Genomic DNA, 57,671 nt, shown 5'->3' on the forward strand with positions numbered 1-57,671 from the left:
AGAGTATAAAAAGTATAAGTCGGTGCTCAAAGAGTTTGAAGCCCTGGAAGACCGACAACTCATGCGCGAAAAACGGGGCAACGTGATAGTAGAAATAGAGAGAGTGGCGGGAACGTATGAGGTGGATATAGAAATGCATCGGCTCGACTTGTATAAATTGCTACAGGTATACGAAAAAGCAATGACACGTTATGAGAGCCGTATAGAGCACGTAGTACACAAGGTGGTACCTTATCCTTATACAGTGGCACAGCAAAAAACGATGCTGATAAGTTTGCTTGAGCAAAAGCCCAAACTGGAGTTTAACGAAATTGTACTTTCTTATAAAACCAAGATTGCAGTAATATTCAATTTTTTGGCTATACTCGAATTATTACAAAATGGTTTGGTATCTTTGCACATCGAACCAGGTTACAATAATTTCTGGATTGAGAAAAAAGCCAGTGAACAACAAGTAACAGAGACGATTAGCTCATGAGTGAAATTAGCACAAAAGATAAAAGTAAGGTTCTGAAGAGTCTGAACCCATCTAAAATATTTATACCTATAGCCATTAGTCTTGCCATTACCGGATACCTTTTTTACAAAGATGCAGGGCAAATTCCTTGGGGTAAATTGCAAGAAGCCAGCATCTTATGGATTATACTTGCTGTACTTACGCTTGTAGTACGCGATGCTTTGTATATCTATCGTATTCGTTATATTACCCACAAGAACCTCTCTTGGACAAGCAGTTTTTATTCTATCATGTTATGGGAGTTTTCGTCGGCAGTAAGCCCTTCAGCAGTAGGAGGCACCGCCCTGGCAACCATTGTGCTGATGAAAGAAGGCTTAAGCTTTGGTAAGTCTATGGCGTATGTAATGACTACTGCCATACTCGATAACATGTTTTTTTTGGTGGCAGGTGCCATAGTAATGCTTTTGTACTATTCGGGGATGTATGACCCAGCCAATTTGTTTGTGGCCATTAGTGGAGCTGGTATGACCATGGACTGGGAGTATGTACGCTATATGTTTTTTATAAGTTATGCGCTCATTGGTGGCTATACCTTGTTTATGACGTATGGTTTGTTTATCAACCCACACATTGTCAAGTGGGTATTTGTAAAAGTAACTGGCATCAAGTGGTTGCGTCGTTTTCAGCCAATGGCCGAAAAACAAGGCAACGAAATGGTATTGGCATCTAAAGCCATCCGAGGCACTAACTTTACCTATTGGGCAAGAGCCATAGGTACTACCTGCCTGATCTGGTCGGCACGCTACCTCATTGTTAACTGCCTCATTGCAGCATTTGTAGTGCTTACCCCAGCCATGCATGGCTTTGTATTTTCGCGGCATGTAGTATTGTGGGTAGTATTGCTGGTAGGCATCACCCCAGGGGCTGCTGGGTTTGCCGAGCTTGCCTTCAAGGCATTTTTCCAGCAATTTGCTGGTGCTTTTGTGCTCATTGCGGCACTTATTTGGCGTATTGCCACTTTTTACCCTTACTTATTATTTGGAGCTATTTTCTTGCCTCGCTGGGTCAAAAGGGTGTTTTTTAAAGACAAAGAACCAGAAAGCGACAAGGCTACCGAGCAACCAATCAACAAGAGTGAGTAGGTGTAACTTTTAGATCGCTAACTATGGCAAAAAACAAGAAGAAATTTTATGTAGTGTGGCAAGGGCGCAAAGCAGGAGTGTTTGACAACTGGAAAGATTGCGAAGCACAAGTAAAAGGTTTTGACGGCGCACGTTATAAATCTTTTTTGAGTAAAACCGAAGCCGAAGCTGCTTTTAAACAAAGTAGTGGGGCATTTGTGGGCAAAAAGAACACCACTGCGGCTAAATCGGCCGTAGGTAAGCCCTTGCTGGAAAGCCTTTCGGTAGATGCTGCCTGTAGTGGCAACCCAGGCGAGCTCGAATACCAAGGGGTACATACCCGCACAAAAGAGCTGTTGTTTCACATGGGCCCTTTTCCGTTGGGTACGGTAAATATTGGTGAGTTTTTGGCCATTGTGCACGGCTTGGCTTTGCTCAAAAAACACAATAGCCCGGTGCCTATGTATACCGACTCGAAAACAGCAATGGCTTGGGTGCGCAACAAAAAAATAAAAACGACCCTTGAGCGCACGGCAAAAACCGAAGAACTGTTTCAGCTGGTAGATCGTGCCCTTGTATGGCTAGAGAACAACACTTATACTACCAAAATTATTAAGTGGGAAACCAAGGTTTGGGGCGAAATACCTGCCGATTTTGGGAGGAAGTAGCTGCTAAAGCTTCAAGGTGTAAGCAACAAGTGATTAGCCTAGAGTTGATGGCTCGCAGCGTTAATCAGGGTTTTAGGAACTAAATTCCAAGTGTTAGGTACACCACTTGCTGTGTCAAGCCTTCCCGCAGGGCGACTTGACACTATGAATAAATAGAAGACTTCCCTGTATTAAGATTTTCAAGTCTCCTTCGGAAGGGTTTTAACAACCGACCCCGATTCCAGCACCTGAGGGCGTTTTTCAGTATTCTGAAAAACGAGCGTAGAGGGTTGTTCTGAATGAAGCACTCTTTTGGTTGCTTGTGAAGACACAAGCAACGGCGTAAGAGCAGCGTCAAAACCCATTCAAATGCCTTTTGTAGGGGCAATCCTTTATGGTTGCCCTAGTGTAGTAAATTTCATCGCTTGGTGCCCCTTAGTATTTTGAGAGGTTTTGCTACTCAAGTAAATTTGGAGACTTCCATTCATCCAAGCCTTCTGCGGAAGGCTTTTAACAACCGACCCTGATTCCAGCACCTGAGGGCGTTTTTCAGTATTCCGAAAAACGAGAAGGTTGTTCTGCGATTATTAATGAAGCACTTTTGGTTGCTTGTGAAGACACAAGCAACGGCGTAAGAGCAGCGTCAAAACCCATTCAAATGCCTTTTGTAGAGGCAATCCTTTATGGTTGCCCTAGTGTAGTAAATTTCATCGCTTGGTGCCCCTTAGTATTTTGAGAGGTTTTGCTACTCAAGTAAATTTGGAGACTTCCATTCATCCAAGCCTTCTGCGGAAGGCTTTTAACAACCGACCCTGATTCCAGCACCTGAGGGCGTTTTTCAGTATTCTGAAAAACGAGCGTAGAGGGTTGTTCTGAATGAAGCACTCTTTTGGTTGCTTGTGAAGACACAAGCAACGGCGTAAGAGCAGCGTCAAAACCCATTCAAATGCCTTTTGTAGGGGCAATCCTTTATGGTTGCCCTAGTGTAGTAAATTTCATCGCTTGGTGCCCCTTAGTATTTTGAGAGGTTTTGCTACCCAAGTAAGTTTGGAGACTTCCATTCATCCAAGCCTTCTGCGGAAGGCTTTTAACAACCGACCCTGATTCCAGCACCTGAGGGCATTTTTCAGTATTCTGAAAAACGAGCGTAGAGGGTTGTTCTGAATGAAGCACTGTCTTTTGGTTGCTTGTGAAGACACAAGCAACGGCGTAAGACACCCTATAAAAATAAGTAGTTTATGAATTTGTTAGTTTGTCTATGTAGGGGGTAGCCAGAGACTAAAAACTTTGTCCCGTCGCCTCTATAATAGCTTAAGTATTTGAGGTTGGTCACTCAACATTGACCCTTCATTGCCTATAACCTATTTCTTCTTCTTCTCTAATTTGTGTATTCTTCCCTCTAATAACCTGTTTTGAGCTTCACACTGTTGTTGAGCCATTTTAGCTTTTTGGGCGGCTATCAATGCCTCTTGCCTTGCTCTTTCGGCTATTTGTAGTCGTTTTAGGGCGTTTAGCTCGGCAGCCTTAGCCAGCTCAGCCATTTTTTTTGCCCTTAGCGTTTGTTTTTCTGCTATTTCGCGCGCTTTGTCTGCTTCGGCTTTTTGTTTAGCCAATTGTTTTTGGTTGCAGCTGCCCAGCATTGCCAGCGCAAACATGCTTGATAAGATTAGTTTTTTCATTGGTAATAAATTAAGCCACTACCCTACAGTGAGGGTGTTTATCTTTAAATTTTTCTACTGCCTTGAATGGTATATTTTTACAATAAGGCATGTTGATCATTTTTAGTTGTTGCAAGTTTGCCAGTGCCTCTAAACTTGTAACAGGAGTACCCCAAAAAAATATTTTTTGCAAACCCTTCAGTTCCTGTAAAGGACTCAAGTCAGAAGTAGGAGTTACCCCGCACTTAAGCACCTCTAGTTTTTGCAACTTTTTAAGTGGAACCAGCGAGTCTATATCGGTAAACGAAAAGTTGATTTGCTTGAGCCTGGTCAGGTTTTTTATGGGCGACAAACTCTTAACACGAGTGTTTACCATCCACAAAAACTGAAGTTGGGTAAGGAACTGCAAAGGAGTGAGGTCTTTGACAAGGGTATCAGAGCAAAGCAACATTTGTAGTTCGTGCAGGGTGCTTACTGGTGCCAGGTCTGACACAAGGGTACGCGAGCAGTCGAGGCTACGTAGTTTGGGCAGGGTCATTAATGGCGACAGCGAGGTAATTTTGGTATTATGGCAAAGCAGCGTTTTGAGGTGAGGCAATGCTGTAAGCGGTGCCAATGAGGTAATCTTGCTGTTGTGGCAGATAATCTCTTCGAGCGATACTAATACACGGAAAAATTTGCCGTTGATACGGACTTTGGCAGGGTCAAACTCTTCTTTGAAAAACACACGATAGATTTTTTCAGGAGCGTAATAATAGTTTTCGCGCGAGGCGGCCAAACCTATAATTTTGCTCTCCGATAACCTTGTTTTAAATATGTAATTAATCAAAAAAACCTTTTGCCACTCCTGATCCAAATCATCCCACCATTGTTGTATTTTTTCAAAATCTAGTTCTTGGGTTGTCATTTTTGTTACTATATGGGGTGGTTGCCTACTGCATAATGTCTGGAGTATGTTGTTAAATATGTTTTGTGTAAATTACAAATGTAATAAAAATCCTTTGATACGATCTTTTTAAGTCTAACTATTATCTTTTAAAGAAGCAAGCAACGTTTGCCAGTTGCCTTGGTGGGTAGGGTTTTGTAAGTGCTGCTTAAGTTGAGCCATGTACTCATCGCGGGGTATTTCTTCGGCACCAAGGCTCTCTAAATGTTGGGTATATACCTGGCAATCAATCAATTTTATACCTAATAGCTGAAGCTTTTGAACCATTGTAATAAAACCAGCTTTTGAGGCATTACTTGCCTTGCTAAACATAGATTCGCCGAAAAAACAATGCCCCAGCGATACTCCATACAGTCCACCTACCAGTTGCCCTTGTTGCCATACCTCTACCGAGTGGGCAAACCCTTGGGCGTGCAACTGGCAATACCCTTCCAGCATATCCTCGGTGATCCAGGTGCCTTGTTGTCCTGTACGTTTTATTTGTTGGCAGGCAATCATTACTTCTTTAAACCTTTGGTCAAATGTTACCTCAAACAGCCCTTTTCTCAGTACTTGTCGCATGCTTTTAGACACCCTGAGTTGGGTGGGGTATAGCACAAAACGGGGGTCAGGTGCCCACCACATAATAGTAGGGTCTTCTTCACTATACCAGGGAAAAATTCCTGACTGATAAGCCAGCAGTAGCCTTTCTACCGACAAGTCTCCGCCAAACGCCAGTATGCCGTGTTCGTCGGCGTAGTGTACCGGAGGGAAATACAAAGACTCGTCTAACAAAGTATAGCGCATAGGTTTGATATAAAAAAATGAAAAATAGAGTTTTACAACCTTCAAAACAACAACTTCTAAAGTTAAAAAAGCTTTAGTTGGGATAAAAGTTTTGCTAAAGCTAAAGCCAGTAATAGGGCAATTTTGTTACCCGAAGTTGGTAGACTCTAATTGACAGATGTGTATAAAAATGTGTAAATCGGACAGACCTCTCCACAATATTTTTTATACTTGCACTTCGTTACGGGACAATAGCTTAAAATATTGTTGTCTTAGAGCTTGTTTAAAATTAGCCGAAAAGGCTGAGCTCGCTAAAGCTCGGTTCATTGATTAGGTCTTTTATGCGATTTTTCTGATTATATATTGTCAAATTTAGCTTCGCAGAGCTCGGCAGAGCATAGCTCTAGCCATCGGTTCTTCAAAATTAGTTTAAATGCCAATTTTCAAAGGTGAAACAGAGCTCGCTAAAGCTCGGTTTGACGCATCTAATCCAAAAATTCATCATAAAATCTCCTGTAAACGAAAATTTAAACAAGCTCTTACATCTGAATACTACTTCAACATTACTTTTAATGAAGAGCAATTAGTGTCCATGAAAAAGTTTGAAATTCTAAAGACTGCCGATACCCGTTCTGGTTTCGGAGATGGTTTGAGCGAGTTGGGTAAGAAAAACCCCAAGGTAGTGGCGTTGTGTGCCGACCTTACCGGATCGCTAAAAATGGGGCAATTTAAAAAAGACTTTCCTGAGCGTTTCTTTCAGGTAGGCATCGCAGAAGCCAACATGATGGGGGTAGCCGCCGGATTGACCATTGGAGGGCAAATTCCTTATACAGGTACATTTGCTAATTTTTCTACCGGAAGAGTTTACGACCAAATACGCCAGTCGATTGCTTATTCGGAAAAGAATGTGAAAATATGTGCGTCGCACGCGGGCATTACATTGGGCGAAGATGGAGCAACCCACCAAATATTAGAAGATATTGGGATGATGAAAATGTTGCCTCACATGACCGTTATCAACCCTTGTGACTATAACCAAACCAAGGCAGCTACTATTGCCATTGCCGATCATGAAGGACCTGTATACCTGAGGTTTGGACGCCCCAAAGTACCTGCATTTATAGCTCCTGATGCTCCATTTGAGATAGGCAAAGCCTTGATGCTCAACGAAGGCAATGATGTATCTATTTTTGCTACTGGTCATTTGGTATGGAAGGCAATCCAGGCGGGCGAAATACTGGCCGAAAAAGGCATCAATGCCGAAATTATCAATATTCATACAATCAAGCCGCTAGACATAAAAGCCATCATTGCTTCGGTAAAGAAAACCGGGGCAGCAGTAAGTGCCGAAGAGCACCAACTCAATGGAGGTTTGGGCGATAGCATTGCTCAAACATTGGCAAGAAATTATCCTGCACCACTCGAAATGGTAGGGGTAAACGATCAGTTTGGCGAAAGCGGTAAACCTGAAGACTTAATGGAAAAGTACGGTTTGTCGGCGCAGCATATTGTAGATGCAGCCCTCAAATCTATAGAGCGTAAGCAGTAAAAACCAAAGCTCGATGGGGCTATTCTGCATAAGAGTTTCCCGGTATATTATAAAAGACAATGCCTTGCAAGTTTTTGAAAATCTGCAAGGCATTATTTTTTAGTACCAGCGCTCAGGTTTGACTGTAAAGGTATGAGCTACAATATGTTAAGATTTTTGATAAAGTTGTTTTTGTAAGACCTGCCTATAGGAATAGATTTGCCCCCAATCTCTACATATAAATCTTGTATAGACTCTATGTGCTGTTTGTTAACTATGTATGAACGGTGCACCCTTAAAAAGTTTTTTGCCGGAGCCAGTTTCTTCTCAATCCCCTTCATGGTAGAGTGTACCACATATTTCTTGTCGCCACAGTAAATAATAACATAATCAGACAGCGCTTCAATATAACTTACTTCTTCAAGTTCTATCTTCACTATCTTATAATCGGTTTTTACAAAAAGTGCCGATAGCTCTGTGTCATTGCCGCTTTGTGATTGACCCTGGAGCTGTTCTTCTACCCTGGCTACTGCTTTAAGAAAACGAGGGTAGTTGATTGGTTTGATGATATAGTCAGTCACATTGTATTCAAATGCTTCTACAGCATACTCCATCTTAGAGGTAATAAGTACAATGCATATAGAGGTAGACTTAAGGGCTGCAACGAGTTCAAGACCAGTCATTTCGGGCATTTCTACGTCCAAAAAGAGAATATCAACCGATTTGTCTTTCTTTAATATATTGATAGCATCAATCGCATTATCGCACAAATGCTTTAGGGTAAGCGAGTCTGTTTTTTCGACAAAATGCTCTACTACTTTACGCGAAATGTCTTCATCATCTACAATCATGCAATTCATAAGCAAGTAGGGGGTTTAATTAGGTAAACAGTAAATAAGGGGATTGATTAGTTGTCTAAACATACAAAAAAACCATCAATTTATAACAGTGTTACTGGCTATATTGCGACACCAGTCGTTGTACGTACTTTCCTATAATATCAAACTCCAGGTTTACCTGATGGTTTGGTTCCAGGGTTTTAAAGTTGGTGTGTTCGTAGGTATACGGAATAATGGCTACCGAAAACCCCGTATCTTTTGAGTTAAATACTGTCAGGCTTACTCCATTGATACAAATAGAACCTTTCTCTACAGTTACCTGATAAGAAGCATCTTCGCTTTTGGGGTACTCAAAGGTAAACACCCAGCTGCCATCTTTCTCTTCTTTTTGCACGCAAGTACCCACTTTGTCTACGTGCCCTTGTACAATGTGCCCATCCAGGCGGGCGTTCATTAGCATACTGCGTTCCAGGTTTACCAAAGTGCCTACTTTCCATTGCCCAAGGTTGGTTTTTTGCAAAGTTTCGTCAATTGCTGTTACTTTATACAGGTCACCCTCTATGTCGGTTACTGTAAGGCAAACCCCGTTGTGGGCTACACTTTGATCTATTTTTAGCTCAGATGTAAAAGTACTGTGCAGGGTAAAAATGTAGTTAGAGCCTTCGTTTTCGATGGCCTTTACTTCTCCCAGTGTTTCTATGATTCCTGTAAACATAAAATTACATGTGGTTTAAATATAAAGCAGGAATGAATGCCGCAGGTACATTCATTCCTGACATTTGTTTCCAGTGTGTCTTCAGAGTTAAAAATTACTATTGTTTATCTACCCATTTTTTGCCCCACTCGTTTATTTCGTTTTCCACCCACAGTTCAGGGTAGAATATCACCTTTTGAAAACGGGGAGGGAGGTATTTTTGCCAATTGGTACCCCCGGTAGCATCTATGGTACCATCACCGTTTTTGAGGTAACGCACTGCCGACTTAAAGTGTGCCAGGCGCCAATCTACATTCATGAGGGTGTCAAATTTACGCAAGGCTTCTTTCATCTGCTCTTTTTGCGTGTCGGTGGTTGCTGGCTGTGCTACAAGTTTGAGGTAGATTTGCCACAGGTTACTGGTGCGGGTGGCTTCGCCCAGTAGAATAAAGTCGGTTTTGTATTTTTCCTGAAAGTGCTTAGAGGTAATTGTTTCTTCGCCAGTAGTGTCGTCAGTAGCTCCAGCTTTCCAATAAATGTACTGAAACATATCACTAATTTCATCATTAGGTGCAAAGCTATTTTTGTGTTTTTTGTTGACAAGGTTGATAAAATCGGTTGCCCAGATCTCTATTTTGCGTATTTGCGCCGACTGAAAACCACTGGCAGGCAGTAGTGCCATTCTAAACTGACGAAATTGTTTTACATCCATTCCCTCAATCATTGTATCATAACTAAATGTAAGGATTTGGAAGAATAAATTGATACGCTTGAGTTTGGTAGTAAAAAAATCGGCAGTAATATTTTCTTCAGTGGCAATTTGCTCTATTTCGCTCAGTATCAGTTTAAAATAAAGTTCGGTGACCTGATGATACACAATAAAAATCATTTCATCAGGAAAGTCAGTGCGAGGGTTTTGCAGGCTCAATAGGGTGTCTAGGTGGACGTAGTTCCAGTATTTTAGGTAATTGGCGTGCAGCAAACCTTCGAGATTGTCGGTCAGACTTTGTCCGGTGAGGCTATATTTTTTTTTAAGTTCGCTTAGAAGATTGTCTACCAACTCAGGGTCAGTTTCTTGTTTATCAGAGTAATTCATCGTGTGTTGCGTTATTTCTTAGGGTATTGCCCACAAAGCAGGCATTAGAGCTTGTTTAAAATTAGCCGAAAAGGCTGAGCTCGCTAAAGCTCGGTTCATTAATTAGATCTTTTATGTGATTTTTCTGATTATTATATTGTCAAAGCGTAGCTTCGAAGAGCCCCGAATCAAGTTCGGGATTTAGAAACTCGGCAGAGCATAGCTCTAGCCATCGGTTCTTCAAAATTAGTTTAAATGCTAATTTTCAAAGGAGAAACAGAGCTCACTTACGCTTGGTTTGACGCATCTAATCTAAAAACTCATCATAAAATCTCCTATGACCGAAAATTTAAATAAGCTCTACAAGTTTTTTTCAAAATTAGATTTTTTGGGTCAAATCCTAAACTTTTTGACAGAAACGTCAGACTATTTTTTTTCCGAACAATAGCCATTGCCAGAAAAACAGGGAAAAATGAAGCCTCCATTAAAAATATTGGTAATTTGGGGTAACCTTATCCTTTGATTGCCAATAAACACCAAATTACAATTATGCCCCATGAGTGACTTAAAAACAGTGAGTCGTACAGAGCGCTTGATTTACCTCGTAACCATTGTTGTGTTGTTGGGCATTATAGCATATATTTATTACTCCAGCAAAAACACCCATATAAAAACCGAAGTGCTCAACCAAAGGTCAGAACAATTACAACAAGAACTCAAACAATTAAATCACCAGATTAAGCGCAAAGAAATAGAAATAGACCAGGTAGCCCATAGCAAAGACATAGTGTTGAAAAATACCCGGCTTCAACTGGAGCGGGAACTTAAAAAACTGAAAATACAACGAAAAATCATTAAGCAACACTTGAAAGATATAGGAGTGTTCAAAGAAGAAAAAGTAGTCAATACCGAAAAAATACTTCGCTTAAATAAAGAATTGCTCACCGCGAAAAATAATTTACAAGCAGTAAAAAAAAGCATTCCCCGCTTGATTAGAGGTAAGATAGACTCAGTAAAAAAACAAGGTAGTTTGCAAACAAACCGTATGAGGCAGCAAAACACTCAGTTAAAACAACAGGTACGCCAAAGCCAACAAAAACAGCAAAACCTAAGCAACCAACTCAAAGTACTGGAAAAACGCAGACGTTTGTTGTCATCCCCCCCCTTAAGGATAGAGGTGTTTAGCGATGCCTCCAAGTTGCGTTACAGTAAGTTGAGCCGTTATATACAGCTCTATTTTACCATCTTACCCAACCCTATCAGAAAGCCTGAGAACAAGTTGATCAAAGTATACCATTTGTTGTATAAATACGAAAACAACAAAACCCAGATGAAGCGTCGCTTGATTACTACAATTCCTTACCGTAAGCAAAAGCGATTGAATAAATCGGTCAAATACAATAACCGCAAGCCCTTTGCAAAGGGAACCCACGTGTTTGAAGCAGAGGTAGATGGAATGGTGTTGGCAAGTAAAACTGTAAATGTAGAGTAGACGTGCTTTTTTGAGTGATTTTACACTTCATAACCCGGTTATTATTTAAAATCATTAGTAAATTTGCAAATGGTTAATTGAACTGTTTTATAAAATGAACTGAAGGGCAGTACTTTGGTAAAACTACAAAAATAACCTAACCGCAGAACGAAGTTCAAGCTCTGCGCAGCTAATCCATTGTACTTCTTCAAAAATTTACCCTGTAAGGGACTTCCATAGCTAAGGCTATGTAAATGTTTTTTTTATCGTGCAATTAGAGATTCCTCAAGGCGAAACAAACAGATACTGCCTTCTTTGGGATTACTTTATTTTTTCTGTTTTACTTAAGCAAAGAGATGCTTGAAAAGTACTTGAAAAAATATTATTTTTATAAAACAAGTGACAACAAAAATAAAATAGCTTTTTCGTGGAAAAAAAATTAAAACTATATGTGTTTGCAGCAAGCTTTGTTTTAATGCTAATGTTGATTTTCTTTACCCTGAAGCCTGTCTACTTACGGGCGTCACAGCCAACCAAGAAAGTGTTTAAAACGGAAAACCTTAAGTTGGTATTGCAAAATTACTTTAACAAGGTAGCCACCGCCAATTTGTCTGCACAAGAAAAAGATCGTTTTGCAAATAAGATTATTTCGCGTTGCGAAAGTGATGGCATTCTGGTTTTTTACCGCTATAAAGACACTAAAGTGCAAGACACCCTGTCGTTGGCAAGTTATCTTACACGTCTTAAAATATTGGGTTACAGGCAACCCCGCGTAATGGCAATACAACGCAATGCCCAACAAAAAGCGGTAACTGAGTTGAGGATTGTTGAAGATAGAAAGAAAACAAAATCAGACATTTAGCATGAGCAAAGAACTACACACGGTGAAAAATGAGCGCATTGTCTACCTAATGATTATTACATTATTGGTGTTGATTTTGGCTTATGTTGTGTTGATGAACGGCAACGACCGCGAAAAAAAGAGTTTACTCACTGAGAGCGAAGCTACCCTACGCAAAGAAATAGGGCAGCTTGATAGGGTGATTCAGGAGCGCGAAACCCAGGTAAAAGGGCTAACTACCAAAAATAGCAAGCGCAAGCAAGAATTGGTAGAGGCGATCAATGCTTTGAAAGGGCTCAAGGTTGAAAAACAAAAACTGCTCAAAAATGTACAAACCCTCAAGCGGGAGCACAACATTAACCTAAGACGTATTACCGACCTTAACTCTAAGATTGTAAAGCTGCGGAAAAGTGTAGCAGAGGTAAAGGAGCGGTATGTCAATGCGCCCCGCAATGTAGTTGACAGTAGTATACTGTTGGTGTTGAATCAGTTAAAAAACGAAAACTCTTTGCTGTTGGCCGACAAAACCTACCTGAGTGAAAGGGTAAGCAATCTCGAAAACAAAGTAAGTAGTTCGCTTCCGGTACATGTGCAAATGGCCGCCGAAAAAAAAGGAAACAAACAGGTGAACCTTACCTTTTTTGTGTTTCCTAACAAGGCTCACCAACAAATAGATCGCTTGATCAAGATTTTTCATTTGCGTTACAAGTACAACAAGGTCAAAAAAGACACAGAGATAGAACGTGTACTTATTACCACCCTCGCCTACAAGAAAAAGCGCATGACTAAACGATTTGTTTACACCCCAAAAAAAGAGTTTGAAGCAGGTACACATATCTTTGAGGCAATGACTGGAGGCGAAACTTTGGGAAGTAGCAAGCTAAACATTAGCGAGAAGTAAATGCAATGGTTATGAAAAAACAGTGGATTGTATTAGTGTGCCTGTTGACAATAGTAGGCGTTGGGTGTATACCTGCGACTAACTTATGGAAGGTGCTGATGAAGGTAAAGTGGGTAAAAAAGTATGACCAGAAAACAAAGGCAAATGCCTATGTGCCCAAATTTACTAAAGAAATACAAGCCCTCAACGGCAAGCAAATCACCATCAAAGGTTACCTTATACCAGTAGATTTATACGGCGATGGCGACTTTGCCATTATATCGGCTTTGCCAGTAGCGAGTTGTTTTTTTTGTGGAGGAGCTGGCCCCGAAACTGTGATGGAGGTATATACCAAGCAAAAAATTAAAGCCGATAAATCGGGTAAAGTCACCTTTAGAGGCAGGTTGGAGCTCAACCCTGACAATGCCGACCACTTGATTTATATTTTGCGAGATGCTAAAGTGATGTGATTTCCTTTTTTAGAAAACCTCTAACCAAATTTATGAAACGAATAATAAGTGCTTTAGCTTTATGCTTATGTATGGTGGCTTGTGCCGATAGTAAAAAAGAAAATAACCACGATACCCCTGCCGTTACCCATAAGTTTGACTCGATAGGGGCGAACAGTAAAAAAACGGTAGACTCTATTGCCAAGGCTAAAATGGAGGATACCACCAGACTCTCAAAAACAGAAAGACTCAGTATATCAAGCTTAGACACTACTTTAAAGGCGGCAGGTTATGAGTTTACTTTTAGTGAAGTTTCCAAGCCTGCTTTTGAGCAAAATTTTAGATACAGCAATCCTACCAGTCAAAAGTACCACCAATTATGTGTGAGTATTCCTGTTAAAAAATACCCTGCTGTAGACTGTGCCGATACGCTGGAAGCCTCGCAGTTAAAAAAGCATAAAGCCTTTATTCAGGTTTTCCCTGTAGTAAGTGAAATGGTAGAAGGTAGAAAAAAAATGGGCAAACGGTTTGCCTTTGGTACTCGTAAACAGTTTCGCCTGGTTGATAACATGACTTATGGAGAGGCGAGTAATTTTCATTATTTCCGAGAAATCATACAGCTCAACGATCATCCTTACTTTGTGTTTTTTAGGCAAAACTGGGAGGGGGCTGATTACTTGATGGTTTCGGGCAAAACAGGCAAAGACACTCACCTCAATGGTGTTCCTCAAATATCGCCCAACAAGTTATATGCTTTTACAACACCTTATGATGCAGGAACTTATCACAATTTTTTGGGTGTAGAGCTATGGCAGGCAACCGCTACACAATTGACCAAGGTGTTTAGTTTAAATATTGATGTAGGCTCCCCTTGGCGGAGTTATTGGCTAGACGATCAAACCATTATGGTTGAAATAAGAAAGGGAAGCTTAGATAATTATACCTATCGTTATGGCAAAATAAGTTTGCGTAAGCTGCCCAAGAGTAAATAACAAAAGCCCCACTTGTGCGCACAAGTGGGGCTTTGCAGTAATTTTGAGCCAATGGTATGCTTAAATCTCCAGATTGATTTTATAAGTATATTCCTCTACAATCATATTGGCGAGTAATTTTTTGCAAGCTGTTTCGGTCTTTTGCTTAGCCTCTTCCAGGTTTTCTGCCTCAAGGTTCATCACAATGTGCTTGCCCACTCTAATATCATTTACATTGTTGATACCCAAATTACCCAAGCCCAGTTTTACGGCTTTTCCCTGAGGGTCTAATATCTCGGTGCGAGGCATAATATCTATTTCAGCTTGAAATTTCATTGTACTGTCAAGTTAGAAGTTAAAACTACAGATTCAATTGAGTTGCAATTAACGAAGGTTCGCGGATAATTAAAAAAGCCGATTATAGATTTTTTGTTTTTAAATAGTAGCGAGCCATTAGTTTCAAGCCACAAGCGCCAGTAAATTACTCAAAAAAAGTGTATTACTGGAGCCCAATCATTGCCAAGGCTTTGCCTGATATATCTAAATAAGCAGTGTACTTAGCACCATCTAAACGGTAACTTATCTAAAAATTGACTCCTTGACGATTGACTATTTTCTTGCCTTGGTTGGCAATGACAAAAGGTACTTGGTTGATGTCCCATTTGAGCACCAACCCTTTGGCAACCCCATCAGCGGCTTTTTTTCCGTAGAGCAACTGCACCAAATACAAGGCTGCTTCAAACGAGCGGGCTCCTCCAGCAGAAGTAATATATTTGCCGTCGTGTACAAACCACACCTTGTCTAATATGTTGAGCTTTGGAAAGCGTTGACGGTATTTCTCCACGTCCCCCGGAAACGTAGTAGATGCCACATTGTCGAGCAAACCGGCTTGCGCCAGTACAAAAGCCCCGTCGCAATGCGATGTGACATAGCGCGCCTCTTTGTCTACTTTTTTTACAAAGTTGATCATAGTAGTATCTTTCAGGTCGGTGTCTAGGTGGTGCTCAGCACTGGGCACTACCAACACATCTATTTTAGGTAGTTTGTCTTTGGTATAGCTATAGTCTGGCAATATTTTTACCCCCTCGAAAGTAGTAATGGCTGCTTTGCTTTTGGCTATAGTAAACACCCTCATTCCAGGTTTGGCGTGAAAAATAGTATGTTGAAACATATCTATAGGTGCAGTGAGTTCGGTGTTAAAAGTACCATCCATAATCAAAAAAGCCACATGGAGTGTGTCGGTGGGCGTGTCTACCTTGGGCAAGGCAATCTGGGTGGTTTTTTTAGGTACAGTTGTATCTGCCTGAGAGGCTTCGTTTTGCTGGGATTGAGGCTGGCAAGCAACCATCAAAGCTACTATTGCCAGTATGGGCAGGCAAAGATATATGTTCTTCATTATGTTTGCGTATGAGGTGATTGGTAAACAAAATTAAAATAAGTATTACCAAAGGCTAACACTACTTTGGGTAACTGGAGTTCAGTTTCGGCTTTGTTTCTTTGCTAAAGAAATAAGCAGACCAAGGAAGTTGGGAGTTCGCGGGTCTGCTTAGTAAACTGAATTTTTCGTTTTTGAAAAGAGTTTTGTGATGAATTTTTGGTAAGTAACTATTGAGGCAGAATTAAATATACCTAATGAGTAGGTGTAACAGCCATATTATGAATGGGTTACCCTTACTTGTAGCTAATTACTTGCTGCTACTTACTAACTAACTGAAGTTACGTAGACCTACTTATTTTAATGGTTATGTGGCTTTATTGCTAAATGATTGGGCTACGCATCGCGCAACCATAAAACAATAAAGCTATCAAACAATATAAATAAGCAGACTTGGAAATTACTGCGTAACATCAGTAACTAATAAATCACTCTTTTCAAAGTCCAGTATAGCCAATTGCTATTAGCCACACAAGAAGCTACCTCCCATCCTTCACTTCCCAACTCAGTAAGCATTGTCACTACCTCGCCATAGGTACCCGTGCGGGTAAACTCCTCGCCATTAGGCAAATTACAACGAAGGTTGCTAGAGTCCCAAAGCCATTCTACACTGGCGTATTCAAACCGTTGATTGCTCATAATTGTTTTTTTTTATTAATAAGATTTTGATGATGCTCAAGCTACAAGATTTGCCAAATAAATTCTATAATCAGGAAGTGTTTTTTATGACAAGGCAGTATTGTTCGCTTGCCTTTTCTCAAGCTGATAAGTTGACATACAAGCTTAAAGGCAACTCAAAAAATGATGAATGACCAGCAGTCAAAAACTTAGCATGGTTGACTTAAAGCCTATTTTTTGGATAAATGCCGTAATTTTGATAGCTTGCCAAAGCTTTAGGGGTGTTCTGTGAAGTAGTTATTTTATTTTGCAGGACTGAGACAATACCCTTTGAACCTGATGTAGTTTATACTACCGGAGGGAAAAGTGAACAAAATACTACTATTCTTTAGGGAGGTTGTATATATACCTTAACACTTTCCCTGGTATTTCCTCATTTTTTTCCCCAAGTACTGTTCAAAAACAATCGTATTCCTCTGAGCTCATCATAAGATATAAATTTGTGGCAGCAATACGCCTTGGCGTTTAGAGGCTGGTCACTTATAGCTTAAAAAAAATGGAAATACACATCAATCAAAATACCTATAGTTTCGATGCGTCAAAAACCATCGATGAAGTGCTCGAAGTGCTGGATTTGCCCCGACACAAAGGCGTGGCTATAGCCGTGAACAATGCTGTAGTGCCTCAACACCAATGGGCAAGTTATGATCTCAAAAATGCCGACAAAGTATTGTTAATCAAGGCATCGGCAGGAGGGTGATTTTATTGAATGCTAAAGTAGTACAATCCGTTGATTATCAGCAGTAAATAGAATGAGTGTTTGCTTAAAGCGGCTATTACCTGTCGACTAAACACTTCTCACTAATAAATATATAACTACTTGAAAATAAGTGTGTTATATGTTTGTTAGGTGCTCTTATAGGGGCAGGGTATAAAGATTTAGGCTTGTCGCACCGCTTCGGTATCTAAAGACTTGAAGCTTTTCCCTGTAAGGGCTTCCATCCATGGGTTTTATAAGTTATTAAAAATCAATGTATTATAAAATGGGTAGTTTGCTTAAAAAGTAGCTGTCAACTTGAAGCACCGATATACATCGGTATCTAAGGACTTGTCGCTTAAAACTTGAGGCTGTAGTAGCTACCGACTATCAACTAAAAAATACTAGATATATGAAAAAGCAAGATCGTGTTCCAAATCAAAATGTGATAAGCAGAGACCCTTTTCCTGCTTCTAAGAAAATATATGTAAAAGGTGAAATTCACGACATAGAAGTGGCTATGCGTGAGATAGAACTAGAGGATACCATACACCAGATGACAGGCGAAAAAGAACCCAATGCCCCAGTGACCGTGTATGATACAAGTGGCCCTTATACTGATTCCAATGTGGAAATTGATGTAAAAAAAGGCTTGAAGCGCTTGCGCGAAAAATGGATTGTAGAGAGAGGTGATGTAGAACAACTGGAAAACATCACGTCGAGCTATGGACAAGAACGCCTCAATGACTCCTCTTTAGATTCGCTTCGTTTTGAGCACCTGGCCAAGCCTTACCGTGCCAAAAAAGGCAAGAATGTCACCCAAATGCATTATGCCCGCAAAGGCATTATTACCCCCGAAATGGAGTACATCGCCATTCGCGAAAACCGACGAATAGACGAGCTCAACGATAAAGGACACCAACACGCGGGCAATAGCTTTGGCGCATTTACCCCAAAAAATCACGTCACCCCTGAGTTTGTTCGTCAGGAAGTAGCCGCTGGGCGTGCCATCATTCCATCTAATATCAACCACCCCGAAAGTGAGCCAATGATTATTGGACGCAACTTTTTAGTGAAAATAAATGCCAATATCGGAAACTCGGCTGTTACTTCAAGCATAGAAGAAGAAGTAGAAAAAGCGGTATGGGCGTGCCGTTGGGGAGCTGATAATGTAATGGACTTATCAACGGGTAAAAACATTCATGAAACCCGTGAATGGATTATCAGAAACTCGCCAGTGCCCATTGGCACTGTACCCATTTATCAGGCATTAGAAAAGGTAAATGGCAAAGCTGAAGACCTTACCTGGGAGATTTTCCGCGATACTTTGATCGAACAAGCCGAGCAAGGAGTAGATTACTTTACTATTCACGCCGGGGTATTGTTGCGTTATATACCAATGACTGCTAATAGGGTAACAGGTATTGTATCGCGTGGAGGATCTATCATGGCTAAATGGTGCCTGGCACACCACAAAGAAAGCTTCTTGTATACACATTTTGAAGAAATATGTGAGATCATGAAAGCCTACGACGTGTCATTTTCTTTGGGAGACGGTTTGCGTCCGGGGAGCATTGCTGATGCCAACGACGAGGCACAATTTGCCGAGTTGCAAACTTTGGGTGAACTTACCAAAATTGCCTGGGAGCACGACGTACAGGTAATGATTGAAGGACCTGGACACGTACCATTGCACTTGATCAAAGAGAATATGGACAAGCAGCTGAAAGATTGTTTTGAGGCGCCTTTCTATACTTTAGGCCCTTTGACTACTGACATTGCTCCTGGCTATGACCACATTACGTCGGCCATTGGTGCGGCAAACATTGGCTGGTATGGTACGGCTATGTTGTGTTATGTAACTCCTAAAGAGCATTTGGGCTTGCCTAACAAACAAGATGTAAAAACTGGGGTAATTACGTATAAACTGGCTGCCCACGCTGCCGATTTGGGCAAAGGACATCCGGGGGCACAGATTCGGGACAATGCTTTGAGCAAAGCCCGTTTTGAGTTCCGTTGGAACGACCAGTTTAACCTATCGCTTGACCCTGACACTGCGCGCGAGTTTCACGACGAAACCCTGCCTGCAGAAGGTGCCAAAGTGGCCCATTTCTGTTCTATGTGTGGTCCCCACTTCTGTTCAATGAAAATTACTCAAGAGGTACGCGAATTTGCCAAGAAAAACAACCTCGAAACCGAAGAAGCTTTAAACAAAGGGATGGCTGAAAAGTCGAACGAGTTTAAAGAAAAAGGCAGCGAGATTTATAGCTAACTTTAGTCAGGAGTTGGGAGATAGGAGTCGGTAGCTTCTACAGCCTAAAGCTATTAGCCATTAGCTTTAGGCTGGTTTGCAAGCCTGTCGCCGATTTTATAGATTGCTGATTATTAGCTGTTTATAAAATCGGTAGATAGAAGTTTGTGTAGCCTGGGGTTGTTCTGTAAAGAATAAAGTGCAGGTTTTGAGGGTTTATTTAGTCAGGAGTTGGGAGACAGGAGTCAATAGCCTCAAGTCCTTAGATACCGATGCACATCAGTGCTTCAAGTTTGAGGCTGTTTTGCACAGCGCAAAGTGTAGGTTTTTGCGGGTTTATATTTTTTGCAAAAAAACGAAACTCCCAAAGACGCCTAGCGTCGCCACTATGGACTATGGACTATGGACTATGGACTATGGACTATGGACTATGGACTATGGACTATGGACTATGGACTATGGACTATGGACTCCCAACTACCGACTACCGACTAAAAAACTTAAATGAACATTATTGTAATCTCTAGCCCGCAACAAGAACTCAACGAAGCAAGCATCATTGGTGCCTTGTTTGAGCACGGGCTGGAAGTATTTCATTTGCGCAAGCCAACCTACTCGATATACGACACGGAGGCTTTGATTCAAGCGATTGAACCTAAGTTTCGCGACCGGGTAGTGTTGCACCATCATTATGCACTTGCCGAAAAATACAATTTGCGAGGTATTCACTTTACCGGGCATTATGTCAAAAGCCACAGTGATCAACTTACGAATTGGTATGACAAGGCAAAGCAACAAGCAATGACGGTGAGTGGTTCCAAACATCAGCTCAAAGAGTTAGAAACCCTGGAGGTACCTTACAACTATGTATTTTTGAGCCCAGTGTTCGACAGCATTTCGAAGGCAGGCTACAAAAGTAATTTTGCTGATTTGAAGAGTATAGAAAAATACAAGAGTGCTACCCAGCTTATTGCGTTGGGTGGCATCTCTTTAGATAAGATAGACCAAGTCAAACGCATGGGATTTGACGGCGCGGCGGTATTGGGTACTGTTTGGGAAAAGCCTGCTCAGGCAATCGCGGTATTTATGGAGTTAAAAGCAGCATGGGAAAAGAAAGACCAAATATTTTAAGCATTGCCGGGTTTGACCCTAGCGGAGGAGCCGGTATTCTTGCCGATGTCAAAACCTTTGAGTCACACAAAACCCTGGGAATGGCGGTGTGTACCTCATTGACAGTACAAAATGATGTAGCGTTTGAAAAAGCCAACTGGGTAGCCATAGAAGACATAAAAGCTCAATTGGTCACTTTGGGGGCGCGCTTTCGCTTTAAAGTGGCAAAAATAGGTTTGGTAGAGAGCTTTGACGTGCTACAGCAAATAGTAGCCATTTTGAGAGAACACAATCCACAAATAAAAATTGTGTGCGATCCGGTGCTTAAAGCAAGTGCTGGCTTTGTGTTTCATTCAGAGGTAGCAAAACAACAACTGGAAGCTTTGCTGCCTCACTTGTTTTTGCTGACTCCCAATTGGGAAGAAGTACAGCAACTATCGGGGGTGAAAGATGCCAAAGCGGGCGCACATTACCTGAGCCAGTTTTGCCATGTATACCTCAAAGGTGGGCATAACACCGAGGCGTTGGGCAAAGATTTTTTGTTTAGTCAACAGCAAAAAGTGTATGCCTTCAACCCCAAGCGTACCAACGTAGCAGGCAAACACGGATCAGGCTGTGTCTTTTCTTCGGCACTAGCCGCTCACATTGCCCTACAATACCCGCTACACAAAGCCTGTGTACGGTCTAAAGATTATGTGACCCGCTTTTTGGCGAGCAATCAGACCAGGTTGGGATTTCATAAATAGTTGGTAGCCTCTACAGCCTCAAGCTTTAGGCCGCTCTTCAAACCTATTACCGATTTTATAGAACGCTGATTTTTAGTGGTTTATAAAATCGGTAGATAGAAGTTGCTACCAGCTTTTAGCCTGCTCTGCAAGCTTTTATGATCTTTAGTGGTTTATAAAATTAGTAGATGGACACTATAAGTGTTTAATGCCTAAATAATTTGCTTACTTGCAAATGTGATAGTTTGAACAGAGTTTAACTTGTGAGCTAATAGGGCTTTCTTATAAAAAATGAGCATTCTCACTGCAGCTTGCAAAGTTCGAGGTTTCGATCGGGTGTGGAGACACTGCCCGAAGCGGAGATGAGCGCTATAAGTGTTTTATACTTAAACGACTTGCTTATTTGCAACTATGATAGTTCGAGTAGAGTTTAACTTGTGAGCTAAAAGCCAGACAAACAAATTTTTGCAAAAAACGAAACCCAAAAAGACGCCCAGCGTCGCCACTATGAATTTGTTAGTTACCTATAGAACAGGAAGCAACTTGAAGCTTGTCGCTTAAAACGTGCCCCTGTCAAGGCTATGGACTAAAAACTAAAAAAACGTGAAAAAAGAAATAGCAAAATTGCAATATATTACCCAGCAAACCGATACACTGAGCCATGTGCAAGCGGCACAAAAAGCTTGTGAAGCGGGATGCAATTGGGTGCAACTACGAGTAAAAGATACGCCTGAAGCCGAAGTACAAGCCATTGCCCTCAAGGTAAAAGCTATATGTGCCCTCTATGGGGCTACTTTTATACTGAACGACCACGTAGCAGTGGCAAAAGCGGTGCATGCCGATGGAGTACATCTGGGCAAAGAAGATATGTCGCCCAAAGAGGCGCGTAAAATACTAGGCAAAGACGCAATCATCGGTGGCACAGCAAACACTTTTGAAGATGTACAAAGACTGGCCAAAGCTGGAGTAGACTACATAGGTGCAGGCCCTTTTAGGTTTACCACCACCAAAAAAAAACTCAGCCCGGTATTGGGAGCCCAAGGCTATACTACGCTCATGGCCAACTGTTATGAGCAAAACATTGATACACCTATAGTAGCCATTGGTGGCATAGTAGCCGAAGACATGAGCATTATCAGACAAACCGGCGTATACGGGGTGGCAGTATCAAGCGTCATTACACATCACCAAGCGCCCGCTCAGGTAGTAGAGACTATACAAACCACCTTCGACAGCAGCAAGGTATGAGCTATCATGTAGCGGCTTATTTGGTAAGTGGACAACGTCTTGAGGCACTTACCAAGGGTAAAAGCCAGTTGGCGGAAGTATGGAAAGACGTAGAAGCTGGCGAACATACTAAAAGATTTGCCCAAAGTCTGGACGAAGGTTTTGCCGATGACTTTAAGGATGGTTGCCCTGATACTTATCGGGCTTTGCTTACGCTAATGCAAGGAAAAGCACAGGAAGCAACCGAGTGGGAGTATATGTATGGTTATGCCCTACAGTTACTCTGTGAAACTTATGGGCAAGCCCTGACCAACGATGGTTTTACTGAGCTTACGTCGGTAGAATACCTGCTTGACTTAGAGGTGTTTAGTGCCAAGGTATTGAATTTTAGGGTGTATGACGACTTTTTTGCCATGCCGCCTGCCTTGCCTTTGCCCTTAAGCGAATACCCAATGGTGGGTTTTTTACCATTGAGCCGAGCCAAGCCGCTTGCCAAAGGGTTTGTTGAACTAAACCTTGAGCATCCTGAGTTTGGCGAAGGCTTGTCTACTTTGCAAAGCTGGGTAGACCACATGTTGACTGAAAAAAAGGATTTGATTACATTTTTTTATTGAGCAGCTTAGTAGCTTGTTTAGCTTCGCAGAGCTTGGAGGCAAGCCTCCTGCGGTTAAATTTTCGGTCATGAGTTTTCAAACAATTGCCCAAAATATTTTGGGCAGAGAGCCCACACCAAACGAAGGTATCAGTGAGCAAGTCATTAGACAACAAGAGGAACGCTTAAAGGTAAAGTTTCCTGCCCCTTTGTTAGAGTTTTATGCCAGTGTAGGCAACTTAAATTTATTTATAAAGGGATACCAACGCTTTGTCAGGTTAGAAGACTTGCGGGTGAAGGATGGCAAACTTGTGTTTTTGGCAGAGCATCAAGAGGTGGTGCATTGGGCGGTAGACTTGACCAATGGCAAGGCTGTTTACCAAACTACCGATCAGTGCCTGGACGGGCAAGTTGCCTGGCATAAGGAAGCTTTTGACTTGAGGCATTTTTTGGAGGCAATGCTCTTTTTACAATGTGTAATGGCAGATGATGCTATGCATAGTCAAACTCAAGGTGGTTATGCGTTTTTTGCTTCGTTGAGCGCCAACGAATACCACCAAAATGCTAAATTTAGGCTTTATATTGAGGTTGTAGAGCAGCAGAGTACCATTATTGCTCACGGAAACGGTTTGGCAATTTTTTGGCAACAAGGCACCATTTTGCTGTATTTTATAAATAGTCAGGGGATGCCAGAAGAAATGCTATTGGTATGTACCAAAGATGAGGTCTTGTTTGACGAATTGATAGATAGGTGTGGGTTTGCCCAGCTTTAAAAAATAATGGTATGCACACCAAAAGAATGATATTAACTCAAGTTACGCAGTTTTCTGAAGGTCACCTGTTTCTATTGTTGAATGGCTTTATTGCGCAATGCGTAGCCAAACCATTGAGCAATAAAGCCATATAACCATCAAAATAAGTAGGTCTGCGTAACTTCAGATATTAAGTAATAACAGACATTAAAACAATGAATAATAGACTCACCATTGCTGACAAAACTTTTAATTCTCGCCTGTTTACAGGCACGGGCAAGTTTAGCCATAACCAATTGATGGAAGAAGCCTTGCTTGCTTCAGGGTCTGAGTTGGTAACTGTTGCCCTCAAAAGGGTAGATGTACAAAACGAGCAAGACGATATCCTCAAGCATTTAAACCATGCTCAGTTCCACTTATTGCCCAATACATCGGGCGCCCGCAACGCCGAAGAAGCCGTATTAGCGGCACAGTTGGCACGTGAGGCTCTAGGTACCAATTGGCTTAAGCTAGAGATTCACCCTGACCCTAAATACCTGATGCCCGACCCAATAGAAACCCTCAAAGCCGCCGAGCAACTGGTAAAACTGGGTTTTGTGGTATTGCCCTACATTCACGCCGACCCGGTATTGTGTAAACGCCTTGAGGAAGCAGGCACAGCTGCGGTAATGCCGTTAGGTTCGCCTATTGGCAGCAACAAAGGCTTGAAAACAGTAGATTTTCTGGAGATTATCGTAGAGCAAAGCAACGTGCCAGTAGTGGTGGATGCGGGTATTGGGGCCCCTTCTGATGCAGCAAAGGCAATGGAACTGGGCGCTGATGCAGTATTGGTAAATACCGCCATTGCAGTATCGCCTAACCCGATAGATATGGGCAAGGCTTTTAAAATGGCAGTAGAAGCAGGGCGTCTGGCTTTTGAGGCAAAACTTGCCCAAACCAGTACCAAGGCAAGCGCCAGTAGCCCCTTGACCGCATTTTTGTTTGACGAAGAGTAGTCAATAGCCTCTACATCCGCAAGCTTTTAGCGACAAACTTCAAGCTTGCGGCTGCTCTTCAAGCCTATTACCGATTTCATAGAATACTGATTTTTAGCGGTTTATCAAATCGGTAGATGGAAATCCCTAGAACCTTGTCGGGGCTTTTAGCTACGGTTTTTATAAGTTGCTAAAAGTCAACGTGATATAAAAGTGTAGCTACCTGTGAACCGAATCTACAGCAGTTTGCTGTGATGAGCTCAACGCAGTTAAACAGGGTGTAGCACCGATATTCATCGGTACCTAAGGACTTGTCGCTTGAAGCTTGCCCCCTGTGGGTGCTATGGACTGTTTAAGGAAACCGTAAACCATCGACTAAAAACTAAAGAAAACAATGACATTTAAAGATATATTTGCCCAATACAATTGGGACGAGGTAAAAGCGGGCATTTATGATAAAACAGACCGCGATGTAGCGCATGCCTTGAACAAAACAGGCAAGCGTGACTTAGAAGATTTCAAAGCCTTGATATCTCCGGCAGCGGCAAAATACCTTGAGCCCATGGCACAACTGAGTAACCAGTTGACCCAAAAGCGTTTTGGCAAAACCATTCAAATGTATTTGCCCATGTACCTTTCCAACGAGTGTCAAAACATCTGTACCTATTGTGGCTTTAGCCTGGATAATCCTTTGCGTAGAGTAACCCTGACCGATGCCCAAATCAGGCGCGAGGTAGAAGTAATCAAAGCATTGGGTTACGACCACATTTTGTTGGTGACTGGCGAGGCAAACAAAACCGTTGGAGTAGATTATTTTAAGAATGCCTTAAAACTCATCAAACCCCACTTTTCGCACATTAGTATGGAGGTGCAACCCCTTGACCAGCAAGACTATGAAGAACTGATACCACTGGGGCTCAACACGGTATTGGTATACCAAGAGACTTACCACAAAGATGACTACAAAAAGCATCACCCCAAAGGCAAAAAATCTAACTTTGACTACCGCATAGACACGCCCGATCGCTTGGGCAAAGCAGGCATTCATAAAATAGGTTTGGGCGTGCTCATTGGACTGGAAGATTGGCGAACCGATTGCTTTTTTACGGCGGCACACTTGCAATACATGGAACGCAATTATTGGAAAACCAAGTACTCTATTTCTTTCCCTCGTTTGCGTCCCTTTTCGGGAGGGCTGGAGCCTAAGGTAGAAATGAATGACCGCGAGTTGGTGCAAACTATTTGTGCCTACCGTATTTTCAACGAAGAAGTAGAATTGTCGTTGTCTACCCGCGAAACCGAGAAGTTTCGTAACCACATTATTCCGTTGGGTATTACCTCTATCAGTGCGGGTTCTAAAACCAACCCAGGAGGCTATGCGGTAGAGCCCCAGTCGCTTGAGCAGTTTGAAATTTCGGACGAGCGTACCCCCGCCGAAATCGCCCAAATGATTCGTACTTGTGGCTATGAACCCATTTGGAAAGATTGGGATGTGGTGTATAGTTAGGGGCTGAGCAAGGCTGTAGGTTTTACTCATGAAGATAGGAGAGGGGGCTAAAGCAAAAAAATATTGAGGGAATTATTAATTTCTTTTTTGTAAAGCTATACTTCCATCTGCCGGTTTTATAAACCCTTAAAAGTCAATACATTATAAAACAGGTAGCATGCTTGCAAACCAGCCTAAAGCTATCTACTTTGCCTGATGATAATGTTTTCATAAGTAAGTACATGAAGTAGGTCAAATCTATCCCCTCCCCTCTTTGGTGATTTTTTTGTTTACTTATTAAAAACTTTAAGAATGTCCAGACAATATGTCCAACGCTTTTTATGTTGGTGAAAACGTAGCCGAGCTGTTGATATGAATAGTTTGCCTAATAAGTATATCGTTTGAGAATTTTGGGCAAAATGCTGTTTTTCGGTGTGTTGTGGGGTGTTTGTACTTACAAAACAGCTGTCGACCGTCGACTGAATACTGTGGACTATTGTTCAGAAAAACTTGATAAAAAAAGAGGAAGGTGAAACGTCGAAGTAGTAAAATAAACGTGCCAGTTTTCGCCCAGAAAACTTATTTTTTGCCCTGTCAGACACATCACCAGCTAAACCGTTTCAGGCTCAATTGCTTACGTTTTTCAGCCTGAAAGTATTAGCTCAAATATGATAAATAAACTTATAGTGAAGAAGCCTTTATACTATTTTGAAGGGGGAAGACTATATATGATTGAGTATAACATCAAATATTCCCCCTTATTTTGTATAGTTTTAAAGTAAATATTAGGGTCTACAAAAACTTTGTAGATTTAATTTATTTAAAACTAATAATTTCTAAAACATCACCCTCAAATGATACTTTGGCTACAACTGTGTGGGTGACTATTCCTCCAAAGGAATTTTTTCCTCTGAATATAGTCTGCACCTTTACATGTTTGATCATGTCAACCCAACTTGAGCTTACATGTTTAAAACTATCTGGGTCATTCATCTTAGACTTGATGTGTTTTGTAAGTTTGACATGTGAACCATCCCAAATACTAAATTGAGCTTCAATTACTTTCTTGCGTAGTTTTTTAGCGTAATCAAATCTATACTGTGACTTTTCCTTCATTTTTTGTTTAATGCGGTCATTAATGATTTTGTAAGGAGTAAAATCAACTTGAAGTTGACTTTGATTAGTCATCAACTGTGTGAATTGGTCATCGGATAAGCTTATCAATTGCTTTTTTATATATTCTTCCGAATTATCAATTACAATAAGGGCTTCTATTTTTTCTGCAGAATCCTTGACGAAAGGAGCTATAGTCTTTGATTGATTTAAAAAAACTTTAGCTTTAGCAATGTCACCATCTTTCAACGATTGATGTGCTTTTGCTATGTATGCTAGACCTTTGTTACCAACCTTTATGTCTGCTGAGATTCCAAAAGTCATAGCCAGAATAAAAATTAAAGAGCGGGCAACAATAGCTATTGAAGGTTTCCAAGTTTTTATAAGAGATGGGTAAACTTTTGGTATTAATAAAATAGTTGTTAATGTGAGCAAGCATCCACCAACATATACACCACGACTAAGCCAAGCAATTGCAAGAATGGCTGATAGAATAACTCCTGCTATTTGAGCTTTTTGAGTATTGTTCATTGTTACAGTTTATTGTTAAAAAATGAGTATTATTATCCACTTTTATGCAGTTATGAGTACTGTTAGGATAATTTGTGTTTGATTACCTGGTTTTCTGTATTCAGAAAAAGAAAACCTTATATTAAACCTCTTATCATGGAGGCTTTTCTGACATATACTTGTTTTTGGCTAGCGTGACGGAAATTAATTGGTAGTTTTTTTTGGTAGGTGTTATTGTTAAGTTCAATTGTAGGTGAGTAAGCGCTTTTTTGATGGGGATTAGTGGGTGAAAACAACAAAATAAACGTGCCAGCTTTGCGCGGAAATTTTATTTTTTACCCTTGTCAGTTATATTACAGGTTAAACTGTTTAAGCTTCAATTGCTTACGTTTTTCAGCCTATTTGTCACCTCTTTTGCTCGCCAAATCGTCACCCAAAATATTTGAATCGGGCGGGAATTTTGCCGATTTTTATAATACCAATTATTTAAAACATCGAGCATCATGAAAAAAATCGTCATCAACATTCCAGAGGTAAAATGGAACATCAGAACTATGTTTGACAAGCTTGTGAAAAGCTTGACGTATGAGGTAGATGAAGCAGGAGAAAAGCTTCCCAAAAGCAAAACAAAAAAGCCTGTTGAAAAACAAACAACTTTGCAAACGCAACCAAAACCAACACAAAAAACAGCAGCGAATGAAAACACTCCACCACTTTTTCCAAAAACTCAAAAAAACTCAAATACCAATAAAATTCAGATACAAAAAGAAGATTTAGCCTTGATTTCTACAGCCTTGATTCGTTACAAGAAACACCTTGCCCAAAACAATCAGCTTGAAAAAGCGAAAAAAGTAGGCACACTCGATCAAATGTTTTATGAAATGATGCAACCCGCCAAGGCATCGAGTGAAACTGTGACTCAACCACCGTCGAATTTGTCGGAAAGGTACAGGCAAAACAAAAGAGAGCGAGCGACAAATTTGGGGTAAAAAAAAGCGACAAGGGGTTTAACCTTGTCGCCTAAAGCCTGTTGTCGATTGTTTACAGCAACTAAAACCTCACCATTGCATTGAGCAAAAACGACCTGCCCGGTGCTGGAATCAAAGAGTTGTAGTAGCCCTGACTTCGTTGGGTAAAATCATTGCCACTGTTGGCGCTTCGTACCCCTGGCAACATATACAGGTGGTTAAAGATATTATTTACCTTTAACATCAGTCTTACCATCCCTACATTATAGGCCACATTTCCATTAAAAATAGCATAAGGTGCCAAGCGGTAATCTTGATCACGGAGTGGGTTTCTTAGGTAAAGTTCTCGTTCGCCTACCATGTTAGACCTTAAGTTGATATGAAACCGCTGGATAGGAATATGTACCCCTACATTGAGCTTGTGCGTAGCAATATCGCCTAGGTTAGCTTCTCCATCTATCCATTCGCCCGCCTGGTGGTCGTAAGTAATGCCACTTTTTACATCAGTATAGTTATAATACAGATAGCCCTTGATGTCGCCCGAATTGGGCAAAGGGTTAGGCAGGTTGTAGCTTAATTTGTAGCCCACCCCCAGTATTTTACGTTGTCCGGCATTTTCGGCTTCCTCTTTTATCACATTGTTATACAAGGCATAGTAGCCTATTATTTCGTGTAAAAGTCGCCCGGTTTTACGCAAAAGGTTTACTTCCATATTTTGTACCTTCTCTGGCTTCATGTCAGGGTTGGCACTTCTACCGTTCCAGCCCCCCCACAAAGAACGTGGTGATGGTTCCTGAAATGCTTCTCCATACAGTAATTTGATAGCAGAGCGACTGTCAGGCTTGAAAATAAGCGATACTCTGGGGTTGATTGATTGCCCATATACTGAGTTGCGGTCGTAGCGTACCCCTGTATTGAAACGAAACTTGCCTATATCAAACACCCCCAAAAAATATCCACCCACATCGTGGGTAATTACCTCATTTTCAGACGGAACATCTCGGTTGGGGGTAGGTGATATAATAAACGAGGGATCAGTACTGAGCGTAATACCTCCACCTTGCCCATAAGGACCGTCAGGGTTTTCTAAAGTCAGTGAACTATAAGACCCTGTCCAGTAACCAGGTACATCGTAGTTTTTAGCAAGTATTTTTCGTTCATACTTTACTCCAGTAAGCAACTGAACGTGCTTGCTTAGTTTAACATTTAGATTATCTCTAAACAGTACACTACTACTGAAGGTGTTCCAATTGGTATAGCTCACATAAGAGTAAGCCTCCCTGCCTGGGTTCCAGTCTGGCTCAGCCTCTGCCCAATCGCCCCAGGTACGCGAATTACGGTATAGCAATGTTGCATTGTTGCTGATATTACCCTGGTCAAAACTGTGGCGTAAATAGTACTGGTTAGAACCATTGTTCCAACCTGCATTGTTTTGGGCACGGTCTGCCACAAACTCATTGCCGTAGCCATTGTATCTTGTCCACTTAATAATGCCTGCCTCAAACCCGCGATAGGCAACATTAGCCACTAAACCAAATTCTTCGTTAAGGCTGCGGTAACGCCCCAGTCTTTCCCCCCTTATTTTGAGCCCAAGTAATGGACCCCAAATGTCTTGATTGCCGTACAGATCATCTGACAAAAAATGCCACCGATCTGATATGTCTTCTGCTTCGCTACGAAAAATCCGGCCAGACACAGAGTAGCGCAAGCCTGCTACATTCCCCCTTACACTGGCATCTATTGCCCCAGTTTGATTGCTGCCACCGATAAAGTTAATATTCCCCTTATTACGTCTAAACTTTTCCCGTTTAGTTACCACATTGATAATGCCCAGAAAAGCATTAGGCCCATACACTACCGATGCAGGACCTGAGAGTACCTCTATACGCTCGATAGAGCTCATGGGAAACTGTTCGCCTAAGGCAGCAATGTGCGACCATAAATCATTGACAATGATCCCGTCTATCATAAACAAGGTTCTTTGAGTGTTTACGGTGCGGTAGCCTCTCTGGTAGGCATTGACGTAAGAGTTGCCCCCTGATACCGGAATCAGGTCAAAATCGGGAAGATCGGCTACTACCTCGTGCAAACTGGTGTAGCCTCTGTCAGCAATGTCTTTTGCCGTGAGTACTACCATAGAGGCAGGAGCATCCAATACCGTTTCTTTTACCCCAGATGCAAGGGTACTTTTGGTACTTAAAATGTCACTTACCGACAATTTGTACAAACGAGTATTTGAGGTGTCAGAGATTTGGGCAAATCCCTGGGCAATGAACCCCCACAGGCCTAACACCATAATGAATGTCCTTTTTTTCACTGGATTTTTTTTTGATGAGATAAATAAAAAGTTAAAAACTAATCTAAAAGCTTGTTTAAAAAGCACCTATCAGGTGAATTTTAAACAAGCCCTAAATAGGTCATCACAAGTGTAGCAGTCAATCAATAGTGTCTGTTTTGCCAGAGCAAATCACACATTGGAACTTCCAGGTGATGGTAAATTTTTCTTAAAGATGTTGAACAGTGCTATTTTGGTGGTGCCTTTGGTTAGATGCTGGGCTGTAGGACGGTTGCTTATCAGAATGGTTAGGGCATAGAAGAGTAACTTTATCATTCAATGTTACTCTGTTTAAACTTAAATTTTGCGTGAATAGTTACTTTTTAGTTAAATATTTTGTTTTTTAGCGTTATTTAGATCAATTATTCGGTGTTGTAGGTTTTTACTTGGATTAAACAGGTTGCTAATGCAACATTACTTTGTAAACCAAGTAAACTATAATTGAAAACTATACAGTTACTAAAACCTATAAAAACACTATGAGTAAACGTATCAATGATCGAGGCATAGAAATAGATTTATTATTGGATGACGAAAACCTGCCTAGAGCAATTATTCGCTTGCTTGATTTTGTGCAAGATTTTAGTACCAATGCAACCCATGTAAACACTGCTTTGGAGATTAGCACCAGTCAAAAACAAGTTATCCGCGATCAGGAAAACCAAACCATCACCTACGAACAAGCCCTCCAGCGTACTGCTGAGATTATTCAACGTATCAGACAATTAAAACAAGACATTGCCGATGTATATTTGTTGGCAGTGCACGTAAACGCTCAAAATACCCGGCAGGTACAAACCGAAACGGCTGAGCTGACGAATGTAGCAGGAGAAGAGTTTAAGGAAGCCATGCCCATTTTGATGGAGTGTTTTGGCTTGAGCAAATATTACCGAAAATCAGGTTTTAGTTTGTCAGGCATAGACCTGCACCTACGTTTGGGCGAGATTACAGGAGTCGTAGGAGAAAACGGCAACGGAAAAACCACCCTCTTTAAAGTCATTACCGGAAATCTGCAACACGACGCCGGAGTGATTGCTTTTCCGCTGTTGCAAAAGCACCAAATCAGTAAAGATAAGGTAGACTGGATAGAGGTAAAGTCTGAGATAGCCTATGTAGAGCAAGAGTTACCTTCGTGGCATGGCACGCTCAAGCAAAATATTCATCTTGAGTTAGCACAACATGGCATCAAGGGAGCATATAACGAGCAAAACACTGCTTATATACTTGAGCGCCTGGGCTTAACCGAACATGCCGACAAAAAATGGTCAGAACTATCGGGAGGATATAAATTGCGCTTTGCTTTGGCAAAAGCCCTGGTATGGCGCCCCAAAATGTTGGTAATAGATGAACCCCTTGCCAACCTGGATGTACGCTCTCAGCGTATTGTATTGAACGACTTGAAAGACCTTGCCAAAAGCGCCAAATATCCCATCAGTATCATTATTAGTTCACAGCACTTGCACGAAATAGAAAGCATTGCCGATAACCTGATGTTTTTGCAAAAAGGACGCATGGTATTTAGTGGCGATAAAAATAACATAGGAGATGCCCGGCTGCACAACTTTTTTGAGCTTTCGTGCGTGTTGGAAAAGAGGGCTTTGGAAAGTTTACTTACTGGTTTGCCTGTTTCCGAAATAGAACATAATGGTTTGTCTTATGTGATTACAGGCAGTAAAGAACTAGACGGACAGAAAATATTAGAAACGCTCGTTCAAAACAATGTAGAAGTAGAGTATTTCAGAAACATTAGCAATTCAGCCAAAAGGCTGTTTTTATAAGCCAACATATACACAAACACTGAAACACTAGATCACGATGAAACCTGAATTTCTTAAAAAAATTGATAATTATTTATTAGTCAACTACCCTGTCATCTGGCAATCCCGGATACTTTGGGTAGGAACCTATTCACTGGCTTTATTTGCCTTGTTCTATTTTTTTGGCGATCGGTTTGACTATGAGCCTTACGAAAATGGAGAGTTTAGTTATTATTACCACGAACGGCAAGACCGGGTCATGTTTGGGATATTGCCTTTGTTTTTGAGCATACTTACGCTCTTTTATTGGTTGTATACCCAGTACCAACAAAAAATAGACTATAGCAAACTGTCATTGGGTGGATTTACCGCTACTACTTTATTGAATTTTGCTTGTGTGGTTTTACTCTTTTTACCCGCCATTGGTTTGGCATACAGTACACTTGACTTTCCTCGTAACCTTGAAAATACCTGGCTGGGGATTCAAACTGTAGTTACCTTAGCTACGGCAGCTTCTATACTCCCTTTTATATTACGTCAATATACGATCATAGAAACCGTGTTGGTGATCTTTTTTGGTTTTGTTTATTGCCTTGGAGTAGCGTTGGTTTTTGCCGGAATATTAGAAGTAAAAGGCGATAGTGTAATGGTCACCATATTTGTAATAAACTACCTAGTGTTTTTGGGCTATGTGCTGGTAAAGTTTGCCAACCGAGAGATTACCCAAAACCTTAAGCGTCTTGCTTTGCTTTGTGTGTTGGCATTGCCTTTGGTTGTTCCAGCCTTTACTTACTATGCAGGGTATTATAACTATAGAATAGAGCGCGCGTATGAATATGCTTTAGGTTTCAAAGGAGATCCTTTTACCCTCAAATGGATGGTATTGCATGTAGTCACTGTCCTTACTACTTATAGCCTGTTGGCTTATTTTATGTATCGTTCTATGGTATTTCCCGTTAAACGAAAGTAAACAGATATTATCGCACTATGGCTTTTGACAAAATTAAACCTGAATTTTTAAAACGTTTAGACCATTACTTGCTGGTACACTACCCGGCAATATGGCATTCTAAAATAATATGGGTAGCCTTTTATTCCCTATCGTTGTTTGGCTTGTTTTATATGTTTGGCGATCATTTCGACCAAGAGGTGGACAACACAATGCAGCACTATTTTTATGAGGGTAACGACTTTGTAATGTTTATAGGCATTCCTATGTTTTTGGCAACGCTTATGGGTTTATACTGGTTATATATTCAATATCAACAACAAATAGATTATAGCAAGTTATCATTGGGCAAGTTTGTAGGTATTGCCGGGCTCAATTTTCTTTGCATGGCACTCATCTTTTTGCCTGTAGTAGGGTTGGCACTTAGTACACTTGACAACCCCAGCAATCAGACAAGTGCTGTGATGGTAATACAAGTGTTTTTGAGTATGGCAACTTTTACCTCAGTATTACCTTTTATTTTACGTCAATACAAAATCATAGAAATTGTGTTAGTCATCTTCTTTGGTTTTATTTATAGTATGGTCGTAGGGGGGCTTTTGGCAGGTATATTCAACGAGGCAGCCCTTGGCATGTATGTCATCAATTTGTTAGTTTTTGCGGCTTATGTAGGGCACAAGTTTTACCATAAAACATATAACCAAAACACCAAGCGTTTAGCGTTGTTTTGTTTGTTGATGCTGCCAGGGTTGTTTCCTATAATATTACATTTGTTAGGAGTTTATGGCTCTTATGAAACAGCTTATTTGGCGGTTAACAAGGGGGATGGGGGATTTCTAGGCATCAAATGGATGCTTACCAACATTGTAGCCATTATATTGATCTACAGCCTGATTACACGCTTTATGTATCAGTCTATGGTAGCCCCTATGTTGAGGAAATAAGTAAACATTAAAATACAAAAAATGCCGTGTAGCTCTGGAGTTACACGGCATTTTTTATGCTTCATACAGGTGAGATGCTTTCTAACTAATGAATTGTTGACTACCTATGAACCGAATCTACAGCTTGCTGTGGTGAGCTCAACGGAGTTAAATAGGGCGCAACTCGCCCCCTGTCGGAGCTTCTAACTGATTAAGACTTAATCCTTTGCTTCGTCTTCTTTATACACCTTGATCAAGTCAGTATCCAACTCTTCGTCGTCTTGTTCCAGATGAAACTCGTCATACTCTTCGATAATTTGCATTTTGTTTTTGCTATACTTGCCATTGTCAAACGACAGTAACATAGATGGAAGCAAAATAAGGTTGGCAAACATGGCCGACATCAGCGTAATAGAAGTAAGCCCACCCAAAGACACAGTTCCTTGAAACTCGGACGATACAAATACAATAAAACCAAAAAATAAGATGATAGAAGTATAGATCATTCCGGTGCCTGTTTCTCTCAGGCTTTTAAGAATGGCGTCAGGCACATTGAACTTATTCAAAAACAACTCTTGTCGGTAACGGGCAAGGTAATGAATAGAGTCATCTACTGCTATCCCAAAGGCTATACTAAATATAAGCGCAGTACTGGGTTTAAGCGGCACTCCCAGAAAGCCCATCAATCCGGCAGTAATTGCCAGCGGAATAATATTGGTAATGATAGATACTAAAATCATCCGGAAGGAACCAAACAACGCTGCCATTAAAATAGAGATGAGCAAAATAGCCAGTAATAAGCTGTTTTTGAGGTTGTTAACCAAGTACTTGTTTCCTTTGATAAACAATAGGGTGGTACCTGTGATATTGACTTTAAGCTTGCGTGGGTTAAAAAACTCTCTAGCAACATCCTGGGCAATATCGGCTCCTTCGCTCATGAGTTCTTCATCACTGAGCTTAGAGTAGTCAATGGCTTTTTGCTCGTAAAATGTTTTGGCAACCAATGGACGTACTACTTGGCTGACCAACGAATCCATCTTGATAGAACCTACATCGGCTACTTTAAGCGAAATACGCATGGTTTGCCCAGTGCTGTCTACAAAAGCAGTAAGCAACTTAGAAGTAGGGGTTACCTTTTTATCTTTTTGGTTGGTTTTGAGGTATTGTATGATAAAGCCCTGGTCGTTGCGGGTGGGCAAACTATAAAAAGACGAATCGTTTCGATAATATGCCTGGCGGGTAGCTTTTATAAAGTTGATCATAGACACAGGAGGCGAGAGTAAGGTGATTTTTCTTAATTCTTTTTCAAACTCATCCACCTTTTGTAAATTACGCAAACTCATCACTCCTTTTTTGCGCCGTGTATCTATCACAATTTCCAGCGGCATTACCCCGCTAAAGTTTTGTTCAAAAAAAGCCAGGTCACGTTTGATTCGGCTTTCGGGAGGAATATCGTCTACCATAAACGCCACCATTTTCATTTTAGAAATACCAAAGCCGCTCAATACCAAAATAACTACCAATACCAAATACACTTTTTTACGGTGATTGAATACAATATTGGCAAAGGTAGTAAGCGTAGCGTTGAGGTGTTTGCGGTCGAGGTGGGTAAGCTCATGAGGTTTGGGTTTGGGTAAAAAGGAAAAAAATATCGGCAACAGTATAAGGCTTACCACAAAGGTACTCATGATGTTGATACTGGCCACAATACCAAACTCGCGCAAAATGGTGATTTCCATAAAGCTAAACACGAAAAAACCAATGGCAGTGGTAGTATTGGTCATCAGGGTAACCACCCCAATTTTACGAATAATAGTACTCAGGGCACGTATCTTACTTCCGTGGCGACGAAATTCCTGATGGTATTTGTTGAGCAAATATACTGCATTGGGTATGCCAATCACCACCAAAATAGGCGGCAATAGCCCCGTAAGAATGGTAATTTCAAACTGGAATAGTCCCAACATACCCATTGTCCATACTACCACCACCGCAATAATGATAATAGGAAACAATACCGCTTTGAGTGATCGGAAAAATAAAAATAAAATCAAAGCCGTGGCTCCCAATGATACTACCAGCAACAGGGTAAGTTCTTTGCCTACCTTGGTCATCATCATAGAACGCACTACCGGCACTCCTGCAAAGTGCAGGTCAATTTGGGTATTTTCGGTAAACTTATCGGTTAATTTATATATCTTCTTTATGAGTACATCGCGATCGGGCGAGTTAAGAATGTCGCGTTTCATGGATGCCAATATCAAAGTAGCTCCATTCTCGGCATTGACCAGTTGGTTTTCGTAAAACTTGAGCGTTTTGGCAAAATTGAGCAAGCTGTCTAGCTCTTGTTGGGTAGCAGGCTTTTCGCTAAATACCGGTTTGCCTACAAATTTGCGGTTTTCGGTATCTTTTACCAGGTATTGCATGCGGGGCAACGACAACACCTGCGTGATACCCTCCAGCTTTTTTATCTCGTCGGCAAGCTTTTTCAATTCATTAAAATTGGCAAGCTTATAAACATTCTTGTCTTTCAGACCAATTGCCACAATGTTACCATCTTCGCCATATTGGGCTTTAAAATTTTTGAGGTATTTAAAATCTGCATCAGACGGAGGTACTAGTTGAGCAAGTTCATAGCTCTTTTGCACCTTCAGGGCGTGGTAGCCCATAAAAGCTGTAATCAATGCAATAATTACAAGGAATACAGGACGGCGTTTGAGTATGGTATGGGCAATTTTAGTCCACATAAAGATCGTGTTTTGGTGTTTTATGATAACCCGGTATTTTCAAAATTCTAATGAACAAAGCTAAGGATTAACCTTTGAAATATCCAATAAACAGTACGTTGCCCTCAGCTTAGCTGACGCAATAACCAAAAAAATCAAAAAAAAACTAACAAAGTTATATAAAAGCTGTGCGTTATCGTATTACAATTACCTACAACAAGAAAAATATGAAAACTGTTTTTTTAACACTGTTTGATGCAAAGGGTAACACTGCCCGAAAAGGTCTTTGGTGCATTGGTTTTTGCCTTTTGTCAACAGGACTTTTTGCCCAGTCTTCTGCCGTACACCACTTTACCTTGGGACAACAAAAGCGCAACCAGGGCAATTATGCCAAAGCCGTGACCCACTTTACCCGTGCTTTAGAACTAGATGCCAGTCTGGTACAAGCCCATGAGTTGCGTGGGTATAGTTACGCCTGCTTACGTAAGTACCGCCAGGCGCTCAAAGACTACAACAAAGCCCTGACAATGGGTTATGAAAATGCCATGCTCTACCTCAATAGAGGATGGGCGTATTACAGTTTAGGCGAAAAAGACGAAGCTTGCATCAATTGGGAAAAGTCGAACCTAATGGGGTACAAAGGGGTAGAAAAGGTTTTGAAGAAATACTGTGGGTTTTAGCCACTCAGAGAAAAAGGTACAAGCAATGCACTTGTGTCCCTACTTGGAAGCGTTCAGGTAACTGTGTTTTTTTTGAAAGTATCAACACTGATAATCAGTAAATTAAAAATTATAAACACAATTTTGTGAACACTACCCCTTCCTCTATTCACTGATTTTTTCCTGCCATTCGTTGATTATCCTGCTACTATTCTCTAAAAATTGCGTTGGTTTATATATAACATACTATTTCGTATAAGAATAATAAACAACTATGAGTGTAATTTTAGCTATAGAATGGTACACCCGTTGGGGGATCATATTGGGTATACTTGCCCTGCGTTATTTTGTGGTAGCGGGCATTTTCTTTGCCATTTTTTATGTCATTCGCAAAAAATACTGGATCCACCGTCGTATTCAAACCCGCCAACACCAGGATCAACAGTATTGGCAGGAAATTAAGTATTCACTGAGTACTATGTTTATCTTTTCTATCATTGCCATTAGCATTCTGTCATTCAAAGAGTACACCCTCATTTATCACGACATTAGCCTGTATGGTTGGGGCTATTTATTGGCCAGCTTTCCCTTGATGGTGATTATTCACGACACTTATTTTTACTGGACTCACCGCTTGATGCACCACCCCAGGCTTTACCGTATCATGCATCGCACCCACCACCTGTCGCACAATCCGTCGCCTTGGGCAGCCTTCTCTTTCCACCCGCTCGAAGCCATCATAGAAGCAGGCATTTTCCCTTTATTGGTATTTACCATGCCCCTGCATCCTTTAGCTATATTTACCTTCTTGTTGTTTATGATGACCCTCAACGTAATAGGGCACTTGGGTTATGAGGTTTACCCCAAAAACTGGACACGCCACTGGTTGGGGCGTTGGCAAAACACCAGTACTCATCACAACATGCACCACGAGTTGGTCAAGGGTAATTATGGGCTCTATTTCAATTGGTGGGACAAATGGATGGGCACCAACCACGAGCATTATTTAGAGCGGTTCGACGAGGTCACTGCTCAAGCAAAAAAGCCCGTTTGACGACGGGCTTTTCATACAAAATGTGGGTGTTTTTTTGGGTGACTATCAACAATATTCTACAACTATTTGAGTCAAAATGACCTATAAACTATCAGTTGTCTATGCACCTGAAAATGATTTATTTATCTGTATAGGGTTAAACCCTACCATTCGTTTCTTCTTGAAAAGAATGTGTGTTGACAATATCAAAGACTGATAGATAGTGAATGTAAACAGTGCTCGTATGAGCTGTTGACTAAACGTGGTGGACTATTGATTTATAGTATTTACCCAAGCAAAGGTTAACAGCTTTGGGTAAAAACTTTGTGGTATAAAAAATAAAGGAGTGGGTCGTAAAGTTGTATAGATATTTCACAAATTTCTTATAGATTACCAGCCAAATGGGTAATCATCACTCTAAAAAAAATATTATGATAGCAACACAAGAGAATGAGGGTAATCAAATTTTTTTTCAACACACTATGCCAAACAATGTGTGTTTTGGCTGTGGGCACGAAAACCACGAGGGGCTCAAGATAAAAAGTCATTGGGAAGGCGATGCCAGCGTATGTGTGTGGGAGTCGCAAGAAAAATACAATGGCTGGAAGGGAATTATGAATGGAGGCATTATTGCCACTATCATAGATTGCCACACAATGGCAACAGCTACTATGCACGCCTACAAAGTGGAAGGTAACCGCCCCTGGAACAGCGACCCTGAATACCGTTATGCTACTGGTACCCTTACTGTAAAGTACCTAAAACCTACTCCAAACGATGTACCCGTAAAATTAGTCGCTAGAGTAACCGAAGTAAAAGGACGCAAAACAGTGATGACATGCGAGTTGTGGTCAAATGATCAAAAAACCGCTGAAGCCGATGTAGTAGCTATTCGAGTATACGACAGCAGCCAACAGAATGGAGATAATCCCTTTAAGGGATAGTCAATGATGTTAGGGCAAGTTTGATGCTCATCTGTTTACAAACCTTAGCATCTTACTTGCCTACTAACCCCTCTTATTATATGGACTACTATGTGTGATTTCAAGTAGGTACCTTAATTTTATTACTTACCTATATAAATAGGGATTTGCAAAGGATTAAAATGTAAGCAAAAAGTTTCTCCTTTCTATTCGATCTTTACCTCCGTTTACCTCCATTATCATTTTTTTTGTATATAGAAAAAGTTAAATTATAACTTGATATAGTTATATTTAATGTTTGTAGAATTCTCCGTAGTATAATTTTATGTATATTTTAAGTGAAAATATTGTAAACTTTTGATAATCAGAAGCATAGCATTTGTTTTTGCATTTGTTCTCAGAATGTTGTAAGGGTGCTTTGGTTTTTTGGAGAAATAATCTATCAAGATAATATCAAGCTTCGCTAATAAATTGGGAGAATGTGAGCTATAACAGAATTACCTTTGTAATAGAGAAAAATCTGCTAATGTGTTGTTCCCCGAAAATAGGTAGGAGGTTAGATGATTAAATTTAATCATACCCAATCAAGATGTTTCTATACAGATAATTTCTTTAAGTACTTCGGAAAGCTAAAAGGTCTTTTATTTGGACAATAAGGCATTGCCATTGATGATGTTTTTAGCTTGATATATTACACCTTTGCAGACCCAATTTATTACATTTTAACGATAAAAACGATGCGTAAAAACTTACTACAGTATAAGCTGTGTGTACTCTTGATCATGTGCTGGACTATGAGCGCCTGGGCGCAAAAAATCCCGCCACATTATAAATGTGGGCACTTACCAATGCATAAAAAGTTAATGCAACGAGCCAATCCATTGCTAAAGCAGCAAATAGAAAACGCACGTCAAATATTAGAAAAGCAAACCACTGAGTATACTACCCTAAGTGCACGGCAAAGTTCTGCCAGTCAAAGTGTACTTACTATTCCTATTGTATTTCATGTAGTGCACGACGGGGGCGTAGAAAATATTTCAGATGCTCAAATTATAGAGTCAGTAAAACAACTCAACGAAGATTTTAGTGCTACCAACCCAGGAGTGGGCGATGTCGTAAACGAGTTTAAACCATTGGTGGCAGATGTGGGACTTAAGTTTGTTCTTGCCCAAAAAGACCCCAACGGCAACCCTACTACAGGTATTACTCGTACTCGCTCTTCGATTACTTATAATGGAGGCAATCTAGATCTTAAACGACTCATTCGCTGGCCGAGAAATATGTACCTCAATGTATGGGTGGTGCGTAGCTCTGACGGGGGCAATGGTTCAGGTTTTGCCTTTTACCCATCAGGTACAGTAGGTTCCAACGCTGTTTATGATGGAGTAGTAGTTTCGCATTGGGCAGTAGGGCGTACTGGTACTGCTGCTGCCACTCACTATAAATTATTGACTCACGAAGTAGGTCACTGGGCAAACCTAAAGCATATTTGGGGGGGCGACAGCAGCAACAGCGATGATAGCGCCTGTAACGATGATGACGACGTAAGTGATACACCTAATACTAAAGGTACCACTGGGTGTGAGCTTACTGCTACTAGTTGTGGATCTTTAGACAACAACCAAAACTACATGGACTATGGGACTTGTTCTGAGATGTTTACCGAAGGACAAAAAACCCGTATGCTTGCTGCAATGAATTCAAGTGTAGGTGAGCGTAACAACCTTTGGACTCAAGCTAACCTGGATGCTACTTTATATTCTTCGGCTACCCCAAGAGTTGTATTTGCCAAAACTACTTTTAGCGAAAGCAAAACCAACGACGGAGGTATAGACGAAACCATTGAATTAAACTTATTAGATGGAGCTACTTTTAACGTTGCTTCGGGCGAATTAGACGCTTCGGCTTATAGTATTACTGGACTACCTACTGGTTTTTCGGCCAAAATTACCATCGCAAACAATACTACTGCTGAGCTTGTTTTGCAAGGCAGCACCGATTTGCACGCCAAAGCAAATAGTGTGGACGATATTAGTTTAAGTTTTAACGCATCAGCGTTTGGAGTAGTGGTCAGCAATTTGACTACATCTGGCATTGGCATTGACTTTATCAACCCTTATACAATAGTATACGAAGACATCAATGACCTACAGGTGACTACCAGTGCAGTGTGGACATCCTTTAATATGGGGTTTGGCAACGCTACCTATGGTATTTTTTATAATGCTGAGAAAGCTTCTTTTCAGTTAGAATCTTATGGCAAATCAGCTGTTTGTGAGGCTGGTACCCGCAATATTGTACCATTGCCATTCAATACAGTAATAGGTTCTGTCAGTCAATGGGAAGCCGGAGGAAACTATCCTGATTTGCTAGATGTAACCAATGCTACTCATACCGCCTGGAACGGCAAAACCGCTTATGTAGGGGTGCGTTTTAGTAATGCAGGTAGCATACACTATGGTTGGCTTAAGCTAGAAGTAGCTGCCGATGGTCAATCTTACAAATTATTGGAGTATGCTTACCATGAGCAACCTGATGCTGCAATCCGCGCTGGGCAATCTATGCTTGATGTGGGCAACTTATCGGTATCTAAAACAACAGTGAAAGAAGATGCGTTTGCCAACGACGGTTCAGTAAACGAAACTATTATTTTAAGTTTGTTAAATGGTGAAGAGTTTAACCAAAGTACAGGTGACCTCACCGCTAGCACCCACTTTAGTGTGGCCAATTTGCCTGCTGGTTTATCAGCCAAAATCAAAGTACTGACAACTACTACTGCTGAGCTTTCTTTTACTGGAAAAGCAACCAGCCACGACGAAGTACACAAAGTAAATAATGTGCAAATAGCCCTAAAAGCAGCGGCTGTATCAGGCAACAACGATTTACCATTACCTGTACTTAGCATCTTTTTTATGGATGCATATCAAATCATTTATCGTGATGTAACTCCTGACCTTGAGGTAACAACTGTCAATGTTTGGAATTTTTTCAGAATGGATGTAGGCAATGCTGAGTATGGTGTTTTTTACAATGCCGAGCAGTCTGCTTTTCAGTTAGAGTCTTATGGCAAGTCGGCAGTGTGTGAAGCAGGTACACGAAATATGGTACCGTTACCACTAAATACTGTTATTGGTGAAAACAGCCAATGGGAAGCTGGAGGAGCTTTTCCTGACTTGTTGAATGTAAATAGTCCTACGTATACCGCCTGGAACGGCAAAACTGCTTATGTTGGTATTCGTTTTAATGCAAACGGCAATACGCACTATGGCTGGCTCAAACTGGAAGTAGCTGCTGATGGTCAGTCTTATAAACTATTAGAACACGCCTATAACGAACAGCCTGAAGCTCCTATCAAGGCTGGACAAACCGAAGTTGATGATGAAGTTGAGCCTGAGACTCCTGTAGCAGCTTTTAGTGCCGACCCTACCACTATTTTTGTAGGCCAGAGTGTACAGTTTACTGATGAGTCTACCAACAGTCCTACCAACTGGATTTGGATTTTTGAAGGAGGCGATATTACTACTAGCAACGGTGAGCGTAACCCATTAGTAAGCTATTCTAAAACAGGTACTTTTAGTGTAACCCTTACTGTAAGCAATGCTGAGGGCACGAACACTTTGACCAAAACGGCTTACATTACGGTAATTGACCCACCAGCACCTATTGCTGCTTTTACAGCCAATACTACCAATATCCAGGCAGGTGATACTGTTACCTTTACCGATGAGTCTCTTAATAACCCTACTTCGTGGGCATGGACTTTTGAAGGAGGTACTCCTGCTACCAGTACTGAACAAAATCCTACTGTAACTTACGATCAACCTGGGTTTTATACTGTAACCCTTACGGTGGGTAATTCAGGAGGAGCTAGTATCATAATCAAAAAAGAATACATTATAGTAAGACCTGCTTGTGACTATTGCGACTTTGCCAGTAGCCGAGCTGATTTTGAATACATTGCCGGAGTAAAAATGGGGAATATGACTCATACTTCGGGTGCTGCCGAATACAGCGATTTCAGAGAAAATATGGCCACGGTATTTGCCGGACAAGACAATGCCATTGAGCTTACGCCAGGCTTTGCTGGTACCGAATACAGCGAGTATTTCAGTGTATGGATAGACTATAATGGTGACTGTGATTTTGACGATGCCGGAGAGCTGGTATATACCTCAGAAGGTACAATGAATACAGTAACAGGTATGATTGCCATTCCTGCCGACTTACAAGGAATGACAACGATGCGTGTCGCTATGCGATTTAGTGATGTAGCTACACGCCCCTGTGGTAACTTTGCCGACGGTGAAGTAGAGGATTACACGATTCATATTGTTCCTGGTGATGGTGACAATGATGATGATGATGACGATAACGACAACGACAACGACTATTGTGATGCAGGTGCAGACAACTTAGGCTCTGAGCATATCGCACAAGTGCAGTTAAGCAATATTGATAACTCATCTACATCAAGCGGTTATGCCAACTATACATCAGAGGTGGCCAATGTAAGTGTAGGTCAAACTCATAATTTAACTGTAACGCCAAGTGCAAGCTGGGAGGACAGTAAATTGAGTGTGTGGGTAGACTGGAACCAAGACGGTGACTTTAACGACAGTAACGAGGCCAATGTAGTAACTGGTGTAGGACCTTATAGTATTGAGCTTGACGTACCTGCCGGAGCAAAACTAGGAGAGACTCGTATGCGTATTCGCCTATCTTATGCCAACTCAATGAACGAGCCTTGTGGCAATAGTTGGACTGGCGAAGTAGAAGACTATACCCTGAAGGTACAAAAAGCGGGTACCAGCTCTCAAGAAGCCGAAGCTGGTAAGCCAAAGTTAGTATTGGAAGCAAGTGCTTACCCTAACCCAAGCCCTAACGGACAATATACTGTAGAAGTACCTGCCAACGGACAAGCACAGCAAATGAACATTCGTGTATTCAGCTTGCAAGGCAATTTGGTAACGTCTAAAACTGCCGAAGGTAACCGTACCACTTTGAGTTTGCAAGGATTGGGCAAAGGTTTGTACCACATGCAGGTGGTTAGTGGAGGCAAAGTATACAATAAGAAACTGATTTATCGCTAATGATGAATCAAATATAAACTTTGTAAGCGTTTGAATCATTTCTCACATTAATGAAGTAAAGCGTAATAAATTCAATAGGTTGTCTGTTTTTCAGGCAACCTATTTTACGTTGACAAGGGTACTAGTGCATCAGGTACTAAGTTACTCACATATTATTTGGCGTCCCCGAATCAAGTTCGGCTCACAGCTCCGAGCTTGTTCTCGGAGGACTGTGAGCTTTTGCCCCCTGACTTCCTCGTAAAAAAGTTAGATAGCTAAGGTTCCGATATGCATCGGAATTCAGAAAGCGAACTATCCGCCATTTTCACGACTCGTCAGAAAACAAAACCGAGCTTTTCGCGAGCTCAACGTAGTTAATTCATCCAAATTAATAGGCAACTTATTTAATCCCTAATGCACTAGCGCTGGAAATAAGGTCGAGTCATCGTTCCTTTGTATAGCAAACAATCACTGGTTTGTCCCTTCTAAACCTGCCAAATTCATTAATCGCTGGCGTATAACCAGGTTTTTTGTACTTATTTACCCTCTTATTTACTTATTTCAATAATAATAGGTTAATATTCTGCTTTTTGTGTGATATTCAGTAAGAAATACTGTGTTTTTGTTAAAAAAATGATCTTTGTATTGAATTTACCTCCTGATTATCAAGATAGTACCAACTTTTGCTAATAAAGCAGAAGAGAGTTGGATTTTATCAACCTATATTTGTATTAAGTAAATTCATCTATATTCCGCTATTTTAAAAAGGCCTTTCTATAAAATATGTTTCTACTTAGGTAGAAGCCGGAATGACTACTACAACCAATTATCAGAGAGAGTTGTCATATTACACACTGACACCTCATGCATTAACAATTGACTGATTGTAAAAACTGTGTCGTAAAAGACCAGGTGAAAAGATTGGGATTTGATGGGAGGAGTATGACTGAACTTGCCCACAAGCAAACCTAATGAACGTTTCCTACACACACTTTTAATATTACACAAACTAGTAAACCAATGTTGACAAAATCACCTTTAAGGCAAAAAGAAAGCTTATATATACGCTTGTTTGGACTCTTGGTAGTCCTGTTGACTATAAGTAACAATGGCTGGAGCCAACAAATCCCTCACACTACCAAATGTGGGCATTTGCCCATGCAGCAAAAACTAATGCAACGTGCTACCCCAGCGCTAAAGCGGCAAATAGAACATGCGCGCCGTGCTCTGGAAAACAAAACTGTTCAATTTAAAAAACAACGAGCCCGGCAAAGTTCTGCCAGTCAAAGTGTACTTACCATTCCTATTGTATTTCATGTAGTGCACGATGGAGGCATAGAAAATATTTCAGATGCTCAAATTATAGAGTCGGTAAAACAACTCAACGAAGATTTTAGTGCTACCAACCCAGGGGTAGGCGATGTAATCAATGAGTTTAAGCCATTGGTGGCAAATGTAGGACTTAAGTTTGTTCTTGCCCAAAAAGACCCTAATGGCAACCCTACTACAGGTATTACTCGCACTCGTTCTTCTTATACTTACAATGGAGGCGATATAGGTCTCAAGCAACTCATTCGCTGGCCAAGAAATATGTACCTCAATGTATGGGTAGTGCGTAGCTCTGACGGGGGCAATGGTTCAGGCTTTGCCTTTTACCCATCAGGTACAGTAGGTACCAACGATGTTTTCGATGGGGTAGTAGTTTCACACTGGGCAGTAGGGCGTACTGGTACTGCGGCTTCTACTCACTATAAATTATTGACCCACGAAGTAGGTCACTGGGCAAATCTAAAGCATGTATGGGGTGACCAAACCAACAATGGCGATGCCAATGCCTGTAACGACGAAGATGATGTAAGTGACACGCCTAATACTATAGGTACCACTGGCTGTGAACTTACCGCTACCAGTTGTGGATCTTTAGACAACAACCAAAACTATATGGACTATGGGACTTGTTCTGAGATGTTTACCGAAGGGCAAAAAACCCGTATGCTTGCTGCAATGAATTCAAGTGTGGGTGAGCGTAACAATCTTTGGACTCAAGCTAACCTGGACGCTACGCTGTATTCTTCAGCGGTTCCACGCCTTTTGTTTGCCAAAACCACTTTTGCTGAAGGTATTGCCAATAGTGGTAGTATAGACGAAAAAATTACGTTGAGTTTATTGGATGGGGCTACCTTTAGCCAATCATCAGGCATTTTGTCTACTTCAAGTTTTTCGGTGAGTGGTTTGCCCGCTGGTTTGTCTGCTCAGATAACGATATTGAGCAGTACTTCGGCAGAGCTTGCCCTGAATGGAACGGCTACCAATCACGCCCAAGCAAACAGTGTAAACAATATCGAGATTACTTTTAATGCTTCGGCATTTGGCGTTAATGTAAACAACCCTACTACCTCAGGGGTAGGTATCGACTTTCTTGACCCTTACCAAATTGTATATGAAGATATAACCGATCTGGAAGTAACTACCGGGGCTGTTTGGAATGCATTTAATTTGGATTTTGGTAATGCTGCTTATGGTGCTTTTTACAATGCTACTAGTAGCGCTTTTCAACTGGAAGCCTATCAAAAATCAGTTGTTTGTGCGGCAGGTACTCGTAACATTACTCCTTTGAGTTTTAATACTTTGGTAGGTGCAGCAAGCCAATGGGAAGCTGGAGGAGCTTATCCTGACTTGCATAATGTAAGCAATGCCACTTATACCGTTTGGAATGGTCAAACAGCGTATGTAGGCATTCGTTTTAGCAATGCAGGCAATACGCACTATGGCTGGATAAAATTTCAGGTAGCTGCCGATGGTCAATCTTATAAAGTGTTGGAACACGCCTACCACGAACAGCCCAATGCAGCAATCCGTGCTGGTCAGACAATGCTTGATAACGGTAACATAGCAGTATCTAGGTCTGAATTGCCCGAAAGTACTACCAACAATGGTGCAGTAAACCAAACAGTGATTCTAAGTTTATTAAACGGAGTCAATTTTAGTGTAGGTGCAGGAGCGCTTACTGCAGGTACCCACTTTACAGTTGCCAATGTACCTGCTGGTCTTGCCACTACTATTACTGTAACCAATGCCAGTGAAGCAATACTTTCGTTTACTGGAGCAGCTAGTAGTCATGCCGCAGCAAACAGTGTAAGTGATGTACAAATAACTTTGCAGGCAGCAGCTTTGTCGAGCAGCAACAACTTGGTTTTACCTGACCTAAGCATCGACTTTATTGACCCTTACCAAATCGTATATGTTGACATAGAACCCAACCCAGAAGTAAACACACTCAGTGTTTGGGCATCATTTAATATGGGCATAGGTAATGCCGTGTATGGAATCTTTTACAACACTGAACAATCATCGTTTCAGTTAGAAACTTACACCAAAGCTGTAGTATGTGATGCAGGTACTAACAATATTACTCCTTTGGCTTTTAACACCACTGTTGGTGCATCAAGCCAATGGAAAATTGGGGATGCTTATCCCGATTTGCACACCGTGACCAATGCTGGTTATACTGCCTGGAACGGTCAGACTGCCTATGTAGGTATTCGTTTTAGTGCAAACGGTAATACTCATTATGGTTGGTTAAAACTGCAGGTGGCTGCCGATGGTCAATCTTATACACTATTGGAGTATGCATATAACGAAGCCCCAGATGAACCCATCAGAGCAGGACAAACCCAAAGTGGTGGAGGGGTAACTGAACCTGTAGCTGCCTTTACAGCAAGTAACACTACTATTAGTGTAGGCCAAAGCGTGAACTTTACCGATCAGTCAAGTAATACACCTACTGCGTGGGCGTGGACGTTTGCCGGAGGAAGCCCAGCCAGCAGCTCAGTACAAAACCCACAGGTGACTTATAACACGGCAGGAACTTATGCTGTGACCTTGACAGCTACCAATGCTGGGGGAAGCAATACCTTGACTAAAACTGCTTATATTACAGTAAATACAGCGACTGGATGTAATTATTGTGCTGCGGCAAGCAATCGCTCAGCCTACGAACACATTGCAGTAGTGAAATCGGGTGACTTTAACAATGCTTCGGGTGCGTCTAACTATTCTGACTTTACCGGGCAGGTAATTGAACTAAAATCGGGCGAAGACAATGCCATTGACCTGACCCCAGGGTATGCAAGCACTCCTTATGATGAACATTTTAGAATATGGATAGACTATAACGGTGACTGCGACTTTGACGATGCCGGGGAGTTAGTATACACCTCAGGTGGTACTCAAACTACAGTGACCGCAAACATTGCCATTGCTGCCGGAATAAACAGAACTACTCGTATGCGGATTGCTATGAAATATAATGGAGCAGCAAATAGCCCTTGTGGAAACTATGCCGATGGTGAGGTAGAAGACTACACCGTAAATATTAGTGAAATCATTGATATTCCTGCCCCGGATTATTGCACAGCTTCTGCTCAGCAAACCGATTCAGAACATATCACTCAGGTACAGCTAGGTAGTATCAACAATACTTCTGCTTCAAGTGGGTACGCTGACTATACTACCCAGTCTACTACAATGACCCCTGGCCAATCTTATGCCTTGACAGTAACCCCAAGTGCGAGCTGGTCAAGCAGTAAATTGAGCGTATGGGTAGATTGGAACCGTGACGGTGATTTTGACGACAGTGGAGAGGCTACTGTGATTGACGGAAGTGGTCCTTACAACATCAACTTAAACGCCCCTGTTGGAGCCGCCTCAGGCGACATCCGCATGCGTATTCGCTTGTCTTATGGCACCTCATTGAGTACTGCTTGTGGTGATGGCTGGACTGGTGAAGTAGAAGATTACACCATCAATATTTCGGGAGCAAGTGGAAGTAGTGCACAGGCTGGAACACATCAAGGATTTACCATTGGACAAGGTGCACAGGCTTATCCTAACCCAAGCATCAACGGAAACTATACTGTGGCAATACCTGCCAACACTGAGGAGAAGTCATTGATTAGAGTATTTAATATGAGAGGCAAGTTGGTGAAAACCAAGAGTGTTGAGCTTAAACAAACCAATATTAGCTTGCAAGGGTTGCCCAAAGGATTGTATCAAATGCAGATTACCAACGGAAAAAGTGTGTATACTAAAACATTGATTTATCAATAATCTTTGCCAGGTACAAGCTACTATCTGCTTGTACCTGTTTTTATAAAACCTTACCTCAATAGTACCTACACGATTTTTACCATCGATAACAACAGGTTGCTGACCATTGTCAGCAACCTGTTTTTTGGTTAACAACCAATGTAACAAATAAGATTTATCTCCTGCTTGCACCTTGCTTGCCTAATTGTTTAGTTTGCAATAGCTAAACCCTGAAAAACATGAAATACAACACTGAAATAGACATCAACTTGCCTTTAGACAAGGTAGTAACCTTGTTTGACAATCCTGATCACCTCAAAAAATGGCAGCCTACTTTGCTTAGCTTTAGCATGATAAGTGGTGAGTTAGGGCAACCTGGGTCTAAGGTGAAACTAGTCTATAAGCGAGGCAAGAAAGGGCGCCTGACAATGATTGAAACCCTGATCAAACACGATTTGCCAGAAGAACTATTGGCTACTTATGAAGCCCCTGGAGTACTGAACCATCAAAAAAACACCTTTATTGATTTGGGCAACGGCAAAACCCGGTGGCAGTCAGTCACTGAGTTTAAGTTTTCGGGAACGATGAAAGTTGTTGCGTTTTTATTAGGTAAGAAAGGTTTTCAAAAAGAAACTATGAAGTTTCATCAATTATTCAAAGACTTTGCAGAAAGCAACCCCGAATAGGAGAGGTTGTTATAAACAAAAACCCCTGAAATAATACATCTCAGAGGTTTTTACTCAAGTATTGTAATCTGATTTACATAAACGTTACCACCTTTTTGTGTGAATGGTTGCCTATGTATAAAAATAACCCTATTTGTGATACTATTTTTTGATCAGTTGTTCTTGATAAACTTTTCCATTATGGCGCACCTTAAGCAAGTAGCTACCCGCAGGCAAATGCCCTAAGTCAAACGATGCCCTGGTTTTTCGGCTAAACTTCTGAGTATATACTATCTTGCCATGCAGGTCTGTCACCCGAAGGTGAGTATTGCCTGCGGCGGCGCTCTTTAGTTGTAGAGTAAATCGGTTTTTGAAAGGGTTAGGAAACACCTTGACCATGCCCACATTGTTCAAATCAAGCGCCTGCTTGCCAGTAATGCTTGTGTTTGTTGTGGTGTGGCGAGTAGTATTGGCGGTAGCCCCCATTGGAATAGTAGCTACTTCGCCTTGCACCCATACACTATAGCTACGAGCGGGCAAGTCTACATAAATGCGGCTCTGACCATCTACCACAGCATAAGGATAAGCCGAACGACCCAATACATCAGTAAAACGAGTGCCTTGTGCCATGGGTTTTATCTGGTGATCTACCCTTAGTGGTTGGTCAGCAAAATTGATTGCTACAATGACTTCTTTTCCTGCTTTGCCACCACTTAGTTGATAAATCATGGTTTTATTTGCTGCCCCTGAAAAGTAATTTACTTGGGTATAAGGCGAGTCGAAACGATTGAGATAATCTACCTTGTTTGCCCCCAAAATATAGTTTTTATGCACCTTAATTAGTTGGTTTATACGGTCTTTCATAGGCGCTACGCCCGTTGGGTGGTAGTTAAATTTATCAGGTTGATAGCCATAATAATCGGGATAAAAAATAGTAGGTATACCCAACTGGTTGTTGCTCAATACAAAAGCATACGCCAACATAGGGTCATTTTTAATCAACATATTAAAGTTGGTATTGGCAGCATCAACAGGGCTGCGGAAATCGTGGTTGTTTACAAAAGTTACAATATTAAAACCACTCAATCCCTTGGCATGTAGGTTTTTATTGTATAGTTGGCGCACGTCATAATCGGGTAAATCGCACGCCTGACGCAAATGATCGCGAAGCAAAAAGTCAAAAATCTTGGGTTTAATCGCACGTTTGGTGTCTTCATCCATACTATTGAGTACATTGTTTATCCAGCCCTTAAGCTCATCAGGGTTGGTACCATACCACTCGCCCACTACCATTCCAGGGTCAATGCCATTGTCGTGCAAATAGTCTAGCAAATCGCCCACAAAAGTTGGGGTAAAGTGTTTAATGGCATCCATACGCAAACCACGAATCCCTACCTTTTTCCAGTTCCATTTAGTCCAACGAAACAGTTTATGCTGAGTAGCGGGTACAAATTGGTCGTAGTCATAAAAGAAATACATTGCATCCCAATCACCACGCAAATCGGTAGGTGTACCATTGGGTTTAAAGTGTCTCCAGCGCATGCCACCTCTGCCACTGGGCAAATTGGTAAAATCAGTATAAGTTTGATAGCGCATATTTTTCTCAATGTCCTGATTACGTGCTGTGTTCCACACCTCATAAATATAATGGTCGGTATAGTCGCCATTGGGGTTGTTCATATAAATATATAAAGTATCCCCATCACAATGAAAATCATCTTGGTTGATAGTGAGCGCAAACTCATCTGCCTGGCATCCGCCTGCATCTAATGTAGCAAACATATCCCGCCCCAGTTCTATGGTGTCTGCCGCACCCGTGCCTGGACAATTATTTTCCGACTCGTTGAGCCCATTCAAGCCTCCATAGCCTTTTTTGTTGGTTTGTATATACAGCTTATAGGGCTTGTTATGAAACCTGAGTGCACCAGTTTTTGATGAAATTTTAAAATAATAAGTACCTGCTCCATTTTTAGACTTGCCCCCCAATGGAATAATACAACGGTAACGATCAGACGGGAAAGGGTTGTTTTGATCAGGGTTGTTATAACGCTTAATATATTGTTTTACCGCCCGGTTGTTTTCAGGACGCCCCCCATCGCGATGATTGTAAATCATATCGCCCACCGGGTTGATACCATAACGACGTAATACCGCAATCATCGCATCTAGCTCAAGGCGGGTACCCAGCCCGGTAGGACCCTGTCCATACTCTCCCAAGTCGTACAAATCTTGAGGATCATAGCCGTTGCTGCGGTTGCCAAAACTAGCCCTTACATGAGGTGGAATCCACAAATAGTTAATGCCAGCCGCGCTTAGTTCGGCAGCTTTCAGGCGCAGTGTATCTGTCCATTTATATCCATCTGCAGTTTTGGGGTAGTCCCAGTACCAGCCCTGCATCATAATGTCTTGTGCTTGAGCCCACGAAAAGCTCATCACGAATAAAAACGTAGTAATCAATCTGAAATTCATACGATCGAATGTGGTTTGTTAGTGAAGCTACCTAAATGTAGTAGAGCAACTTCTGAAAAAAATAGGTGCTTAATAGTCAATTTATCTTACTTTTTGATCTTTAGTGATCTGGAAAAAATAAGATGCGCCAATTTAAGAAAATATATTGTTCTCAGACGATTCAAAAAAAACGGTGCATAGCCAAAGCTATGAGGCTTTTTTTTTGAGAAGAATGAGGGCAATAGATACACTTTAATAGCTCAAATTATTTATGAAAGATCACTTAAACCTTTTACCCAGATGTTTCAACGCTATCAATATTGCAAGAGAACAACTACCAAGTATTCAGTAGCATTTATCTAATAAAACCCTTGAGTGATGGTTGATTTTTGTTTATTTTATGTGTAAAACTTACAGCCTGACAATGCCTTGTTTGTGAATTTTTTGCCAAATCTAGGAGGGTTTTTAGCATAACTCTACCTCTTTTTTGTTAAAAAATGCTACTATATTGAAAGTATTGAAGCGTAATGCAATTTTTTCTTTCAATTATATTGTAAGGTGTTTTTGAAAAAACAGGAGGATATTACTATAAATAACTCTATATTTAATTTTTCGGAGTGTTTAAGCTTTTTATTTATCAATATGGTGTTTTACGTAAGGGTGAATGCTTATATATAAGAGTAGGGAATGGGAGAGAGCAAATTTGCAAATGAACTCAAAGTGATATGAGGCAGCGAGTCTTTGGCTGAGCTCAGCACAGCGGTAGCTATCGGTTTTTGATAACTATGGCTAATAAAGTGAACGAATTATAACAAAGAGTACTACATACAGCCAAAGCGGACAGTTATTGTTGAGGGTTACGCCCTAAGTGAGCAATAAAATTAGTGAAAAGTGATGCCATCAAAAGTCTCTGGCTGAAAACTAAAGGAGCAACATACGCCTTACTTTTTCATCACAATCAACTCAAACCTACGGTTACGGGCTTTGTTGATTTCGGTATTGTTGGGTGCTATCGGTTTCAGTTCGCCCGCCCCCCTGGTTTGCAAACGTTGCGCAGCGATGCCTTGCTTCATCAAGTAGTTGTACACACTTTTTGCCCTTTGTTGCGACAACCTCAGGTTGGCGAGTCGGGTACCATCACTATCGGTGTGGGCTTCTATCAATATATGAGAGGTAGGATGATCTTTGAGTAGTTTCACTACGCGCCCCAGTTCTTCAAAAGAATGGGTGTTCAGTCGGGCAGATTTTGTGGCAAAGGTGATATTGTATAGAGGAATCTTTGCCCCCACTTTATAAGGAATAAGACGTATGTTGATTTGATCTTTTGTCTCTTGTTTGGTTTTTTTGTTAATAGTAGTGGCGTAAAAAGCATAAGAACTTCCATTCTGCACCTCTAGATCGTAAGTATCACTTGCCCTGATGCGCACCACATAGTTGCCTGCTCTGATGTCTTGAGCACTGATAAAAATCTTTTCATTGCGATTTTTGTTATTCAGCACTACCCCTACAGCCACATTTTCGTTGGTTTCTATATCTTGCACCGATATTTTAAAGGCCTTTTTCTGGGGGCGTAGCCTAATCGCTTGTTGTATATTATAACCCAATTCCCGATTGGTAAGGTCAAGCACAATGGTAGTATCTACAAAACCTGCAACTTTCACATTTACCTGATGGGTTTTATATAAAGGCAGCTTTACCTGCCCCTTGCCTTGGCGCAAAGTTACTTCTGTTTGGTTGTTAATAATCAGTTTGCCCGAATCAACAACTGAAGTGTTCAACTCGGCATCGGTCAAAGTAAAAGAACAAACTGCCTGTGCCAGGTCAAAATTGTATGTCTTGCTGATGCTTTCTATAGGAGTTTGTGCCAAACTATTTAGGCAAATACCTGGCAATATGATGAGGCATATAAAAGTGCTGAAAATTCGTGTCATTTGATCAACGTTTGGTAGTAAAAGTAGTCACATCAAAACTGTAGGCAATGTTGCCATTGTCACCCTTGGCGTACGCTCGTACAAAATATTCGGTAGCAGGCAACAAGCCCATCAAGGTAGTACTAAATGTCCCTGCATCAGTAGGATTTCCCAGGTTTACGACCTGATCGGCAATGGTGGGCTGTGGATTAGAACCTGACCAACAAAATCCATACTCTATGACTTGTTCGGGGTTGCGCGATACTACCACCCCTAACACTGCATTGGCTTGTGCCGAAGTGCTGGTCACATTGTCTACACTGTTCATGCGTACAATCAAGTCTAAAAACTCTTCCAGCGTAAGCGTAGTAAAACTCAACTCATTTCCATATACTACCTCGCCACTGCTAAATTCTATATAAGTTCGCACATAGTAGGTAGTATTGGGTTGTAGTGAGGTTACTTGGCTTACAAAAGCCACCAGCGAGTCAAGATTGGTGCGTTCGTTTAAGTTTTGGGCAATGGTAGGAGCGGGTACTGAGTCCCAGCAATGTCCAAAACGTACCACCTGATTTCTTTTTTCTTCGGGCAAATCTACCAAGTTACCCGTTGCTAAAGCCTCTTCAAATCCAACCTGAGAAACTTCTCCTGTATTGATGATTACTTGGCGAGGCAAGTCGAACACCTGACAGGAGCCAAGCAATAATAGGCTTATGAACAAGTAACCAGTCCAGTATATTCTTTGTGTTTTATACATATTCTAAAACTTTACTTTGACCCCAAGCGTGGGCTGACGGTTGTTAAAATCATAAGAGGTGATAATGCCAAAATTTTGATCCATTTGCTGGTTTTTTTTGATCAATCGTTGTTGTTTTTTACGGTTCTTATTGCCTTTTATTGCCACCCATAGTATATCGCCCAGCCATATTACCCCAGCAGCCAACAATGCCCCTACAAAAATACGTTGCTGTTGGTTGGCTGTATTAAATAAGTCCTCAGCACTGCTTGCTGTAGTGGCCTGTTGGTACTGTTTGTAGGTGTTGGTTGATGCCACCTTAGCTACTATCCCCGTGGCAACGAGCCCATACGTAAGCACGGCAGGCACAAACCAAAATTTGCGATGAATAGAAGTAGGTTGATACACTTTTTTACGCCCCAACCCAGGCAATAATAAAGAGTAAAAAGCAGCACTACCCTTGCCCAATCCCAATACACTGGATTGATAACTGCCCGATATTTTAAATTGTACATTTCTACCTGTAAAGGGAAGGGTGTCTTTGGCGTAATGCCATACTATTTTTTTTTGTCCTGGCAATATTCCCTTGCCTATGTGACCATTGGTGTGGGTTAAAGGCCCTGTATAAGACGCACCCTGATTTTGAGTATAGTATAGTTGTAACTGGTATTGGTGGGCGCCATTGACAACAGGTGTTCCAGCGTCTTCGATGAGGTAAGGAATAGTAATGGTTTGTTGTGCGGTATCTAATATAGCTTCTTGTTGCACAATTGTTTGTGCCCAAAGTTGTCCTGCCCAGCAACTACATAAGATAAAAATGGCTATGCGATGGTATATCATCAGTCATGATTGTTTTAGGAAAAACTAAAATTTAGCTGAATGTTTAAAAAAGTATTGCATCAAAATAAATCATTTAACAAAGCAACCTTTATTTTAGCTTTGCTGTAATGTTGGCAAATGTAATGGTCGTCATAAGCAAAAATACTCATACATTTTATACTAAAAAGTAAAACTACTTTAAACAAACCCTTTATTGTCATTTTTATGAAAAAACCATACTTTCTAAATTTTGTTTGCCACTTGTTGATCGCTTTGATAGCCACTGGTGTTACCGTGCAGGCACAAGACCTGAACAATATACTAGATGAGAATACCCAGGCTAAGACCCGGTTTGTAACAGGAGCTTTTAAAGACATTAGGGTAGTAAACCTACAGTCGACCGAAACGGTTGCCCCACGCGATCTTGTTTTTAGAATTTCTCACCGATTTGGTACGCTCAACTCTGGCGGAGTAAACTTATGGGGTTTAGACAACGCCTCTATCCGGCTGGCGTTAGAGTATGGTTTAAGCGAACACCTCATGATTGGCGTAGGCAGAAGTAGCGCCTCTAAAGATTATGATTTTTTTGCCAAAGCCAAAATTTTACGCCAATCTAAAGGCAAACGCTCAATGCCTGTATCGTTATTGTTTATGAGCAGTGCGGTACTCAATGGGCAAGAAGACCCTCCTGGGTTACAACGAACCATTGCTCAACGTATGTCATTTGTGCATCAACTCATCTTGGGTCGCAAGTTTAGCGATAGACTTTCG

General features: G+C 41.2%; 45 protein-coding genes and 1 riboswitch (2 of these 46 cut by a window edge). Of the genes, 29 read left to right on the forward strand and 16 right to left on the reverse strand.

Annotated elements, in window-relative coordinates; all coding sequences use genetic code 11:
- The 3 genes in view from M23134_RS13735 to M23134_RS13745 are tightly spaced (at most 23 nt apart) and all read left to right on the forward strand, a layout consistent with a single transcriptional unit that may run on beyond the window.
- Positions 1 to 478 carry the 3' portion of a segregation and condensation protein A gene (locus tag M23134_RS13735; protein ID WP_002697038.1) on the forward strand. It extends 284 nt beyond the left edge of the window, so only the last 478 of its 762 coding nucleotides appear in the window; its start codon lies beyond the left edge, outside the window; the stop codon is at positions 476 to 478.
- Positions 475 to 1,599, forward strand: coding sequence for a lysylphosphatidylglycerol synthase transmembrane domain-containing protein (locus M23134_RS13740; protein WP_002697040.1), 1,125 nt, complete (start codon positions 475 to 477; stop codon positions 1,597 to 1,599). Before M23134_RS13735 ends, M23134_RS13740 begins: the two co-directional genes overlap by 4 nt.
- Positions 1,600 to 1,622: 23 nt before the next feature.
- Complete coding sequence (locus M23134_RS13745; RefSeq protein WP_002697043.1) at positions 1,623 to 2,246, forward strand: ribonuclease H1 domain-containing protein; 624 nt, start codon at positions 1,623 to 1,625, stop codon at positions 2,244 to 2,246.
- A 1,340-nt stretch (positions 2,247 to 3,586) separates the two neighbouring features.
- Here M23134_RS13745 and M23134_RS38080 read toward each other — a convergent pair.
- From M23134_RS38080 to aat, 3 genes are all read right to left on the reverse strand, one after another.
- Entirely contained in the window at positions 3,587 to 3,904 is a 318-nt protein-coding gene (locus tag M23134_RS38080; protein WP_157558478.1) for a hypothetical protein, read from the reverse strand.
- Positions 3,905 to 3,914: 10 nt separating this feature from the next.
- Positions 3,915 to 4,790 carry a leucine-rich repeat domain-containing protein gene (locus tag M23134_RS13760; protein WP_002697052.1) on the reverse strand — a complete coding sequence of 292 codons (876 nt, stop codon included), beginning with the start codon at positions 4,788 to 4,790 and terminating at the stop codon, positions 3,915 to 3,917.
- A gap of 114 nt (positions 4,791 to 4,904) precedes the next feature.
- Positions 4,905 to 5,615 (reverse strand): leucyl/phenylalanyl-tRNA--protein transferase, encoded by a 711-nt coding sequence (gene aat / locus M23134_RS13765; RefSeq protein WP_045113557.1) that lies wholly within the window; start codon positions 5,613 to 5,615, stop codon positions 4,905 to 4,907.
- Between the two features lie 571 nt (positions 5,616 to 6,186).
- Here aat and M23134_RS13770 point away from each other — a divergent pair.
- Entirely contained in the window at positions 6,187 to 7,143 is a 957-nt protein-coding gene (locus tag M23134_RS13770; RefSeq protein ID WP_002697056.1) for a transketolase family protein, read from the forward strand.
- Positions 7,144 to 7,280: 137 nt separating this feature from the next.
- On the opposite strand, the gene M23134_RS13775 is transcribed toward M23134_RS13770, so the two are convergent.
- The 3 genes from M23134_RS13775 to M23134_RS13785 all read right to left on the reverse strand — a co-directional run bounded on the left by M23134_RS13775 (position 7,281) and on the right by M23134_RS13785 (position 9,751).
- On the reverse strand, positions 7,281 to 7,982 hold the full coding sequence (locus M23134_RS13775) for a LytR/AlgR family response regulator transcription factor (RefSeq protein WP_045113558.1): 702 nt from the start codon (positions 7,980 to 7,982) through the stop codon (positions 7,281 to 7,283).
- Between the two features lie 91 nt (positions 7,983 to 8,073).
- Entirely contained in the window at positions 8,074 to 8,676 is a 603-nt protein-coding gene (locus M23134_RS13780; RefSeq protein ID WP_002697061.1) for a riboflavin synthase, read from the reverse strand.
- 97 nt (positions 8,677 to 8,773) lie between these two features.
- Positions 8,774 to 9,751 (reverse strand): tryptophan 2,3-dioxygenase family protein, encoded by a 978-nt coding sequence (locus M23134_RS13785; protein WP_002697064.1) that lies wholly within the window; start codon positions 9,749 to 9,751, stop codon positions 8,774 to 8,776.
- 535 nt (positions 9,752 to 10,286) lie between these two features.
- Here M23134_RS13785 and M23134_RS13790 point away from each other — a divergent pair.
- From M23134_RS13790 to M23134_RS13810, 5 genes are all read left to right on the forward strand, one after another.
- Positions 10,287 to 11,222 carry a hypothetical protein gene (locus M23134_RS13790; protein WP_002697065.1) on the forward strand — a complete coding sequence of 312 codons (936 nt, stop codon included), beginning with the start codon at positions 10,287 to 10,289 and terminating at the stop codon, positions 11,220 to 11,222.
- Between the two features lie 406 nt (positions 11,223 to 11,628).
- Positions 11,629 to 12,063 carry a hypothetical protein gene (locus tag M23134_RS13795; RefSeq protein WP_045113559.1) on the forward strand — a complete coding sequence of 145 codons (435 nt, stop codon included), beginning with the start codon at positions 11,629 to 11,631 and terminating at the stop codon, positions 12,061 to 12,063.
- Between the two features lies 1 nt (position 12,064).
- Positions 12,065 to 12,943 (forward strand): hypothetical protein, encoded by an 879-nt coding sequence (locus M23134_RS13800; protein ID WP_002697071.1) that lies wholly within the window; start codon positions 12,065 to 12,067, stop codon positions 12,941 to 12,943.
- Positions 12,944 to 12,954: 11 nt separating this feature from the next.
- Complete coding sequence (locus M23134_RS13805; RefSeq protein ID WP_045113560.1) at positions 12,955 to 13,392, forward strand: hypothetical protein; 438 nt, start codon at positions 12,955 to 12,957, stop codon at positions 13,390 to 13,392.
- A gap of 32 nt (positions 13,393 to 13,424) precedes the next feature.
- Entirely contained in the window at positions 13,425 to 14,363 is a 939-nt protein-coding gene (locus M23134_RS13810; RefSeq protein WP_157558479.1) for a hypothetical protein, read from the forward strand.
- Positions 14,364 to 14,423: 60 nt separating this feature from the next.
- On the opposite strand, the gene purS is transcribed toward M23134_RS13810, so the two are convergent.
- From purS to M23134_RS13825, 3 genes are all read right to left on the reverse strand, one after another.
- The gene (gene purS / locus M23134_RS13815) at positions 14,424 to 14,678 is read right to left on the reverse strand and encodes a phosphoribosylformylglycinamidine synthase subunit PurS (protein WP_002697078.1); all 255 of its coding nucleotides are present in this window, start codon (positions 14,676 to 14,678) and stop codon (positions 14,424 to 14,426) included.
- 247 nt (positions 14,679 to 14,925) lie between these two features.
- Positions 14,926 to 15,738: a DJ-1/PfpI family protein gene (locus M23134_RS13820; RefSeq protein WP_045113561.1), complete on the reverse strand. Its 813-nt coding sequence runs from the start codon at positions 15,736 to 15,738 to the stop codon at positions 14,926 to 14,928.
- 459 nt (positions 15,739 to 16,197) lie between these two features.
- Complete coding sequence (locus M23134_RS13825; RefSeq protein WP_002697082.1) at positions 16,198 to 16,416, reverse strand: hypothetical protein; 219 nt, start codon at positions 16,414 to 16,416, stop codon at positions 16,198 to 16,200.
- A gap of 246 nt (positions 16,417 to 16,662) precedes the next feature.
- A riboswitch (TPP riboswitch) is annotated at positions 16,663 to 16,775 on the forward strand.
- 176 nt (positions 16,776 to 16,951) lie between these two features.
- Between M23134_RS13825 and thiS the strand changes: the two genes are divergently transcribed.
- The 9 genes from thiS (at position 16,952) to thiH (ending at position 26,290) form a co-directional block, all read left to right on the forward strand.
- A complete protein-coding gene (gene thiS, locus M23134_RS13830; protein WP_002697086.1) occupies positions 16,952 to 17,155 on the forward strand; it encodes a sulfur carrier protein ThiS in 204 nt (67 codons plus the stop codon).
- Positions 17,156 to 17,564: 409 nt separating this feature from the next.
- A complete protein-coding gene (gene thiC / locus M23134_RS13835; RefSeq protein WP_002697088.1) occupies positions 17,565 to 19,424 on the forward strand; it encodes a phosphomethylpyrimidine synthase ThiC in 1,860 nt (619 codons plus the stop codon).
- A gap of 483 nt (positions 19,425 to 19,907) precedes the next feature.
- The gene (locus M23134_RS13840; RefSeq protein ID WP_002697092.1) at positions 19,908 to 20,534 is read left to right on the forward strand and encodes a thiamine phosphate synthase; all 627 of its coding nucleotides are present in this window, start codon (positions 19,908 to 19,910) and stop codon (positions 20,532 to 20,534) included.
- Positions 20,507 to 21,259, forward strand: coding sequence for a hydroxymethylpyrimidine/phosphomethylpyrimidine kinase (locus tag M23134_RS13845; protein ID WP_002697094.1), 753 nt, complete (start codon positions 20,507 to 20,509; stop codon positions 21,257 to 21,259). The genes M23134_RS13840 and M23134_RS13845 overlap by 28 nt, the downstream gene beginning before the upstream one ends.
- A 582-nt stretch (positions 21,260 to 21,841) precedes the next feature.
- On the forward strand, positions 21,842 to 22,486 hold the full coding sequence (locus tag M23134_RS13850; protein ID WP_002697095.1) for a thiamine phosphate synthase: 645 nt from the start codon (positions 21,842 to 21,844) through the stop codon (positions 22,484 to 22,486).
- The gene (locus M23134_RS13855; protein WP_002697096.1) at positions 22,483 to 23,079 is read left to right on the forward strand and encodes a DUF7691 family protein; all 597 of its coding nucleotides are present in this window, start codon (positions 22,483 to 22,485) and stop codon (positions 23,077 to 23,079) included. The genes M23134_RS13850 and M23134_RS13855 overlap by 4 nt, the downstream gene beginning before the upstream one ends.
- Before the next feature lie 67 nt (positions 23,080 to 23,146).
- A complete protein-coding gene (locus M23134_RS13860; RefSeq protein ID WP_045113562.1) occupies positions 23,147 to 23,830 on the forward strand; it encodes a hypothetical protein in 684 nt (227 codons plus the stop codon).
- 194 nt (positions 23,831 to 24,024) lie between these two features.
- Complete coding sequence (locus M23134_RS13865; RefSeq protein ID WP_002697100.1) at positions 24,025 to 24,804, forward strand: thiazole synthase; 780 nt, start codon at positions 24,025 to 24,027, stop codon at positions 24,802 to 24,804.
- Positions 24,805 to 25,177: 373 nt separating this feature from the next.
- A complete protein-coding gene (gene thiH, locus M23134_RS13870) occupies positions 25,178 to 26,290 on the forward strand; it encodes a 2-iminoacetate synthase ThiH (protein ID WP_002697102.1) in 1,113 nt (370 codons plus the stop codon).
- Between the two features lie 795 nt (positions 26,291 to 27,085).
- Here thiH and M23134_RS38085 read toward each other — a convergent pair.
- Positions 27,086 to 27,913, reverse strand: coding sequence for a hypothetical protein (locus M23134_RS38085; RefSeq protein ID WP_002697104.1), 828 nt, complete (start codon positions 27,911 to 27,913; stop codon positions 27,086 to 27,088).
- 482 nt (positions 27,914 to 28,395) lie between these two features.
- Here M23134_RS38085 and M23134_RS13880 point away from each other — a divergent pair, with 482 nt between their 5' ends.
- A complete protein-coding gene (locus M23134_RS13880; RefSeq protein ID WP_002697105.1) occupies positions 28,396 to 28,881 on the forward strand; it encodes a hypothetical protein in 486 nt (161 codons plus the stop codon).
- 61 nt (positions 28,882 to 28,942) lie between these two features.
- Here the strand turns inward: M23134_RS13880 and M23134_RS13885 are convergent, their stop codons facing one another.
- Positions 28,943 to 31,156 (reverse strand): TonB-dependent receptor plug domain-containing protein, encoded by a 2,214-nt coding sequence (locus M23134_RS13885; protein ID WP_002697106.1) that lies wholly within the window; start codon positions 31,154 to 31,156, stop codon positions 28,943 to 28,945.
- Positions 31,157 to 31,674: 518 nt separating this feature from the next.
- Here M23134_RS13885 and M23134_RS13890 point away from each other — a divergent pair.
- From M23134_RS13890 to M23134_RS13900, 3 genes are read left to right on the forward strand one after another with little or no spacing between them, the layout of a single operon-like run.
- On the forward strand, positions 31,675 to 32,973 hold the full coding sequence (locus M23134_RS13890) for an ABC transporter ATP-binding protein (protein ID WP_002697108.1): 1,299 nt from the start codon (positions 31,675 to 31,677) through the stop codon (positions 32,971 to 32,973).
- 37 nt (positions 32,974 to 33,010) lie between these two features.
- Positions 33,011 to 33,922 (forward strand): hypothetical protein, encoded by a 912-nt coding sequence (locus M23134_RS13895; RefSeq protein ID WP_002697111.1) that lies wholly within the window; start codon positions 33,011 to 33,013, stop codon positions 33,920 to 33,922.
- A gap of 17 nt (positions 33,923 to 33,939) precedes the next feature.
- On the forward strand, positions 33,940 to 34,845 hold the full coding sequence (locus M23134_RS13900) for a hypothetical protein (RefSeq protein ID WP_002697113.1): 906 nt from the start codon (positions 33,940 to 33,942) through the stop codon (positions 34,843 to 34,845).
- A 197-nt stretch (positions 34,846 to 35,042) separates the two neighbouring features.
- On the opposite strand, the gene M23134_RS13905 is transcribed toward M23134_RS13900, so the two are convergent.
- Positions 35,043 to 37,571 (reverse strand): efflux RND transporter permease subunit, encoded by a 2,529-nt coding sequence (locus tag M23134_RS13905; RefSeq protein ID WP_002697114.1) that lies wholly within the window; start codon positions 37,569 to 37,571, stop codon positions 35,043 to 35,045.
- A 206-nt stretch (positions 37,572 to 37,777) separates the two neighbouring features.
- Here M23134_RS13905 and M23134_RS13910 point away from each other — a divergent pair, with 206 nt between their 5' ends.
- The 6 genes from M23134_RS13910 (at position 37,778) to M23134_RS13935 (ending at position 51,008) form a co-directional block, all read left to right on the forward strand.
- A complete protein-coding gene (locus M23134_RS13910) occupies positions 37,778 to 38,230 on the forward strand; it encodes a tetratricopeptide repeat protein (RefSeq protein ID WP_045113563.1) in 453 nt (150 codons plus the stop codon).
- A 253-nt stretch (positions 38,231 to 38,483) separates the two neighbouring features.
- Positions 38,484 to 39,263 carry a sterol desaturase family protein gene (locus M23134_RS13915; RefSeq protein WP_002697116.1) on the forward strand — a complete coding sequence of 260 codons (780 nt, stop codon included), beginning with the start codon at positions 38,484 to 38,486 and terminating at the stop codon, positions 39,261 to 39,263.
- A 410-nt stretch (positions 39,264 to 39,673) separates the two neighbouring features.
- Positions 39,674 to 40,186, forward strand: a complete 513-nt coding sequence (locus tag M23134_RS13920; protein ID WP_045113564.1) for a PaaI family thioesterase — start codon at positions 39,674 to 39,676, stop codon at positions 40,184 to 40,186.
- A gap of 716 nt (positions 40,187 to 40,902) precedes the next feature.
- The gene (locus M23134_RS13925) at positions 40,903 to 45,255 is read left to right on the forward strand and encodes a GEVED domain-containing protein (protein ID WP_002697119.1); all 4,353 of its coding nucleotides are present in this window, start codon (positions 40,903 to 40,905) and stop codon (positions 45,253 to 45,255) included.
- Positions 45,256 to 46,254: 999 nt separating this feature from the next.
- Positions 46,255 to 50,343, forward strand: a complete 4,089-nt coding sequence (locus tag M23134_RS38090; protein WP_002697120.1) for a GEVED domain-containing protein — start codon at positions 46,255 to 46,257, stop codon at positions 50,341 to 50,343.
- Between the two features lie 218 nt (positions 50,344 to 50,561).
- Positions 50,562 to 51,008, forward strand: a complete 447-nt coding sequence (locus M23134_RS13935) for an SRPBCC family protein (RefSeq protein WP_002697121.1) — start codon at positions 50,562 to 50,564, stop codon at positions 51,006 to 51,008.
- 141 nt (positions 51,009 to 51,149) lie between these two features.
- Here the strand turns inward: M23134_RS13935 and M23134_RS13940 are convergent, their stop codons facing one another.
- From M23134_RS13940 to M23134_RS13955, 4 genes are all read right to left on the reverse strand, one after another.
- Complete coding sequence (locus M23134_RS13940; RefSeq protein WP_053337305.1) at positions 51,150 to 53,456, reverse strand: T9SS type A sorting domain-containing protein; 2,307 nt, start codon at positions 53,454 to 53,456, stop codon at positions 51,150 to 51,152.
- 920 nt (positions 53,457 to 54,376) lie between these two features.
- Positions 54,377 to 55,366, reverse strand: coding sequence for an OmpA family protein (locus M23134_RS13945; protein ID WP_002697124.1), 990 nt, complete (start codon positions 55,364 to 55,366; stop codon positions 54,377 to 54,379).
- Positions 55,367 to 55,370: 4 nt separating this feature from the next.
- Entirely contained in the window at positions 55,371 to 56,102 is a 732-nt protein-coding gene (locus M23134_RS13950; protein ID WP_002697125.1) for a hypothetical protein, read from the reverse strand.
- Between the two features lie 3 nt (positions 56,103 to 56,105).
- The gene (locus M23134_RS13955; RefSeq protein ID WP_002697126.1) at positions 56,106 to 56,921 is read right to left on the reverse strand and encodes a DUF5683 domain-containing protein; all 816 of its coding nucleotides are present in this window, start codon (positions 56,919 to 56,921) and stop codon (positions 56,106 to 56,108) included.
- 204 nt (positions 56,922 to 57,125) lie between these two features.
- On the opposite strand from M23134_RS13955, the gene M23134_RS13960 reads away from it, so the two are divergent.
- Positions 57,126 to 57,671, forward strand: partial view of a DUF5777 family beta-barrel protein gene (locus M23134_RS13960; protein WP_045113566.1) — the 5' portion only. It continues 357 nt past the right edge of the window; only the first 546 of its 903 coding nucleotides appear in the window; it begins with the start codon at positions 57,126 to 57,128; its stop codon lies beyond the right edge, outside the window.

The sequence above is a fragment of the Microscilla marina ATCC 23134 genome (genome assembly GCF_000169175.1).
Lineage (GTDB): Bacteria > Bacteroidota > Bacteroidia > Cytophagales > Microscillaceae > Microscilla > Microscilla marina.

Excerpts from the sequence above, each read along its gene's own strand:
- M23134_RS38080 (WP_157558478.1), bottom strand. The coding sequence starts at position 3,904 with ATGAAAAAACTAATCTTATCAAGCATGTTTGCGCTGGCAATGCTGGGC.
- M23134_RS13825 (WP_002697082.1), bottom strand. The coding sequence starts at position 16,416 with ATGAGCAATCAACGGTTTGAATACGCCAGTGTAGAATGGCTTTGGGAC.
- M23134_RS13860 (WP_045113562.1), top strand. The coding sequence starts at position 23,147 with ATGAGTTTTCAAACAATTGCCCAAAATATTTTGGGCAGAGAGCCCACA.
- M23134_RS13845 (WP_002697094.1), top strand. The coding sequence starts at position 20,507 with ATGGGAAAAGAAAGACCAAATATTTTAAGCATTGCCGGGTTTGACCCT.
- M23134_RS13910 (WP_045113563.1), top strand. The coding sequence starts at position 37,778 with ATGAAAACTGTTTTTTTAACACTGTTTGATGCAAAGGGTAACACTGCC.
- M23134_RS13890 (WP_002697108.1), top strand. The coding sequence starts at position 31,675 with ATGAGTAAACGTATCAATGATCGAGGCATAGAAATAGATTTATTATTG.
- M23134_RS13800 (WP_002697071.1), top strand. The coding sequence starts at position 12,065 with ATGAGCAAAGAACTACACACGGTGAAAAATGAGCGCATTGTCTACCTA.
- M23134_RS13935 (WP_002697121.1), top strand. The coding sequence starts at position 50,562 with ATGAAATACAACACTGAAATAGACATCAACTTGCCTTTAGACAAGGTA.
- M23134_RS13775 (WP_045113558.1), bottom strand. The coding sequence starts at position 7,982 with ATGAATTGCATGATTGTAGATGATGAAGACATTTCGCGTAAAGTAGTA.
- thiH (WP_002697102.1), top strand. The coding sequence starts at position 25,178 with ATGACATTTAAAGATATATTTGCCCAATACAATTGGGACGAGGTAAAA.
- M23134_RS13895 (WP_002697111.1), top strand. The coding sequence starts at position 33,011 with ATGAAACCTGAATTTCTTAAAAAAATTGATAATTATTTATTAGTCAAC.
- M23134_RS13745 (WP_002697043.1), top strand. The coding sequence starts at position 1,623 with ATGGCAAAAAACAAGAAGAAATTTTATGTAGTGTGGCAAGGGCGCAAA.
- M23134_RS13945 (WP_002697124.1), bottom strand. The coding sequence starts at position 55,366 with ATGACACGAATTTTCAGCACTTTTATATGCCTCATCATATTGCCAGGT.
- M23134_RS13805 (WP_045113560.1), top strand. The coding sequence starts at position 12,955 with ATGAAAAAACAGTGGATTGTATTAGTGTGCCTGTTGACAATAGTAGGC.
- M23134_RS13925 (WP_002697119.1), top strand. The coding sequence starts at position 40,903 with ATGCGTAAAAACTTACTACAGTATAAGCTGTGTGTACTCTTGATCATG.
- M23134_RS13865 (WP_002697100.1), top strand. The coding sequence starts at position 24,025 with ATGAATAATAGACTCACCATTGCTGACAAAACTTTTAATTCTCGCCTG.
- purS (WP_002697078.1), bottom strand. The coding sequence starts at position 14,678 with ATGAAATTTCAAGCTGAAATAGATATTATGCCTCGCACCGAGATATTA.
- M23134_RS13905 (WP_002697114.1), bottom strand. The coding sequence starts at position 37,571 with ATGTGGACTAAAATTGCCCATACCATACTCAAACGCCGTCCTGTATTC.
- aat (WP_045113557.1), bottom strand. The coding sequence starts at position 5,615 with ATGCGCTATACTTTGTTAGACGAGTCTTTGTATTTCCCTCCGGTACAC.
- M23134_RS13900 (WP_002697113.1), top strand. The coding sequence starts at position 33,940 with ATGGCTTTTGACAAAATTAAACCTGAATTTTTAAAACGTTTAGACCAT.
- M23134_RS13880 (WP_002697105.1), top strand. The coding sequence starts at position 28,396 with ATGAAAAAAATCGTCATCAACATTCCAGAGGTAAAATGGAACATCAGA.
- M23134_RS13855 (WP_002697096.1), top strand. The coding sequence starts at position 22,483 with ATGAGCTATCATGTAGCGGCTTATTTGGTAAGTGGACAACGTCTTGAG.
- M23134_RS38090 (WP_002697120.1), top strand. The coding sequence starts at position 46,255 with ATGTTGACAAAATCACCTTTAAGGCAAAAAGAAAGCTTATATATACGC.
- M23134_RS13950 (WP_002697125.1), bottom strand. The coding sequence starts at position 56,102 with ATGTATAAAACACAAAGAATATACTGGACTGGTTACTTGTTCATAAGC.
- M23134_RS13760 (WP_002697052.1), bottom strand. The coding sequence starts at position 4,790 with ATGACAACCCAAGAACTAGATTTTGAAAAAATACAACAATGGTGGGAT.
- M23134_RS38085 (WP_002697104.1), bottom strand. The coding sequence starts at position 27,913 with ATGAACAATACTCAAAAAGCTCAAATAGCAGGAGTTATTCTATCAGCC.
- M23134_RS13770 (WP_002697056.1), top strand. The coding sequence starts at position 6,187 with ATGAAAAAGTTTGAAATTCTAAAGACTGCCGATACCCGTTCTGGTTTC.
- M23134_RS13955 (WP_002697126.1), bottom strand. The coding sequence starts at position 56,921 with ATGATATACCATCGCATAGCCATTTTTATCTTATGTAGTTGCTGGGCA.
- M23134_RS13885 (WP_002697106.1), bottom strand. The coding sequence starts at position 31,156 with ATGGTGTTAGGCCTGTGGGGGTTCATTGCCCAGGGATTTGCCCAAATC.
- M23134_RS13915 (WP_002697116.1), top strand. The coding sequence starts at position 38,484 with ATGAGTGTAATTTTAGCTATAGAATGGTACACCCGTTGGGGGATCATA.
- M23134_RS13790 (WP_002697065.1), top strand. The coding sequence starts at position 10,287 with ATGAGTGACTTAAAAACAGTGAGTCGTACAGAGCGCTTGATTTACCTC.
- M23134_RS13920 (WP_045113564.1), top strand. The coding sequence starts at position 39,674 with ATGATAGCAACACAAGAGAATGAGGGTAATCAAATTTTTTTTCAACAC.
- M23134_RS13780 (WP_002697061.1), bottom strand. The coding sequence starts at position 8,676 with ATGTTTACAGGAATCATAGAAACACTGGGAGAAGTAAAGGCCATCGAA.
- M23134_RS13820 (WP_045113561.1), bottom strand. The coding sequence starts at position 15,738 with ATGAAGAACATATATCTTTGCCTGCCCATACTGGCAATAGTAGCTTTG.
- M23134_RS13810 (WP_157558479.1), top strand. The coding sequence starts at position 13,425 with ATGAAACGAATAATAAGTGCTTTAGCTTTATGCTTATGTATGGTGGCT.
- M23134_RS13740 (WP_002697040.1), top strand. The coding sequence starts at position 475 with ATGAGTGAAATTAGCACAAAAGATAAAAGTAAGGTTCTGAAGAGTCTG.
- M23134_RS13785 (WP_002697064.1), bottom strand. The coding sequence starts at position 9,751 with ATGAATTACTCTGATAAACAAGAAACTGACCCTGAGTTGGTAGACAAT.
- thiS (WP_002697086.1), top strand. The coding sequence starts at position 16,952 with ATGGAAATACACATCAATCAAAATACCTATAGTTTCGATGCGTCAAAA.
- M23134_RS13840 (WP_002697092.1), top strand. The coding sequence starts at position 19,908 with ATGAACATTATTGTAATCTCTAGCCCGCAACAAGAACTCAACGAAGCA.
- M23134_RS13940 (WP_053337305.1), bottom strand. The coding sequence starts at position 53,456 with ATGAATTTCAGATTGATTACTACGTTTTTATTCGTGATGAGCTTTTCG.
- thiC (WP_002697088.1), top strand. The coding sequence starts at position 17,565 with ATGAAAAAGCAAGATCGTGTTCCAAATCAAAATGTGATAAGCAGAGAC.